Below are 57,671 nucleotides of genomic sequence, written 5' to 3'. Positions count from 1 at the left end.
CCTGCAGTTCGAGCTGATCGAGCCGCTGCGGGACCTGTTCAAGGACGAGGTGCGGGCGGTGGGCCTGGAGCTGGGTGTGCCCGAAGTGATCGTCTGGCGGCAGCCGTTCCCCGGGCCTGGCCTGGGCATCCGGATCGTGGGCGAGGTGACCGCCGAGCGGCTGGAGACCCTGCGCGCCGCGGACGCCATCGCCCGCGAGGAGCTCACCGCAGCGGGCCTGGACCGGGACATCTGGCAGTGCCCGGTGGTGCTGCTGGCGGACGTGCGCTCCGTGGGGGTGCAGGGGGACGGGCGCACCTACGGGCACCCGATCGTGCTCCGGCCGGTCTCCTCCGAGGACGCGATGACCGCCGACTGGAGCCGCCTGCCCTATCCGCTGCTGGCGCGGATCTCCACCCGGATCACCAACGAGGTGCCCGAGGTGAACCGGGTGGTGCTGGACGTGACCAGCAAGCCGCCGGGCACCATCGAATGGGAGTGAGCGCGGCGCGGGCGGTGTTCGGGAGGTAGGTCGAGCGGTGCACGATCGGGCTGGCCCACCTCGGGACGCCGCGAGGCTGCTCGAAGGCTTCGCCTCAGTGTGGATCAAGATCTAGCCAGCGACGCGGCCGAGGTCGAGGCCCGCTCTGCACACCGCGGCGGGCATGATCCCGGGAGGAGATGATCACCCTGTGCCGTCGTTGAGTCATGCCTGGGACCGTACTGCGGAGGTGTGACAGCGCACGACCGCGCGACGGTCAGCGGCCGGCGATCCGCGTCGCCTCGGCGTAGGCGTCCTCCACCTGCGCCAGCACCTGCGGCCACACGGTCACCGGTGGCGTGGTGCGGTTGTGCGCGACGATGCCCTCCAGCAGGCCGGGTTCGGTCACCAGGCGCACCAGCCCCTCGGTGAACGCCTCGTCATCGGCGGCGAGCAGGCCACTGACCTCGTGCTCCAGCGTCTCCGCCGCCCCGGACTGGGACCGGGAGAGCACCGCTAGCCCGGCGGCCTGCGCCTCCTGCACCGCCACCGAGAACGTGTCCGCCACCCCGGGGGCGAGGTAGATGTCCGCCCGGCCGTACAGCTCCTGCAGCTCGGTGCGGGTCAACCGCCCGGGCAGGCTCACGGTCTGCTGCAGGTGGTGCCGGTCGACGATGCGGGCCGCCTCGGCCAGCTGCGGTCCCTCGCCGGCGATGGTCACCCGGAGCGTGTCACCGGGAAGCTGGGCGACCGCGTCCGCGCAGACCTGCAGCAGCGGCAGCACCCGCTTGCGCGGTGCGAACCGGGTGGCCACCACAGCGTGCACCCGCGGGTCGGTGCGCTCGCCCCGTTCGGTGCGGGGCACCTGCCACTCGGTCAGGTCCACCCCGTTGTGCAGCACCCGCACCTGCCCGCGATCACCGACCAGCGTTCGCAGCGGTGCCGCGCCGAGCTCGCTCACCGAGGTCCACAGCACCGGCCACCGGGTCCAGCCGATCAACCGGTCCAGGGCGGCGAAGGCGACCTGGTACCGACCGAGCACGCTGTGCAGGGTGAACACGGTCGGCACCCGGTGCCGCACCAGCGTGGGGAAGGTGGCCTGCGTGACCGGGGCGAGGATGCCGGTGTGCAGGTGCGCCACCTGTGGCCGGAGCCGGGCGAGCAGCCTGTCGAAGTGGTGCGCACCCCGGGGGTGCACCGGCAGCTGGCCGGGCATCCGCGCCGCGACCCGGTGGATCGTCAGCGGTCCGTCGTGCTCGGTGCGCTGCCCGCGGTCGCCGCGAGCGGCCGGGGTGGTGGTGAGCACGTGCACCTCGTGCCCGGCCCGGGCCTGACGGGAAGCCAGCCCGTGCACCTGGGCCTCGATCCCGCCCATCCGCGGCAGGTAGGAGTCGGTGATGTGGGTGATGCGCACGCGGTGATCCTCTCATCACCGTCGCCCGGCGTGGGTGAGACCCCTTGTGCTCACCCACGCCGGGCAGTCTCAGCGCTTGCGGCCGCCGGCGAGCAGCGAGCCGACCAGCAGGGTCAGCCCGGCCACGGCGAGGATGCCGATGAACACCAGCTGCAGGTCCAGGCGCACGCCCAGACCGACGGCGATCACCACCACGCCGAGGAGGGCGATGACCAGGCCCCAGGCGATGCTGCGCATCCGGGGCCCCCGGGCCGGCTCGGGTTGCTGCGGGCCGTCGTAGGTCACGGTCGGGCCGTCTCCCAGCGTGGGGCGGTGCGCTCCTGTGCTGACGGTCTCGGTCGGTTCCGCGAACTCAGCGGACTCGGCCGGCTCGAGCGGTTCGGTTGCCGCGGGATGGGTCTGGCCGGTACCGGGTTCGCCGAAGAAGTCGGTCTCCGGTGGGCTGGACGTCGTCGGGGTGCGCATCATGTCCTCCGTGGGGGTCGGGTCTGAGTCGTCGTTGGCTGGGATGGGGTGGGTGGGGTCGGTCATGGCACCTCCCGGATGTTGATCGAACCGAAGGCGACGTCGATGTTGACCTCGATCGGTTCGGTCTCGGCGGCCTCCGGGGAGGTCAGCTCCGCGACCAGTGGCCGGGTACCGATCCACCCGAAGTCGGTGTGGCTGCTCAGGGTGCGGGGCTCGCCGCCCACCTCGGCGGTCCAGTCGTCGAGGTTGAGGGCGGTGATCTCGCCCTGCCCGGTCGCGGTGACCGTCACCGGCATGCCGTCCGGGACCAGCAGCGTGACCTCACCGGCTGCCATGTCGATCTCGATCGGTGTCGTCACGGTCTCCTCGACCAGGTCGCTGAGGTCCACCTCGAGGCTGCCGGCCGTCAGCCGGTAGCCGTGGCCGGTCTCGGCGGTGCTCTGCGGAGTCCAGGAGTGGTCGCCGTAGCTGGCAGTGTCCACGAAGTTGTAGCCGCTGAACAGGTTCGTGGTGATCGCCCAGGGCACCAGCACGATCGCCAGCAGGGTGCCGACTACGCCGAGCGAGGCGGACCGGCGGCCGAGCAGGCCGGCGACCGTGGCACCCAGCCCGATCACCACCAGCGCACCGCCGAAGGCGATCAGCCAGGGCCTGGTGGTCCAGTCGAGGTACTCACCGGCCAGTACCAGCCCGGCGATCGCCAGCAGCGCCAGCCCGAAGGTGAGTCGCACCAGCGTCCGGCCCGGGCCGGGCCGGGCCGGTGGCCTCGGTGGTTGGGGTGCGGGTGCGGGAACCGGCGGAGGAGGTGTCGGCGGCGCGCCGCCGTGTCCGGTCGAGCCGGCGCCCTGGTCGGCCGCCCCACCGCCGTGCGTGTCCTGGCTGCTGGTCCAGGCGCTGTGCTGGGAATGGGCAGCCGGCGCCTCGGCAGTGGGTGCCGTGCCCACGTCGTCCGCACTGGTGCCAGCCTCGGGCCCGGGTTCCTGGTACGGGTCGGACTGCTGCTCGGTGTGCGGCTCGGCACCCGGTGCGGCAGCCGCGTCGGTCCACGGCCCATCAGCCCACGGCCCGGCTGCGGTCTGCTCCGGGCTGGAGCACCCGCGGGGCGTGTGGCGCCGTGCTCCCGGTGCAGCAGCTGGTCCCGCAGCAGGCGGGACCGGCCCGCCCTGCCCAGGGTGCGTCGTCGAGAACGGGACGGACCCGCCCTGCCCGGGCTGCGCCGTCGAGGACGGGGAGCTGCCCGAGCTGCGCACCGCAGCGACCACCACCACCACGAGAGCGACCAGTGCCACCATCCCGATCATGTACGGGATGCCGAACCAGCCGTCCCACCAGAAGCCGACCCGGGAGAGCCCGATCACCGTGAAGACGATCGCTCCCACCAGGGCGGCGTCGAAGCGACCGCGGATCGCCTCCTGCAGGTGGATGCGCCCGTCCGCGGCCTCCGGGAGCAGCGCCCACGCGAGCCCGTACACGAGCAGCCCAAGACCACCGAAGAGAGTGATCACCAGGAACACGCCGCGCACGATCAGCGGGTCGATGCGCAACCGAGCGCCGATCCCGCCGGCCACGCCGCCGATCCAGCGCTCCTGGCTGCGGGGCAGGTTCATCCGGCGCAGGGAGTCGAAGAATCCGTCCATCGCGCCGGGTCCTGCCGGCGGAGGTGGGGGAGGTGTGGAAGTCATACCCAGAAGTCAACCTTCCGCAGCGCTCCAGCGGTATCGGGGGACACCCTGACCTGTCCCTGATCCTGGCGGACCGGGATCGGCGGGGCAGGTCCGGAAGGTCCCTGAAATCCGCGCCAGAGAGCCGAAGATGTGCCTTCGGACACGTTCTGCGGCGATGGACCGTGCCACGATGGCACCGTGACCACACCACCGCCGGGGACCCCGGCCGCGTTCGCGGGTGCCGACCACCAGGTTGGCCGACTCCCGCTGCGCCGGCCGCTGTCCGGGCGCGTGCTGCTCGGGGTGTGCGCCGGGTTGGCCGCACACCTGGGCGTCCGACCGCACCTGGTCCGCTGGCTCTTCGCGCTGCTCACGCTCGTGGCGGGCGCCGGGGTGGCGCTCTACCTCTGGTTCGTGGTGACCGTGCCGATCGGCGACCCGCGCGCCGCTGCCGAGGAGTCCCGCCCCACCCGGCTGACCCGGCTCGTGCCGCGGCTACGGGCTGGCACCACTTCCCGCCCCACCGGCGACCTGGTGGTCGGCGGAGCGCTGTTGCTGGTCGCGGCCCTGCTGCTGGCCCTGCAGACCGGTGCAGCCGGTGGGATGACCTGGGTGCTGCCGCTGCTGGTGCTGGTTGCCGGTGCGGGCCTGGCCTGGAGCCAGCTGGACGCAGTGGAGAAGCAGCGCCTGGCCGGGGAGCCGGTGCGGCGCCGCTCGGTGGTGCTGCGCGTGGGCGGCGGAGTGGCGCTGGCGATCCTCGGCGTGATGATCTTCGTGGCCCAGGGCCGGCCGATCGGTGACGTGGTCACCGGTGTGCTCGCCGGTCTGGCGATCCTGGCCGGTACCGCGTTCGTGCTCGCCCCCCTGGGGCTGCGGCTGTGGCGGGACCTGGTGGCAGAACGGGCAGCCCGGGAACGGGAGGCGGAACGCGCCGACATCGCCGCCCACCTGCACGACTCCGTGCTGCAGACCCTCTCCCTGATCCGCTCCCGCGCGGACGACCCGCAGTTCGTGCGGCAGATGGCCCGCGGGCAGGAACGCGAGCTGCGCGAGTGGCTCTACACCGACCGCCCGGAGGAGGGTGACTCGGTGGCGCAGGCGCTGCGGGACGTGGCCGCCGAGGTGGAGGACGCCCGCGGGGTGCCGATCGACGTGGTCACCGCCGGGGACACCGCCCCGGACGAGCGCACCACCGCACTGGTCGCCGCAGCCCGGGAGGCGCTGATCAACGCGGTGAAGCACGGTGCGCCCCCGATCTCGGTGTACGTGGAGGTCGGTGCCGACATCACCGAGGTGTTCGTCCGCGACCGCGGCGAGGGTTTCGACCTGGAGACCATCCCGGAGGACCGGCACGGCATCCGGGGTTCGATCTATGAACGGATGGCCCGGCACGGCGGCCGCGCCGGCATCCGCACCGGCACCGACCGCGGCACCGAGGTACACCTGTCCATGCCGCACGCAACCAGCTCAGCAGGGCACGCGACCAGCCCGTCAGGAGGGGACCGATGACGTTACGAGTGGTTCTGGTGGACGACCACCGGATGATCCGCACCGGGGTGCGCAGCGAGCTCGAGGCCGACCTGGAGGTGGTCGGTGAGGCTGCTGACGTGCCGTCCGCGATCGCCGTGGTCCACCAGCAGCTGCCGGACGTGGTGCTGCTCGACGTGCACCTGCCCGGCGGGCAGGGCGGCGGTGGGGCCGAGGTGCTGCGCGGCTGCGCGGACGTGCTGGACCGGGTGCGGTTCCTCGCGCTGTCCGTCTCCGACGCCGCTGAGGACGTGGTCTCGGTGATCCGCGCCGGTGCGCGAGGGTACGTGACCAAGGCGATCATCGGCGCCGACCTGTCCGATGCGATCCGCCGGGTGGCCGGCGGCGACGCGGTGTTCTCCCCGCGGCTGGCCGGCTTCGTGCTGGACGCCTTCGGCACCGCACCCGCGGACGTGGCCACCGCCGACGACGAGCTGGACCGTCTTTCCGCCCGCGAGCAGGAGGTGATGCGGCTGATCGCTCGCGGGTACACCTACCGGGAAGTGGCCAGCGAGCTGTTCATCTCCATCAAGACCGTGGAGACGCACGTCTCGGCGGTGCTGCGCAAGCTGCAGCTGTCCTCCCGGCACGAGCTCACCCGCTGGGCGGCGGTACGCCGGCTGCTCTGACCGGCTGCCCAGGTGTCTGCAGCACGGATCGGCATCTGCGGTGCTCCCGGGAGTGCATCCAAGTCCGATCCGTGCTGCAGACGGCCGTCTGCCGGAGCGCGCGACCGGGCCGGCCCGCGCTAGCGTGGAGCCATGACACGTATCGCCATCATCGGCGGCCACGGCAAGGTCGCCCTCCGGCTCGCCCGCCTGCTCACCGACCGCGGTGAGGAGGTCACCGCCGTCATCCGCAACCCCGACCACACCGCCGAGGTGGAGGCCACCGGCGCCCGTGCGGTAGTCGCTGACGTGGAGACCCTGTCCGGCACCAAGATCGCCGAGGTGATCGCCGGGCACGACGCGGTGGTCTGGTCCGCCGGCGCGGGCGGCGGGAACCCGGATCGCACCTACGCTGTGGACCGGGATGCCGCGATCCGCACGATGGACGCCGCCCAGCTCGCCGCCGTGATGCGGTTCGTGATGGTCTCCTACCTGGGGGCGCGCACCGACCACGGGGTGCCCGAGGACTCCAGCTTCTTCCCCTACGCCGAGGCCAAGGCGGCCGCCGACGAGCACCTGCGCGGCACCGCCCTGCACTGGACCATCCTGCAGCCCAGCCGGCTCACCGACGAGCCCGGGACCGGCCGCATCACGCTGGCCGACGAGCGCGGTGACATCACCCGGGACGACGTGGCCGCCGTGGCTGCCGAGGTGCTCACCCGACCGGACACCGCTGGCACCACGATCCCGTTCGTCAACGGTGAGACCAGCATCACAGCAGTTCTGGACCAGGTGGCCGCCCGGAGGTCGACCCCGCCGGTGAACTGACGTAGCGTCAGAACCATGGAAATCGTCTACGGGATCGTCCTCGTCCTGCACCTGATCGGTTGGGCCCTCGTTCTCGGAGGCGCGATCTACGGCCTGCGCGAGTCCACGATGAACAAGGGCATGCTGCACGGCATCCTCACCGCGCTGGTCGCAGGTCTGATCATGATGGGCCTGGGCTCGGCGGGCGTTGCCGGACCGGAGCCGAACAACATCAAGATGGGCATCAAGCTGCTGATCGCCCTGGTGGTCACCGGCATGGTCATCTACGGCGACCGGAACCAGGAGAAGGTCACCAAGGGCTACCTCGGCGGTATCGCGGGCCTCACGGTGGCCAACGTCGCCATCGCCGTGCTCTGGTAGGAGCCCTTTCCGCGTTCGACGGCGGGGCCAGGCCTGGTCTGCCGCGCTAGCCTGGTGTGGTGCGTGCAGAGCTGCTCACCGTCGGACCTCGCGGGCGGCGGCTGTGCCTGGATCTGGCCTGCCGGCTCGATCACGTGCTCTCCTACGCCGCGTTCGACCGGGGCTACGAGCTGGATCCCGGCAAGGGGACCTCGGTGCAGCGGCTGATGGCGTTCCCTCCGGGGACGACGCAGGAGGAGATGGACGCCGCCCGAGCAACCGAGGATGCCCGTCCAGTACCCAGGGTCGCCGAGATTGCCGGGCTGTTGACGCAGGTGCCGCTGCCCGCGGCCGGCCCGAGCCAGGTGCACGTCGCCGAGGCGCTCGCCGACTCGGTGGCCACCGCGATGTACTGGCAGCCTCCGGACGGCCAGGACGTGCTGGCCGGGCACGGGGAGCTGGACGACGGCCTGGCCAGGGTCGCCGCCTGGCTGGCCCCGCACGCCCCCGACTGGTGGACCGCGCCGATGGCCGATCACCAGTGGGCGCTCGGCTGGTGGGGCCACGACCCGGGGGAGCGCAGCGGCTCGGTGACCGAGTGGCGCGACCGGGCGCTCGCCGAGGAGGAGCGCTCGGCCAGGATGCGCCGGGAGAACCGGGTGGACTATCCGGGGGAGGGCTGGTCACCGACCCCCGGCCTGCGGCCGGCGGACGTCGATGCCCCGATCTCCGGCACCTGGTGGTCCTTCCCGGACGGCGTGCAGTCCACCCGTGCGGTCGAGGGTGTGCCGCTCGGTCTTGACCTCACCGAGGACGCTGGCGGCGCCGAGGACGTGCAGGTCGCCGCGGTCCAGTCGCGTGCGGGCGCGCGCGTGCTGGAGATCGACGACCCGCAGGTGTGGGTGGACCTGTGCCGGGCGCACCCGCTGGAGGTGACCTGCTCGCGCCGGCACGACTGGTACCGGGTCACCGGCCGGGACGGGCGCTGGGTGGTCCCGGACTGGGCGGCGGTCGCCGAGACCTACGACGCGGTGCACCTGACCACTGCGGCCTACCTCGCCGGTGCCACCCGTGCCCTGGCGGTGGACGCAGAGACGGCGACCATGATCGCCGGCTGGGGGCCGGATGCCACCCAGTGGCTCACGCCCGTCCAGATCGGCCCGGCGCACTCGAGGGGCTATGACCAGCGGGCCGAAGCCTGGGTCGCACGCTGACCGGTTCCCTAGCCCTCTGCGGCCGGCCGGTAGGCCTCCACCACCTGGTCGTTGATGTGCCGGAGCTCCTCGTCGGGCACGTCGTGCTCCAGGATCCAGCGGCGGTGGGCCTGCTCGATGCTCTCGGCGAAGGTGCGGGCCCAGCGGGCGTTGCCCCGCTCCTCGTCCGGGAGGAGCAGGTAGCGCTGCGTGGCGACCTCGCGCACGAGATCACGGTTGACCTCCCAGCTCTTCGCGAGCCGGTCGGCGGCGATGATGCCGACCTCGTCCGGGGTGTAGTCGGGGAACGTGATCCGGTGCGGAACACGTGAACGGAGCCCGGGGTTCCGGTCGAGGAGCTGCTCCATGTCCGCGGTGTAGCCGGCGAAGATCGTCACGAAGCTCGACCGGTTGTTCTCCAGGGCGGTCAGCAGGGTCTCCAGCGCCTTGGGCCCGAAGTCGTTGGCGCTGTCGCCAGAGCTCATCTGGTACGCCTCGTCGATGAACAGCACCCCACCCATCGCCTGGTCGATGACCTGGCTCGTGCGCTGCTCGGTCTGACCGATGTACCTGCCGATCAGGTCTCTGCTGGGGTTCACCTCCTCCACGTACGAGCGCTCCAGGATGCCCAGGGCGTGGAACAGACCGGCGATGATCCGCGCCACCGTGGTCTTTCCCGTGCCCGGGCCGCCGGCGAACACCATGTGGTACGAGGGCTGGGAGGTGATCACCCCGGCGCGAGCGAGCCGGCGGTCCGCCTGCACCTGCACGGTCAGGTCGCGCACGAACTCCTTGACCGGCTCCAGGCCGAGCATCCCGTCGAGCTCGGCCAGCAGTTCCTCGATCCGGTCCTCCTTCGACGCAGCGTCACCGCCCGCGAAGGTGTGCAGGTCCTCGTCCAGGATCGATGTGGTGTCGCTCGCCCCGGTCTCCACGACGCGGGAGATGAGCACCTTCTGCAGCTCCTCGTTCCGGTTGCGGATCCACCGGCCGTTCGACCGGTCGCTGGTGGCGGCGTACTTGCGCCGGATGATCTGCCCGTACAGCTCTTCGTCCAGGGTGTAACCCTCAGCGGCGAGCATGGACAGCCCGATGTCCACGATCTCGCTGTCGGTGTAGTCCTCGAACTCGAACTCGTTCGGGATACGGGAACGGAGCCCGGGGTTCATGCCCAGGAGCCCCTGCATCTTGTCCGCGTAGCCGGCGAAGACCACCACGATCTCCGACCGGTGGTCCTCCATGAACTTCAGGATGGTATCGACCGCCTGCTGGCCGTAGTTCGTGCCGCTCTCCTGGTGCAGGCCGTAGGCCTCGTCGATGAACAGCAGCCCGCCGAGCGCATCGTCGAGCACAGCGCGGGTCTTCTGTGCGGTCTCGCCGATGTTCGGGGAGATGAGCTTCTCCGGATCGACCTCCCGGAACTTCGCCGACGGGATGACGCCAGCCTCGTGCAGCGCCTGGCCCAGCAACCGCGCCACGGTCGTCTTGCCGGTCCCCGGGCCGCCGAGGAACATCGAGTGCAGCGTCATCTCCACACCGGGCAGGCCCTGCGCCTCCCGCGCCCGGTTGAACTCGACGGTCTGCAGGAAGGAGCGGATCTGCTTCTTGACCTTCTGCAGTCCCAGCAGGGCGTCGATCTGCGCCATCGGGTCGCCGGTCCCGGCCTCGTCCTGCCTGGTCTCGTCCTCCGGCCGGGCCCGCACGTCGCTGCCGTTCGGTGCGGGCGCGGGATCGTCGCCGGCCGGGGCAGCCGCCGCTACCTCCGACGACGTCTGCACCGTCTGGTCGGGTTCGTCGCCTTCCGCATCGAGCACCTCGACCCAGTCGGGCACGCGGTCGACGGTGCCGTCGCCGCCCACGCGGACGTAGGCACCGTCGGCCGCGACCAGCTCGGTCATCGCGAACGTGCCGCCACGCACGTCCACTGCGAACTCCGGGTCGTCGGAGACGACCCGGTCGAGCTCGACCCTCGCCCCGGTGCTCACCACGCAGGCGAACTTGCCGGGTTCGAGGTGGTGTCGCAGCTCGCTGTGGGACTCGACCACTGTGTTCTCGTCGGCGAAGATCCCGGAGAACCCGCAGTCCGACAGCTGCGCGGTGCCGCCGTCGCTGAGCTGCGCCGCACCGACCTCGCTGCTGGTCGCCACGAGCTCACCGCCGGCCACGTTGACCGAGGCTGCGAAGTCCTCCTCCGAGCGTCCGGTGAGTTCACATCCGTCCATCATGAGGCGCCCGTCTTCGACATGCACGGGATAGAACGCGCCCGCGCCCCGCTGGTCGACCTGCACAGAGGAGAGCGTGACCTCGCTCCCGCCGGACACCCGCAGGTAGTTGTGCTCGGGAAGTCCGGACAACGTCAGGTTCGCCACCGAGCGTGCCGTACCGTCCTGGGCGGAGAGTGACGCGGTGAGGCGGATGTTGCCAGCCCTGCCCTTCCCCTGCAGGTCGAAGTCCAGCACCACGGCGTCGGGGATGGTGTACTCACCCTCCTCCAGCAGCAGGGTGTCACCTTCCCGCAGCTGGGACTGCACCGCGGCCCAGTCCAGTCCGGCGTCGGCGCGCCAGGTGTGCACCGTCGGTGCGGCGGGCGCCGGCTCAGCACGGTCGGGCTCGTCGTCATCGACGATGTGGACGATGTCATCGGGTGCGTGCACCAGCCCGCGTCCGGAGGTGTGCAGGACGACCTTCTCGGTCTCGGCGCCCGGAGCGGGCAGGAACGAGGCCAGCCGCAACAGGCTGTTCTCGACCACCCCTTCGGTCCAGCCGTCGGTGGCGCGGAGCGTCGCCAGGCTGCAGGTGGACTCGTCGGCGAGCACCAGCACGCGCCGGTTCGCGGCGTTCCCCATCTGGACGACGTCGCGCGAGGTCACCCGGCTGGCGTCCTCCAGCAGCAGGCAGCCCATCACCGCGTTCGAGAGCGTGCCGGTCCCGCGCTTCAGCTGCACGATGCTGGAGCCGCAGTGGGTGTCGGTCAGCCAGATCGAAGCACCCGCCTCGACGAGCACGGACGTGCCCAGCGGAGTGTCCTTCGAGGACGAGGTCCAGATCCGCGAGCCGGCCATCGTCAGCGACCCGCGGTCGACCCAGATTCCGACGTAGCGCGCGGTCGGATCGCTCGCGACATCGACGTTCTCCAGATCGACGCGCGCCCGCTGGCCGTTCACGTGGATCGCGGTCTTGAACGGAGCGGAGCGCAGCGTGAGGTTCGACATCTTCAGGTGACCGGTCACGTTGAACGCGGTCTCGATCACCACCTCGGTGCGCTCGCCAGCACCGGTCATCACCAGGTTCCCGATCGTGAACCCGTCCGGCACCTCGTAGGTGCCCGCATCCAGCACGAGCACGTCACCGGGCCGTGCTGCGGTGACCGCGCTGAACAGGTCCCTGCGGAGGAATCCGCTGCCGACTCGGATCGTGCTCACTTCCTGGATTCTCCCTCGTGCTCTCGAGCGGGCTGCCCCTGGGCAAGATTCACGTTGTGAGGGTATCGGCACCGTGGCACTGCCTCGGCCACGGCCGGCCGGATCGTCCATCGGCACCCGGTGTCGGCGCCAGCACGTAGGCTCGTTCCCGACATGACCTCACTGTTCGACGACCTGCCCATGTTCGCCGGCGCGCCCCCGCTCGGCGCCGACTCCCACCTGCCCGGCCCGCCCGCGGCCGAGGAGGCCGACAGCGGGACCCAGGCTCCGCCGTCACTGGCTGCTGAGGCCCTCCTGGAGGGCCTGAACCCGCAGCAGCGGGCGGCTGTGGTGCACGAGGGCGGGCAGCTGCTGATCATCGCCGGCGCCGGTTCGGGCAAGACCCGCGTGCTCACCCACCGGATCGCCTACCTGCTGGCCACCGGCCGCGCGCGTCCGGGGCAGATCCTGGCGATCACGTTCACGAACAAGGCCGCTGCGGAGATGCGCGAACGGGTCGCCGAGCTGGTGGGGGACCGAGCCCGGACCATGTGGGTGTCCACCTTCCACTCCGCCTGCGTGCGGATCCTGCGCCGGGAGGCGAAGACGCTCGGGCTGCGCTCCTCCTTCTCCATCTATGACGCCGCCGACTCCCAGCGGCTGATGACCCTGGTCTGCCGGGAGCTGGACCTGGACCCGAAACGGTTCCCACCGAAGGCGTTCAGCCACCGGGTCTCGGACCTGAAGAACGAGCTGATCGACCCGGACGCCTACAGCGAGTCGATCTCCGAGAACAACCCGAACGAGGCGAACCTGGCCGCCGCCTACCGGCTGTACACCGAGCGGCTCCGGCAGGCGAACGCGCTGGACTTCGACGACCTGATCATGACGACCGTGAACCTGCTGCAGGCCTTCCCCGCGGTGGCCGAGCACTACCGGCGCCGGTTCCGGCACATCCTGGTGGACGAGTACCAGGACACCAACCAGGCCCAGTACGTGCTGGTCCGTGAGCTCACCGGGGTCCCGGAGCACGACGGCGCAACCTCACCCGGTCAGGACGGCTCACCTGCCGCTCCGGCCGAGCAGGGCGCGCCCACCCTGCCGCCGGCTGAGCTCACCGTGGTCGGCGATGCCGACCAGTCCATCTACGCCTTCCGCGGGGCGAGCATCCGCAACATCGTGGAGTTCGAGACCGACTACCCGCAGGCGCGCACCATCCTGCTGGAGCAGAACTACCGGTCCACGCAGACGATCCTGTCCGCGGCGAACGCGGTGATCTCCCGCAACGAGGGCCGGCGGGTGAAGAACCTGTGGACCGACTCCGGCGAGGGTCCGAAGATCGTCGGCTACGTCGCCGACCACGAGCACGAGGAGGCCCGGTACATCGCAGGAGAGATCGACCGGCTGGTGGACGCCGGCGAGATCGTGCCCGGCGATGTGGCGATCTTCTACCGCACCAACGCCCAGTCCCGGGCGCTGGAGGAGGTGCTGATCCGGGTCGGGCTGCCCTACAAGGTGGTCGGCGGCACCCGGTTCTACGAGCGCCGGGAGATCAAGGACGCGATCGCCTACCTGCGGGCGATCATCAACCCGGACGACTCGGTGAGCATCCGGCGCATCCTGAACGTGCCCAAGCGCGGGCTGGGGGACCGGGCCGAGGCGATGCTCGCCGCGCACGCCGAACGGGAGCGGATCTCCTTCGGTGCCGCTGTGGACGACCACGAGAACGTGCTCGGCCTGGCCACCCGGTCGATGGCAAACGTGAAGGCGTTCGCCGGGCTGATCGGCGGGCTGCGGGAGCTCGCCGAGGGGGGCGCGACGCCGGCGGAGGTGCTCGATGCGGCCCTGGACCGGTCGGGTTATCTGGCCGAGCTGCGCGCCAGCAGCGACCCGCAGGACGCCTCCCGGGTGGAGAACCTGGCCGAGCTGCACGCCGTGGCCGCTGAGTTCACCGCTGCGGAGCCGGACGGCGACCTGGGCGACTTCCTGGAGCGGGTGGCACTGGTGGCCGATGCCGACCAGATCCCGGAGAACGACGACGGCAAGGGCATGGTCACGCTGATGACCGTGCACACCGCCAAGGGGCTGGAGTTCCCGGTGGTGTTCGTCACCGGTCTGGAGGACGGCACGTTCCCGCACCAGCGGTCCCTGGCGGACTCGGCCGAGCTGGCCGAGGAACGCCGGCTCGCCTATGTGGCCCTCACCCGGGCCCGGGAGCGGCTGTACCTGACCCGCGCTGCGGTGCGCACCACCTTCGGGCTGCCGAACGAGTTCCCGGCCAGCCGGTTCCTGGCCGACGTGCCGGAGGAGCTGGTGCACTACGAGCGCGCCGAGGCGTCCTCGACGACACTGCGGGGTGGGTCGTTCACCGGTGGTGGGGCGATCGGCTCCGGTACAGGTCGGCGTGGCTCGCGTGGCCCGTCCCGGCCGGCGGCGCGGACGACGCGCGGTGAGGGAGCGCCGTCGTTCGGGTCGGCGACCCCTCGGGCGGACGTGCCGAGCCTGGACGTGGGCGACCGGGTCACCCACGACGCCTACGGGATGGGCCGGGTGGTGGCCCTGGAGGGCACGGGGAGCAACGCCGTCGCGAAGATCGACTTCGGCGAGAGCGGGACCAAGCGGCTGCTGCTGCGCTACTCCCCGGTGACCAAGCTGTAGGTCGCTGCTCCGGCCGCCTGCTCGATGGTGGCGCTGTACCCCCAGCTGCGCGCCGGTCGCCGCCTCCGCCCCGGGTGCCGAACGCTCGCCTCCGCGACCTGAAATGTTTCAGAGGCCGCGGAGGCGAGCGTTGGCGAACAGAGGGGAGAGCGGTCAGCCGAGTGCTGCGGGGACCAGCTCGGGCTGATCCTGCTCGGCCGCCGGGGTGAACGGGGCCACGTCCTGGGTGCAGGTCGCCCCGTCGGTGGTCTGCCGGTCGATGAGGTAGTCCTCGATCGCCGCGTTCGCGCACGAGCTCGGCGTCATCATCGTGGTGTGCCCGTAGCCCTCCACGGTCAGCATCGCCGCGTTCGGCCACTTCTGGGCGTACGGCTCGGTGAACTCATACGGGGTGGCCGGGTCGTACCGGGTGCCGATCACCAGCACCGGGGCGTCGCTGGACTGCTCCCACGGCCCGGTGTAGGCGTCCTCGTCGCTGACCCCGACCGTCTCGCACTGCGAGCCCACCCAGGCCCGCGCCGGACCGAAGTGCGGTGCCTCCTCCTCGGCGGCCGCGGCCTGGGCCGGGTAGTCGGCCAGCGTGCCGGGGTTGTGGGTGTCCATGCACATGCTCGCCAGTGCCCCACCGACCGAGGCGTAGTCCTCCAAGAACCCGATCTTGCGCAGGAAGTCCCGGATCGAGTCCGCACCGGTGGACTGGGCGGAGAACGCCCGGTTCTGCTGCTCGGGCTCGACCAGGGCGGCCAGGGTGGCGGCCAGGTCGGACCACTGCGTCGGGGAGTACATCGACTGGAACACCAGGTAGACGGCGTCGTCGTAGCCGATCTCCGTGGTGGACCCGTCCGGCAGTGGCACCTCGGCCGGGGTCTCCTTCAGCTGGTCGAACAGCTCCTCTACCACCTGCTCGGGATCACCGAGCCCGGCCAGCGCACAGTTCTGCGGTCCGGCCTCGCCGCACAGCCGGAGGAACTCGTGGTAGGTCTCGTCGGTGGCGACCGCCTGGCCCATCCGGCGGCCCAGGCTGCGCTCGTCGCCCTCGCCGACCCATGCCTCCGGGTCCACCGTGCCGTCCAGCACCATGGTGCGGATCCGGTCACCGAACAGCTGGCCGTAGGTGGCGCCGAGGATGGTGCCGTAGGAGTAGCCCACGTAGTTCAGCTGCTGATCGCCCACCGCCTGGCGGAGCAGGTCCATGTCCCGGGCGACGTTCGCCGTCGACGAGGTGGCGATCCGGTCCCCGGAGACTGCGGTGCAGGACACGCCGAGTGTGACGGTCTGGGCCATGAACCGCACCTCTTCGCGGTGGCCCACCGGGAAGGCCTCCATCTGGGAGGCGAACGCGTTCTCCGTCTCCTGGTCCGGGAAGCAGGTGACCGGGTCGGAGGTACCCACCCCGCGCGGGTCGAAGCCGATGATGTCGAACTGAGCACGCACCTCCTCGGTGAACAGTGAGCTGCCGAGCTGGTGCAGCGACTCCACACCCGGGCCGCCGGGTCCGCCGAAGTTCAGGAACAGGGAGCCGATCTTGTGCTCCGGGTCGGTGGCCGGCAGCCGGGTCATCGCGATCGTGGTGGTTCGCCCGTTCGGTTCGTCGTAGTCGCTGGGTACCTCCACGCTGGTGCAGTCGAACTGCTCGAGCCCCTCGCCGCACGCCGCCCAGTCCACCTCGGGCACCGGCGCCTCCACCTGGGCGGCATCAGCAGGAACGCGTGCCTCGTCGGAGCGATCGGCCGGCTGCGCACCTCCCGGCTGGGCACTCCCCGGTTGCGCGGCGGCCGGTGTGCTCGCCCCGAGGAGCAGCATCGCTGCGGCGGCGACACCGGCCAGTGGTGCTGATCTGCGGACCCTCACGTTGCGTCTCATGCACTCTTGGTAACAATGCGACGACAGGCTGGACAAGCATCTGGGGTGAGGTTCACCACAGCGACGGAGCGCCTCGGTGGTCGAGGTCCTTCGTGTGGGCGAGACGGGTCCATCACGAGGAGGACAGGGCACTCCGCGATTTGTCCGTGCATCTGCGGCGTGACTGTGGCAGAGTCCACCGCACTCGACGAGGCCGACCCGCTTGCTCGAGTCGTCGCAGGGGGCGACGTGGACCACATCTACCTGGAGGGGGACAGATGTCCATCAGGGGTACCCATCAGCGCACCCTGCGGGGCAGTGCTCGCGGCAGGGCGCTCGCTACCGCCGGAGCTGGCCTGCTGCTGCTCGCCGTCGGCTGCGGCACCGGCGACGCACCAGCGGAGCCGCCGACAGAGGACCCGGGCGGCAGCTCCGGCGCGGACGGCGAACCGAGCGACGATCCCACTGGTCCGGAGACACCGGCCGAGCTGGGCGACTGGGCCGAGGTGCCTGCCGGTGCCATCCTGGTCGCATCGGTGCCGGGCACTGCTGTGCTCGCGGTCGGTGAACCGGACGGTGGCGACGGCACCCGCGAGGTCGCGGCCTACGACCCGGCCGGTGAGGAGCTGTGGACCCACGCTGGGGTGATCGAGGACTACTACCAGCCCACCACGATGGCCACCGGCGCCGGCGTCGCCGTGCTCAGCCCGGACGGCGACTCCGTAGCGCTGACCATGCTGGACTGGGCGGACGGGTCCGAGCTGTGGAGCCTGCCGGCCGACGAGCTCGGCAGCTGTCACGAGTGGCGCTTCGCCGACCTGTCGGCTCCGGACGTGCTCACCCTCACCAATGACGGCGCGCCCTGCCCGGGCAGCGAACCGGACCGTGCCGGGGCGATCACCATCGACCCGACCGACGGCACCGTCCGCGAGGAGCACCTGCCCAGCTCCGGGACCATCACGACCGTCGCTGCCACCGCGACCGAAGAAGTCTGGAGCGCAGAGACGACCGAGGCCGAGCTGACCCTGCAGCGCTTCGACCCCGCCGGGGGTGAGGTGGACGCCCGCACGATGCCCTGGGACATCCCGCTGGCAGACGACCTGCAGCCGCGCAGCGACGACGAGCAGGTCACCGTCAACCAGGTGACCGCCGACCTGGCGATCGTGCAACGGTGGGCCGAGGACGGGCTGGCCGCCTCCGCCCTGCTGGACTGGACCCAAGAGAACGGTGCGGACGACCTGCTGCAGCCCGCGGACGCCGTCGAACCCTGTTTCGGAGAAGCGTTGACCGCGGTGGACGTGCAGGTCGAGGGCTGCATCCGGGTGGACATCACCCAGGACCAGGCACCGGTGCAGTCCCTCGGGTTCGACGGGCAGGAACGGTGGAGCATGCCGGGCTGGGCCGGGCTGGACATGGAGGTGCCCGCCCAGGTCGGGCCGGTGCCGGTCGGTGAGCGGCTCGCCTGGGTGGTCTCCACCGGTGAGGACCTGCTCACCGCCGTCGACGTCCGCACCGGCGACGAGCTGTGGACGCTCGGTGAGGGCGAGGGAGCCGGATACGTGACGTTCGGTCACGTCAGCGCCGCCGGGGTGCTCACCGCAGCCGTCACCGCCCCGGACGGGCCGGAGGGACAGCTGCTGCGGATCGACACGGCCACTGGTGCTGAGCTCGACCGGCAGGACATCCCCGGCGGCTGGCTGTCCAGCACCGAGAGCGCCGCCGTGCTCAGCTCACCGGGAGCGGACCAGCCCAGCCTGCTCACACTGGTGCCGGCAGGATGAGCAGTACCGCCGGTCCGGAGCTGTTCGGCGTGTACCCGCCGCTGCGGCCCGGAGCGGCCATATCCTTGGAACCGCAGTCCTCCTGACGAAAGGGAACGACGTGCCCCCAACCCCCGGGGCAGCGGCCAGCTCGCCCGCACGCGACGGTCACATCCACGGTCTCGACGGTCTACGATCCGTGGCGATCCTCGCGGTGCTCGTCTTCCACCTGCGGCCCCTGTCGCTGCCGGGCGGCTACCTGGGCGTGGATGTCTTCTTCGTGATCTCCGGGTTCCTGATCACCACGCTGCTGGTGCGCGAGCTGCGGAAGAAGCACAAGATCGACCTGCGGAGCTTCTGGACCCGCCGCGCCCGGAGGCTGCTGCCCGCGCTGGTCACCGTGGTGCTGGTCTCGGTGGTGCTCGCGCTGTTCGCGGGCAACGACCTGCTGGTGCACATCGAACGGCAGGTGATCGGCGCGCTGACGTTCTCCAACAACTGGGTGGAGATCCACGCCGGATCCAGCTACTTCAACACCACCAGCCCGCAGCTGTTCGTGAACTTCTGGTCCCTGGCCGTGGAGGAGCAGTTCTACCTCGTCTGGCCGCTGGTGTTCGTGCTCCTCATGGCGACCACCCGCACCGGCCGGCAACGAGTAGGCCTGCTGCTCGCCCTGGCCTCCGTCTCAGCGGTGTTGATGGCGGTGCTGTACACCCCCGGGCAGGACTCCACCCGGGTCTACTACGGCACTGACACGCACGCCTTCGGACTGATGATCGGTGCGGCGATGGCGATCAGCGCTGCGTCCCAGTCTTGGAACATCTTCCAGGTGCGCTGGTACGCCCGGGCACGGGTGCTGCTCGGGATCGCCGGGCTGGTCGGCCTGGTCGCGCTGATGCTCTGGCTCGACCCGACGAACTCGTTCGCCTACCGTGGCGGTATCCTGCTCGCCTCTCTGTGCACTGCAGCGATCATCGGTTCCTTCCCCGGGCAGCGGAACCTGGTGCAGGCGTTCTTCGACCTGCCGCCGCTGGTCTGGATCGGACAGCGCTCCTACGGCATCTACATGTGGCACTGGCCGGTGATCCTGCTGATCGCGGCGTTCGCGCCGGCGGTCGCGCCAGATTCTCTCGGTTCCTGGATCCAACGCGGAGCAGCGCTGGTGCTGAGCATCGCGCTCGCGGCCTTCTCGTTCCGGTGGATCGAGAACCCGGTGCGCCGCAACGGCTTCAAGGAGACCTTCCGCCGCATCGGCGCAGCGATCGCCGCACCCGGCCGGCTCACTGCGGCCCGGATCGGCGCCGGGGTGAGCGTCGCCTGCCTGGTGCTCTTCTCCGTGGCGATCGCCACCGCGCCGGACCGGTCGCAGGTGGAGATCGCGATGGACGAGGCCGCTGGTCTGGTCGGTGGTGGGGCTGCCGCCGGTGATCAGGCCACGGGCGGCGGGGGCGAGGGGGCCGCGGGCGACGAGGAGACAGCCGGGGACGACCGGTCCGATCAGGAACAGTCCGGCTCAGAAGAGAGCAGCAGCGAGGGCGACGACGGTCACGAGGGCTCCGGTGCGGATGGTGCAGCTGACGACGGCTCCGGCGGCGAGGCGACCGACAGCGGTGCCGCCGGTCTGTCCAGCGGTGAGGACATCTCCGGATTTGGGGACTCGATGATGTACGTGGCCGCTCCCGGGCTGACCGCCACCTTCCCCGGGATGGAGATCGACGCCGTCTCCAACCGGCAGTGGCCGGACGTGCGTGCGGCGATCGAGGAAGCCATCGACGACGGTTCCCTCCGGGACGTGGTGATCATCGCCGCCGGCACCAACGCGGGGGTGCGCGACCAAGACATCGTCCGGGAGACCCTGGACGAGATCGGGCCCGACCACCAGGTGGTGCTGGTGAACATCTACGGCAGCAGCTTCTGGGTGCCGGAGTCCAACGAGAACCTCACCGACATCGCCGCCGACTACCCGAACGTGGTGGTGGCCGACTGGCACCACGCCGCCACCGAGCACCCCGACCAGCTGCAACCGGACAACATCCACCCGGACATGGACGGCATGTACCTGTACGCCGACGTGGTCCAGGACGCCCTGGAGCAGCTGGCCGGCTGAGCGACGGCCGGTCAGTCGGTGGCGACCAGCAGGTCGGTGCCGCTGGCGGCCAGGCTGCGCCGGATCGGTTCCGGCGGTGGGGCATCGGTGACCAGAAGGTGGATCGGTTCGAAGTCGCACAGGTGGACCAGCTCCGAGGAGCTCATCTTGCTGGCCGTGACGGCAAGGACGACACGGTCAGCTGATCTCATCAGGGTTCGCTTCGTGCGCAGCTCCAGGTTGCGTTCGATGAAGAGGCCCTCATCGTTGACCGCGGCGGCGCCGATGAACGCGGTCTCGGCCCGGAGCACGCCGATGTTCGAGACCGTCATGTCCCCGATGAACGCCTGGCTGTCCAGGAGGAGCTCACCACCCAGTGCGATCGTGGTCACCCGCGGCATGCGCAACGCGAGCTGGATGACCGGGGCCGAATGGGTGATCAGGGTCCCCTCGAAGCTGGACGCCAGCACCCGCGCGACCTCGTAGGCGGTGGTGCCGGCGTCGATGAGCACCCGGTCCTGAGGCCCCACCAGGCGAGCACAGGCACGGGCGACCCGAGCCTTGGCGCGCGCATCGACGCGGGCTCGCTGCACGAAGCCTTCGGTGTGCCGGCCGCCGGGGGGCAGGGTCAGGCCACCGTGGACGATGAGGGCCGCTCCGGCCTTCTCCAGCTGCCGCGCGTCGCGGCGGATGGTCATGTCCGACACACCGAAGGACGTCGCCAGTGACGACGTCGACAGGAAGCCCTGCTCCAGCAGCCGTCGGGTGATCTCACGTTGACGTGTGGTCAGCTGCTCTGTCTCGGGCACGTCGCCACCTCCTCTCTGTCCGGTCTGTCTGGGCCGTGCTGTCGGGCGCCTCTAATATCCCACCCAGCCGAGGATCCCCCGGGTCAGGATCAGGCCAGATCCGAGGAACGCGAGGGCGATCACCCCGGTGCGGGCGACCTGGGGCGGGATGCGCCGGCTCGTCTGCTCGCCGACGACGACGCCTGCGACGACGGCCAGGATGCAGCCGGCGACCTGCGGCCAGCGCAGGTCCGGCAGTGCCTGCTTGGCCAGCAGCGAGGTCAGGCCCAGCACGAAGAAGTACAGCTGCGCGGTGGCTGCGAACGTCGTCTGCGGCCACCGGCTGGCCACCGCATAGGCGGACACCGCCGGCCCGCCCACACCGGCGGTCACGTTCATGAATCCCGAGACCGCACCGGCGAGCACAGCACCGGGACGGCCGCTGAAGAAGCCGCCCGGCCGGGCGACGAAGCTGCCGGCCAGAGCCAGGACGACCAGTGCCCCGATGAGGACGGACAGGACGTGCGGGGGTACCTCGCGCGCCACCCAGGCCCCCGGGATGATCGCGACCAGTGCCGGAACCAGCATGCGCACCGCCCGGGAGTACTCCACCTGGGACCGTACCTGCCAGAACACCGCAAATGCTGTGAGGGTGCCGAAGATGTTCACCACGATCACTCCGTCGAACGGTCCGAGCAGCGCCACCAGCAGCGGCGAGGAGATCAGGGCGAACCCCACTCCGGTGATCCGCTGGGTCGAGGTACCCAGGAAGATCGCGCCGACGAGGCCCGCGAGCAACAGCCAGTCGTCGGTGCTCACTGCTAGAGGCGCCAGGCGCGGTACTTGGTCTCGGTGAACTCCTCCAGACCGACATCCCCTCCCTCTCGGCCGATACCGGACTGCTTCACGCCACCCATCGGAGCGAAGGCGACCGACGCGACCGGGTCGTTGATCCCCACGATCCCCGCCGAGAGCTCCTCCGAGACGCGCCAGCACCGACTGGCGTCCCGGGAGAACACATACCCGGCCAACCCCATCTCTGTGGCGTTGGCAGCATCGATGGCTTCCTGCTCGGTGTCGAAAGGGAAGACTCCCGCCACCGGGCCGAAGACCTCCTGTGTCGCGAGCAGCGCATCATCGGGCACGTCGGTGAAGAGCCGCGGAGCCACGAAGCTGCCACCGGTCGGCACGGTCTGCGGCTGGGTCGCCTCCCGTGCCCCGCGGGTGAGTGCGTCATCGACGATCCGCCGCACACCTGCGACGGCACGCGTGTCGATCATCGGGCCCAGATCGGGGACCGGGTCGGCCAGCCCGTCCCCGATGGACAGTGCGTCCAGCTTCGCGGCCAGCGCCCGGGTGAACTCCTCGGCCACCCCGCGCTGCACCAGGAACCGGTTCGCTGCCACGCAGGACTGGCCCGTGTTCCGGGTCTTGGCGACCACCGCAGCATCGACCGCCTGGTCCAGGTCGGCGTCGTCGAAAACGAGGAACGGTGCGTTGCCGCCGAGCTCCAGCAGCGGCCGCACCACCCGCGGCGCGGCCGCTGCCATCACCTGGCGTCCCACCTCGGTGGACCCGGTGAAGGTGACCACCCGCACCGCCGGGTGCTCGAGCAGCGCCCCGGTCAGCTCGCGCGCCGGACCGTGCACGAGGTTGAGAACCCCCGGGGGGAACCCGGCATCCTGCATCGCGCGGAGCATCTCAGTGGCGGCGAGCGGGGCCCGTTCGGACACCCGGGCCACGACCGGGCAGCCGGCGGCCAGTGCCGGAGCCACCTTCCGCGCCTGCAGGGAGCAGGGGAAGTTCCACGAGGTGAGGCTGACCACCACACCGGCCGGTGACCGGCTGGTCAGGTGCCGCCGGCCGGGATCTTCCTCGGCGTGGTAGCTGCCCACCGGGCGGCGTGCCTCCTCGGCGAACCAGCGCAGGTACTCCACCGAGAACGCGAGCTCACCCTGCGCCTCTGGCAGACGTTTACCCGCTTCGGCCGCGAGCGTGCGCGCGATCTCAGGTGCCCGGTCGGCCAAGATGTCGGCGGCGCGCAGCAGCAGGTCTGCTCGGGCGCGGCCGGTGGTCCTGCCCCAGGCAGGAGCGGCATCGCCAGCCGCGTCCGCCGCCCGCCGGGCGTCCTCGGTCGTACCCCAGCAGACCGCACCGATGACCTCGCCGGTCGCCGGTGCGTGCACCTCCCGGCGCTCCGCCAGCCGGGCCCAGTCGCCGCCGATCAGGGTCGTCGCGTCATTCATCAGAGCTGTCCTCCGTGGGGTCGGTGATGGGGCGGATGGTGCACTGCGCGGCCGGGATCGTCTGGCCGTCGAACGTGACCAGGGGACCGGTGCCGGACCGGCCAAAGGTCCGCAGGGTCCACGGTGCATCGAGCAGGTCGTCGGTGCTCCGGGCCTGTGCCGGCACCTCGAGAGTGGGGACGGTCGCGCCGTCGCGCACCAGTACCGGCATCTGCGACAGGGGGATGGTCCGGGTGTGGAAGCTTTCCCCGTCGTAGGTGGCGCCGGTGTACAGATCGCGCCACCGCCCGGGTGGTATGTAGAAGCGCCGTTGCACCGGTTCCATGCCGTCGTCGAAGACAGGCGCGACGAGCAGGTCGGCGCCGAGCAGGAACTGGGAGTCGATGGTCCGCGCGACCGGGTCGTCGGGGAACTCCAGGTACAGGGGGCGCATCATCGGCAGACCGGCCGCCACGGACTGGTGCGCCGCCTGCCACAGGTAGGGCAGCAGCTGGTAGCGACGGCGGATCCAGGTGCGGGCCACCTCGAACGCCTCCTCGCCGAAGTGCCACGGTTCCCGAGGCCGGAGCCCGTGCGCACGCATCAGCGGGGAGAGCGCACCGAGCTGGGTCCAGCGTACGTACAGGCCAGGGGTGAGCTCAGGGCCGAAGAAGCCGCCGATGTCGTGGCTCCAGAAGCCCGGTGCGCTCAGCGCGTACGACAGCCCGCCTCGCACGGTCGCCTGCATCCCGGCCACGGTCGACTCCGCGTCACCGCCCCACTGCCCTGGGTAGCGATGGGAGCCGGCCCAGCCGGAGCGGCCCCACACCAGCGGTGTGCGTCCGGTGAGCTCACCGATCGCTTCGGAGACGGCGGCGTTGTACCAGAGCGGGTAGAGGTTGTGGTGGTGCCTCCTGGGGACGTCGCTCGCTGCGACCCCGCGCGAAGGGAAGCCCTCACCGAAGTCGGTCTTGAACACTGCCACACCGTCCTCGAGGAAGCTGCGGTGCTGCTCCTGCCACCAGCGCCGCGCCGCAGGGTTCGCGAAGTCGAGCAGCGCCCGCGGTCGCCCGTCGGGGGTGGGGGTGCCTTCGAGGTGCGCGGTTGCCCCGTTCGTGTCGGTGACCAGGTAGCCGGCAGCCTCGAGCTCGGCGTACCGGGGAGAGGCCGGGTCGAGGTAGGGCAGCTCCCACAGCGAGAGCCGGCGGCCTTGGTCGGCCAGCTCGGCGACGAAGTCGGCGCGGTTGCCGAACCGTTCCTCGTTCCAGATGAAGTCGGTGTTCAACCGGTCCACCACCAGCCAGTCCGGGTCGAGGTGCAGCACGTCGCAGGGGATACCGCGCTCGCTCATCTCGGCGGACACGGCGAGCATCTCCTCCCGGGAGTGGTACCGGCACCGACCCATCCAGTATCCGAAGGCCCACAGCGGTGGCACGTGGCTACGGCCGGTGAGGTCTGTGTACGCCCCCAGCCGCGCAGCCGGCTGGGGTGAGACGAAGAGGAACAGGTCGAGCACGTCTCCCGCCACGCCGAGGCTGAGCACGCTCGGACGGTGGTGGCCGACGTCGACCCGTACGTCAGCGCCGGTGTTCAGCAGGGCGGCGTAGCCGGTGCTGGAGTGCCAGACGGGCACCGGCTTGTAGGCCAGCCCGGTGCCGGTGCCGAGTGCGTCGTCGCAGTGCAGGACGAAGGACTGGCTGTTCTTCTCCACCCGGCCGAACTGCTCCCCGAACCCGTAGATGCTCTCGTCCGCGGCGAGCTCCAGGTTCAGGTGCACGTCGCCGCCGGTCGAGACGACGCCGGGAGCCATCGGCAGCCCGGCCACCTGACGGAGCCGGTCGGAGGTACGCAGCACGACGCGGTCCTCGCCGTCGAGCACGGTGAGCGTGAACGGGTTGCGGGTGATCACCACCTGGGCAGTGCCGGAGGACACCTCGACCCGGTCGTCGTCCTCCCGGAAGGTGAGGGGACATGTCGTGGTGCTCGTGACGATGCCGAGGGTGCGCTCGTCCTGGTCGAACACCGGGTCCTGCCGGGGCGCCAGCAGCAGTCGCAGCGTGACCTCGTCGCGTCCGCTGATCAGCAGACGCCAGGACCAGGGGGTGACCGGTGGGACCACGATCTCCCGCGGCAGGTTCGGCATCTCGGTCTCCACGCCCTGCTCGTGCAGTGGCTCACCGGTGAGCCACCCCGGCATCGCACCGAGCGTGACAGCCGGGTAGGCCTCGATGTCCAGGACCACGTCCGTGCTGCCGGAGGCCACGTGCGTGACCCGCTTGAGCAGGAAAGTCTGCTGCTCGGCCGTGCTGTTCCTCATCGCCCCGCTCATCCCTTCACCGCACCGTTGGTCATCCCGGCCACGAAGAATCGCTGCAGCAGCACGTACAGGACGACGATCGGGATGGACGTGAGCACTACCCCGGCGAACAGCAGCGGGTAGTTGGTCAGGTATTGACCCTGGAAGCGGAGCAACGCCAATGGCAGCGTCAGGTTGTCCTCCGAGGAGATGAACAGGAGTGGATACAGCAGGTCGTTCCAGTGCATCACCAGCAAGAACGTGGCGGTCGCGGCGATCGAGGGTGCTGAGAGCGGCACAGCGATCCGGTAGTAGGTGCGCCACGGGCCGGAGCCGTCGATGTCGGCCGCCTCGTACAGCTCGTCAGGCAGGGTGCGCATGAAGCCGCCCATGATGAACACGGCCACGGGCAGGGTCACCACGATGTTGATGAGGATCAGACCGATCTGGGAGTCGAGCAGCCCGAGCGAACCGAACTGTACGTACTGCGGGATCATGTTGGCCTGCACCGGTACAGACATCCCAAGGACGATGAACCCGTACAAGGTCCAGCCACGCCAGCCCGGGATGCGGGAGATGCCATAGGCAGCCAGAGAGCCGATGAACAGCGTCACGGTCACCGAGGACGACGTGATGATCGTGCTGTTGATGAACGCTACGCCCAAGTTGCCGTTCGTCAGCGCCTCGGCGAAGTTGTCCACGTTCAACGAGCCGGGTGGTGCGAACGAGTTCGCGAAGATCTCCGGCGTCGTCTTGAAGCTGCCGAACAGCACCACGACCAGCGGGACAGCGACGATCAGTGCGTAGATCGTCAGGATCGCCGCACGGGAGACCTTGCCAGTCATGATTCGCTCCCTTGGATGAGCCGGAGGAAACGGCGGAACACGAACGTGATCACTGCGATGAAGGCGATGAACAGCACCGACTGGGTGGCGGCGTAGCCGAACTCCGCGTTCGCGAAGGACGAGTAGATCCGGGTGGACAGGATGTCCAGGGACGAGCTCGGTGGGTTCCCCGAGATGCTCAGCACGATGTCGAAGGCCTTGAAGGACTGGATCGTGGTGTACGCCACGACTATCGACATCGCCGGCGCGATCAGCGGCCAGGTGATTGACCGGAACTGGCGCCACTTGCTTGCGCCGTCCACCCGGGCCGCCTCGTACAGCTCCGCCGGGATCGCCTGCAGGCCGGCGATGAAGATGACCACCATCATGCCTGCGTGAAACCAGATCTGGGTGATGGCCAACCAGTAGATGGCCTGGCCCTCGGCACCCAGGAACGGAGACTTGAGCCCGTCCAGCCCCAGCGCTCCGAGAGTGGAGTTGATGACGCCGAAGTTCGGGTCGTAGACGAACTTCCAGATGAACCCCACCGACACCGAGGAGAGGATCGTCGGGAAGAAGTACAGTGCCCGCAGGAAGATCGTCGTCCGCGTGTTCCGGACCAGCAGGACCGCGAGCAGCAGTCCCAGGAACGTCTGCCCGATCACGACGACGACCATGAACTTGAGGTTGTTCGTGAGCGCGTTGGTGAACAGCAGGTCACCGGTCAGAGCGCGCTGGAAGTTGGCGAGACCGAGCACGTCGTAGTCCGCGCTGTACCCGTTCCAGTTCGTGGTCGAGTACTGGAACGTCTGCAGCGTGGGGATGACGAAGAACGTCACATAGAGCACCAGTGCCGGGACCGGGAACAGGAACAGGGTCGGCGGCACCCGCCGGTTGGACCGGAACAGGCGCCGGCGCCGGCTCGGCGTTGCGGCAGCGGTCATCGTCCGGTGTCCTCAGCTCGCCGCGATCCGCTGGTCGACGATCTCCTGGGCGTGCTCGGCAGCCTGCTCCGGGTCGGTGCCGGTGAGCGCGTCGACGGCGCTGGCCTCGACGGCCAACCGCATGTCGAGGTCGGTGAACTGGTAGCGCGGCGCGAGTGCGAGCTCCTTGTCCAGCCAGGGAGCGATCGCCTGCAGGTCGGGGTTGGAGTACTCCACGTCCTGCACGGACGCGAACTGGGCGGTGCCGTCCGCGTAGCGGGCAGCGATCTCCGGTGTGGAGAGGTACTCCAGCCATGCCATCGCCGCCGGCTGGACGTCCGATGCGGAGTTGATCCCGAGGATGAAGGTGGCGTTGTAGATGCCGACGTAGCGCGCCTCACCAGGTGCGCTGGTGATCGGCGGTGCCAGGTCGATCGGGAACTCGCCACCGAGGGTGCGCACCGAGGCGATGTGGTAGCTGCCTGTGGACAGCAGCGCAGCGTCACCGGTCGCGAACATCTGCTCGGCCGGCTCCACGGCTGTGCCGCCGGCGTTCGGCTGGACGTAGTCGCCGAGCTGCTGGTACAGGCGGAGCATCTCGATGAACCAGTCGTCGGTCAGCTTGTACTCGCCGGCCTGGATCTTCGTGCACATGTCGTCGCTGGGCGCGATGTTCATGATCATGGCGTTGAAGAGCTGGCCGGCGTTCCCGGCGTCGGCACCGGGGAAGGCGATCGGGGTGATGCCCTTCGCCTTGATCGCCTCCAGCATCTCGATGTAGCTGTCCCAGTCCTGCGGGGACTCCTGGACCCCGACCGACTCCAGGATGTCCATGTTCGCGATCGGCACGTTGAACACGACCTGGTAGGGGAACCCGTACTGCTTGCCGTCCTGCTCGCCGACGGTGATCAGGCTCGGGTTGTACCTGGAGACCAGGTCGGTGTCGCTGAGGTCGACGAACAGTCCGGACTCGACGAAGCTCTCGAACTGGGTGCCGCGGAACGCGGGTGCTACATCGCCGATCTCACCGCCGCGCATCCTGCGCAGTGCCTGCGCCTCGTAGTCGGTCGAGGTGGAGATGGTCTGGCTGATCGTGATCCCGGAGTTCTCGCTCTCGAAGTCCGCGATGAGCTCGTCGAAGACCTCCTTGTCCTCCGCGCGCCAGTGTGCGAAAGAGACTTCGCCCTCCGCTGGTCCCTCGGTGTCCGGTCCCTCCGGAGAGCTGGGGGCGGTGGTGGTGCCGGGCCCGCTGCATGCCGCGGCGAGCCCGGTGAGCCCGGCTGCGCCGGTCAGGGTGAGCAGCTGGCGGCGGTTGACGGCGAAGCGTGGATCGTTCTGCATTGGACGACTCCTTCGATCTGTTGCGGGTGGGGAGGGTTAGTGATGGACGGCGCCGTCGACTACCTCGGCGAGTCGGCGGAGGCGGTCGACGGCGTTGGTGCGGAGGTCGTCGGCGACATCGGGTGCGGACAAGGACGCCGCCCACACTGCCCGTCCCGCGAGGAAACCGGAGGCACCTTCGTCGCACGCAACCTGGACTGCAGCAGGGAACGCGGCGGGGGCGACGCCGGAGGAGAGCACTACCCACTCGCTGTCGATCGTGCTTGTCAGTGACCGGCAGGCGGTACGCAGCTTGGTTTCTGGTGCCTCGCCGTGGAACGGGACCTCGGCCTTGTACAGGTCTGCCCCTAGTCGGCCCAGCTCCTCGGCGGCGGCAAGGACCCCCTCGTTCCAGTCCCAGGTGCTCCCGTCGAGCGGTCGGCGAGAGACGGGTTCGATGATGCTGGCCAGACCGGCGCTCCGGCACAGCTCGATGAACTCCCCGACCATGTCGATGCGTTCGGTGTGGCCGGAGTCCGGGCGGTAGAGGACGAGCAGCTTGAGGGCCACAGCCCCTTGGTCGCGCAGTCGCGCCGGCTCGACGAGTCGATCGATCGTGACGTTCCCGACGAGCTCCCCGTGCGCCGACTCGAAGTGGTCAGCCGAACCGATCAGCCCACAGGTCTGCGCGACGACGCCCTGTTCGATCGCGTCGGCAAGTGCGAACTGCCGGTCGATGAGGACCGCTGACGCGTGTGGTGTGAGGATCCGCGCCGCCAGGAGCTTGAACTCGCGGACCTGGGTGTCGGACACGGGGTCGGGCTGGTGCTCGGCGAGCATCTGGCGCAGAGCTTCCCGCTGGTCGATGGCGAGCATCGCGAACCCGCCGGACGGGCGTCGCAACGGTGCCAGGCGGTGGGCAGGTGAGGTTGGCGCGGTCATGATCATCCTTCGTTCGTGTGGATCGGGTCGAGACGCGAGAGCACCTCGGCGTGCTCAGGGATCCCGGAGCGGCCGTCGGTCGCACGGCAGGAGACGGTGGCCGCGGTCGTGGCGTATGCGATCGCCGCCTGGAAATGGGATGCGATCTCTCCGTGCGCCGCGTGGACGAGCCCGGCCAGGAGCGCGCCGTGGAAGACGTCGCCGGCGCCGAGGGTCGAGCGTACGGGTTCCGCCGGCGCCGGGACGTGCAGCAGCTGGCGGTCGGCACCCATCCCGTAGCAGCCGCGGGCGCCGTCGGTCACCACGGCACGACCGGCGCCGTCATCGAGGGCGCGGCCGAGCAGGGTGGCCACCTCGGTGGTCCCGTCGCGTCCGTAACGCTCCAGGAGCGCGGGCAGGGTGGGCACGTACAGGGTGGCTGCGGCCACGTCGAGGTCCTCGATCGGGTTCCCGGCATCGAGGGACAGCTGCGTGGTCCGGCCCAACCGGGTGGTCGCCGTGCGCAGCGGTGCCCATCCGTGCTGGTCGACATGCACCCACGCCGCACCGGTCAGCCGGTCGTTATCCTCGCTGGTCCACTCGATCACCGGGCCGGGCTGGTTCACGATCGCTCGGGAGTGCTCGCTGCCGCTGATCACCACGACGCTGCGGGAGGTGGTCGCACCGGGCACCGTGCGCAGACCGGAGACGTCCACCCCCTCGGTGCGCAGAGCGCCTCGGACGCGGCCACCGGCTGCGTCCTCGCCCACGGCGGCGACGATCGCGGTTCGCATGCCCAGTCGGGCGGCGGCCACGGCCGCGGTGGCCGCCGGACCGCCACCACTGAGCTCGATGCTCTGGGCCACGACCCGTTCGTCCCGTCCGGGGTAGCGCTCGACCAGGGCGATCGAGTCCTCGGTCGCTGCTCCGACGAACAGGAGGAGCGGCAGGTCCGTCATCGCCGCGGCTCCGCACCGACGACCGAGTCGAGCAGGCCAGCGGCCAGCGCCGGGGCCATCGCGGGGGCGAGCGGCAGACGCGGTACCAGCAGACAGTGCATGAGGTGGTAGATGTCTGGTTTGCCGTCCCAGACCGCGGAGTTGACGTGATGGTCGGCGTCGAGCTCCTGGTGCCAGGAGCCGTTCTCCAGGTCCATCAGGTAGGTGCGGGCGTAGTCCCAGAAGCGCTCGTACCACCGTGCGTACTCTTCGTCCCCGGTGGCTCGGTACAGGGCGACAGCCCCGCCCATGCCTTCGACCACGACCCAGCGGATCCGGGCGGTGACGATCGGTGCCCCGTCCCATCCGACCGTGTAGACGAACCCCGGTCTGCCGTCCGGCTCCCACGCATCACGGGTGGCCGCCTGGAACAGGCCGCGAGCATCCTCCAGCAGCCACTCGGGTGCCGTGCGCCCACGCGCGATGAGGCTGTCCCGCAGCGAGATGAGCAGGCGGGACCATTCCATCCAGTGTCCGGGAGTGCCCCCGTAGGCCCGGAACCGGTGCGCACGGTTCCCGCTGTTGTACTCCAGCAACGGGTTCCACTGCGGGTCGAAGTGCTCGACGACGCGATACTGGTTCGACCGGGCGACCCTGTGGATGATCGTCGTTGCGATGGACAGCGCACGCTCCAGCCATACGTCGTCCCCGGTCACGTCTGCGACCACCAGGAACGCCTCGACGGCATGCATGTTCACGTTTCCGCCGCGGTAGTCCTCCGTCTCGGTGAAGTCCTCGTTCCAGGACTCGAGGCACATCCCCTCGTCCTCGCTCCAGAAGTGCCTCTCGATGACCTCGATCGCCCGGTCGAGCAGCTGTCGGGCGCCCGGCCGGCCTGCCGCCACTGCGCTCGCAGCCCCGAGCGCGACGAAGAAGTGCGGGTAGCCAGGCTTCGTACGGTCGGCCGGACCTGCGTCGTTGACAGAACCGAACCAGCCTCCGTGCACCTCGTCCCAGAACGGACCGTTCAGGGCGTCGATGCCGTGGTCGGCGAGGAGTCCCGAACCGGGGCGTCCGAGCAGGTGCGCGAGCGAGTAGACGTGCACCATCCGACTGGTGATCCACAGCTGGGTGTCCACGCCGGCGCGCGGCTGCCCCTCGTTGCTGAGCCAGCCGAACCCGGTGGGCACGGCGGCGTTCCGGCCGAACTCGAAGGTGCGATCAGCCTCGGCTTCCAGCCAGCGGGAGTGAGCAAGAGAGTGGAGCCACAACATCGGGGACCTCTTCCATGAGTGCGATCAGCGACGAGACTAACGCGGGGATGTTGGATAAGCAACACCCAATGTTGAATACCCAACATCTGCTCCCCCCGGGATGTTGAGTGCGCTGCCGGTGCCGAGGGTGTGGTTGACGTCGGTTATCGCGGCATAACCGACGTCAACCACACCCCCGCCTCCGGAGGTGCTGGGCACGGCGAGGCGCCGCTGGCCGCGTACGCTCCGTGGCCCATCTCACCCACCTACCGAGGCGCAGGATTTCGCGCTCGCGGTAGTCTTCTCGGGAAAGTCTCGATGTCGAGGCATCGAGGACGGCGCGTGAGGAGAAGGGCTAGGCGCAGGTGGACCTGTTCGAGTACCAGGCACGAGATCTGTTCGAGAAGCATGAGGTACCGGTGCTGGCAGGCATCGTCGCCACCACACCTGAGGAGGCCCGCGCCGCCGCCGAGCAGCTGTTCGCAGCCGGCAGCAGCGTGGTGGTCGTCAAGGCTCAGGTGAAGGTCGGTGGGCGCGGCAAGGCCGGCGGGGTGAAGATCGCCAAGTCCGCCGACGAGGCCGCCGAACGGGCCACCGAGATCCTCGGCATGGACATCAAGGGGCACACTGTGCACCGGGTGATGATCGCCGCCGGGGCGGACATCGCCGAGGAGTACTACTTCTCTGTGCTGCTGGACCGTGCCGAGCGCCGCTACCTGGCCATGGCCAGCGTCGAGGGCGGCATGGAGATCGAGCAGCTCGCCGTGGAGCGCCCGGAGGCCCTCGCGAAGGTCGCGATCGACCCGCTGGTGGGCATCGACGCCGCCAAGGCCGCTGAGATCGTCGCGGAGGCCGGCTTCGCCGCCGACATCGCCGACCAGGTCGCCGCTGTGATCGCCAAGCTGTGGACGGTGTTCACCGCCGAGGACGCCACCCTCGTGGAGGTCAACCCGCTGGTGAAGACCGGAGCCGGCGACGTCGTCGCCCTGGACGGCAAGGTCTCCCTGGACGACAACGCCGACTTCCGCCATCCCGAGCACGCCGAGCTCGAGGACGCTGCGGCCGCCGACCCGCTGGAGGCCAAGGCCGCCGAGAACAACCTGAACTACGTCAAGCTGGACGGGCAGGTCGGCATCATCGGTAACGGTGCGGGCCTGGTGATGTCCACCCTGGACGTGGTCGCCTACGCCGGAGAGGAGCACGGCGGTGTGGAGCCGGCCAACTTCCTGGACATCGGCGGTGGCGCCAACGCCCAGGTGATGGCCGCCGGCCTGGACGTGATCCTGGGAGACGAGCAGGTGAAGAGCGTGTTCGTGAACGTCTTCGGTGGGATCACCGCCTGCGACGAGGTCGCCAACGGCATCGTCGGTGCCCTGGACCTGCTCGGCGATGCCGCCACCAAGCCGCTGGTGGTGCGCCTGGACGGCAACAACGTGGACAAGGGCCGTGCGATCCTCATCGAGCGCGCCCACCCGCTGGTCACCCTGGCCGAGACCATGGACGGCGGTGCCGCCAAGGCCGCCGAGCTGGCCAACGCCTGAGCATCCCCAGACGCGCGAGAGAGAAGCAGACCCACATATGTCCATCTACCTGAACAAGGACTCCAAGATCATCGTCCAGGGCATCACCGGCGGGATGGGTGCCAAGCACACCGCCCTGATGCTGGATGCCGGATCGGCCATCGTCGGCGGCGTGAACGCCCGCAAGGCCGGCACCACGGTGCAGCACAAGGACGCTGACGGCAACGACGTCACGCTCCCGGTGTACGGCACCGTGGCCGAGGCGATGGCCGAGACCGGTGCGAACGTGTCCGTGGCGTTCGTGCCGCCGGCGTTCACCAAGGACGCCTGCATCGAGGCCATCGACGCTGGTATCGAGCTGCTCGTGGTGATCACCGAGGGCGTGCCGGTGCAGGACACCGCCGAGGTGTTCGCCTACCTGCAGGGCAAGAAGACTCGGATGATCGGCCCGAACTGCCCGGGCATCATCACCCCAGGGGAGTCCCTGGCCGGCATCACGCCGCACACCATCACCGGCAAGGGCCCCATCGGGCTGGTGTCCAAGTCCGGCACGCTCACCTACCAGATGATGTACGAGCTGAAGGAGTTCGGCTTCTCCAGCGCCATCGGCATCGGCGGCGACCCGGTCATCGGCACGACGCACATCGACGCCCTGGCGGCGTTCGAGGACGACCCGGAGACCGAGGTCATCGTGATGATCGGGGAGATCGGCGGCGACGCCGAGGAGCGGGCCGCCGAGTACATCAAGGCCAACGTCACCAAGCCGGTGGTCGGCTACGTGGCCGGGTTCACCGCGCCCGAGGGCAAGACCATGGGCCACGCCGGGGCGATCGTCTCCGGCTCCTCCGGCACCGCGCAGGCGAAGAAGGAAGCCCTCGAGGCGGCCGGGGTGAAGGTCGGCAAGACCCCCTCGCATGCCGCCGAGCTGGTCAAGGAGATCCTCTCCGCGCGCTGACCTGCCGCCCGTCGCCCTCCGGGTTGAAACGATGCAGGCGATACGTCCCGCGCTGGGTCGTGCTCCCGGGTATCGGACCCACAGGCCAGGTATCGCCGCGGCCCTCGGCCGGAGGGCGTGGTCCAGCGGCCCTGGGCGGGGACGCCTCGACACGCCGCCCCGGCACACCGGTGCCGGGGCGGCGTTGGCGCACCATGAGAGGGTGACGACCTCCACTCCCACGCGCCGGGTGGTCGAACCGGCCGGCGCCCCGCCCCGCATCCAGCTGCCGGACCAGTGGTTGCGCGGGCTGCTCGCCGGCGGGGAGGCCGCCGTGCTCAGCTGGCTGGTGGTCGCGGTCCCGGCGATCGCCACCTACGTGGCCACCGCTTCCGCCCCCGAGCTCGGCTCCGCCGGCTGGCTGGAGGCAGCGCGTGTCGGTACCGCCGCCTGGCTGCTCGGCCACGGCGCCGCAATCACCCTCGGTGAGCTGACCATCACCCTGATGCCGCTGGGCATCACCCTGGTCGCACTCGGTGTGCTGGCTGCCTCGGTGCGCCGGGCGCACCTGGGTTCCTGGGCCAGCGGCGGCTTTGCCGCCGCCGGGTACCTCCTGCTCACGACGGCGTTCGTCGCCTTTGCGGCAACACCGGGAGGCGTGCAGGGGCTGCTCGGGGCAGTGGGCGTGACGGTGTGCGGCGTGGCCATCGGGCTGCGCGGTGCTCCGGCCCCCGCCTGGTGGGCCAAGACCACGGCGAAGATCCCTGGCTGGGTGAGTGACGCCGTCGCCCTGGCCTGGCGGCTCGTGCTCGTGCAGGTGGCGCTGGCGACCGTGGCGACCGTGTGGATGATCGTGGCGAACCTCGGGGCGATCACCGAGCTGCACGACCAGCTCGGCCCAGATGCGGTCAGCGCCGTGGTGCTGGTGCTCGCCCAGCTGCTGGTGCTGCCGAACCTGGTGCTGTGGGCGGGCGCCTACCTGCTCGGCTCAGGGTTCGCGGTCGGTGCCGACACGGTGTTCTCTCCGTCGGTGATCGAAGCGGGCCCGTTGCCGCTGGTGCCGGTGCTCGGCGCGCTGCCCGAACCGGACGGGCTGCTCGGGCAGCTGCCCGTGCTCGGGCTGGTCGGGCTGCTCAGCGGTCTGGTGGCCGGGGTGTGGCTGGCGCGGCGGATGCGCGGGCGCGGGGCGGTCTCGATGCTGGCGGCAGTAGCCGGTGCCGCCGCGCTGGCCGGGCTGGTGCTCGCCGGGTTCACCGCGCTGGCTGCTGGGGGAGTGGGTCCGGGCCGGATGGCCACGATGGGCGGCGACTGGCTGGCGGTCGGGGTAGCGATGGCCTGGCAGGCGGCGGCCGCGGCCGGCGTGGTGATCGTGCTCGCGCACCCGATCACGGCGGCCGGCGCGCGGCGGCTGCGGGCGGCGGCGGGCGTGTGGTGGGAGCAGGTCACCGGTACGAAGAAGTCGGGCGACGGCCACTGAGCGCTGCCGGACGGGCCGCGGCCGCAGCGGAGCCGCCGACGGCTCTGGCGCTCAGCCCCCACCGGTATCGGTGACCAGCCAGCGACCGGACTCGCCCCGCACCAGCAGGAACGCCCAGCTCATCTCGGTGCCGTTCTGGATCGAGGCGTCTGCGCCCTCCGGGGTGAACGAGACCATCACCGTGGCGGCGTCCTCCGGTTCGGCCTGCGCGGGCTCCGGTGCGGAGACCGTGGCGTCGGTCAGGTAGCCGCCCTCGAACCAAGTGCTGAGCAGGTAGTCGGCAAAGCCCTCGGTGCTCAGCGTGCGGACCAGGTCCTCGTCGCGGGCGTTGATGGCGTCGACCAGCGCCTGCACCACCTGCGGCGGGTCCGCGTGCGGTCCCGGGGTGGCGACCAGGATGTCCGGGTCGGGCGAGGAGCACGCCGTGGCCGCGCCGAGAGCGAGAACCGCGGCGAGCAGCCCGGCGGTGCGGGCATCTCTGCCGGTCATCGGGGTCCCCCTTCGTCTCATCCGTCGCTCAGCCGCTGGACGGGTTCAACCGCTCCTGCATCGCCTGCTCGTAGGTGTCGGTGCAGACCTGCTCCGCCTGTACCGTCAGCGCCCGGTCCATGCACTCCTGGTGCGCCACCTGCTCGTCCCACAAGGCCAGCAGCGTCAGTGAGCTGAGCGAGAGTACCGCGGCGATCGCCACCCCGAACATCAGGAACACCGAGGAGAACGTGGTCATCCCGACCTTGCGGTAGGTGATCAGGGCCCGTATCCCCAGGTACACCGCCACCGCCCCGGCGACCGGCGCCAGCAGCTGCCACGGGACCGGCCAGCGCATCGCCAGCATCGCCACCAGCAACGCTGCACCGAACTTCAGCACGCCGCGGCCGGCGGCTGCCGCTTGCTCCGGGGTGGGCGGGTCCGGCCGCTGCCGCGGATCCCGCGGGCGGAGGCGGTGCGGATCCATCGGCCGGCGGGGGTCGTGCGCGTGCGGGTCCTGCCAGCGGCCTTGCTCGCCGCCGGGTGCCGGGCCGTGCCCGCCGGGTCCGGCCCCCCTGGGCCCGTCGGGTCCCTGGCCCTCGTGCTCGGGCCCGTGCCCGTGCTCGCCCTCGTGCCCGTGCTCGCCCTCGTGCCCGTGCTCGCCCCCGCGCCCGTGCTCGGGCCGGCGCACCGGCGGCGGCGCCGACGGGTCCGGCGGGGCGTACGGGTTGCGCACGAGACTCCTTGCGGTCGGGAACTGGGTCCATTCTCCCAGATGACGGGTGCTGCACTACGCTCGCTGCCTGTGAAGCCCAAGCGCATCGTGGTCCTCATCTCCGGCGGCGGTTCCAACCTGGCCGCACTCCTGACCGCCGCAGCCGACCAGGACTACGGCGCCCAGGTCGTGGCCGTGGGCGCCGACCGGCCCAGCGCCACCGGGCTGCAGCTGGCAGCCGACGTCGGGGTGCCCACGTTCGTCTGCCGGCTCAAGGACCATCCTGAGCGCAGCGACTGGGACGCTGCACTCACTGCCGAGGTGGCCGCGCACGAACCCGACCTGGTGATCTCGGCCGGGTTCCTCAAGCTCGTCGGACCGCAGTTCCTTGCCGCGTTCGGCGGGCGCTACCTGAACACGCACAACTCGTTGCTGCCCGCCTTCCCCGGTATCCACGGCCCCCGGGACGCACTCGAGTACGGGGTGAAGGTCGCCGGCGCCACCCTGTTCGTCGTCGACGAGGGCGTGGACACCGGCGTGATCATCGCCCAGACCGCCGTCCCGGTGCTGGACGAGGACACAGAGGAGACCCTCACCGAGCGGATCAAGGTCGCCGAGCGGGCCCAGCTGGTGGACTACACCGGCCGACTGGCCCGCGAAGGCTGGCGGGTACAGGGCCGGCGCGTGCTCATCGGCTGACCCGCCTCCACCCCTCGCGAACGCCCTGTTTCGCGGCCTGAATCGGTTCAGGAGCCGCGAAACAGGGCGTTCGCGATCAGATGGGGTCAGCGGCGGAAGCGCAGCGTGCGCACCTCGAACGGGCCCAGCTGCACCGGGACACCATCGGCCTCCGCACCCGGCTCGCCGGCCGGCTCCAGCTCCCGCTCCAGCAGGTCGGTGACCGCCACGTCCCGGCAGGCGAAGTCGGCGTGCACCCGCGCCTGCCGCCGCCCGCCGAGCGCCTCGTACAGCCGCACCACCACGTCCCCGCTGCGGTCCTCGGCGAGCTTGACCGACTCCACCAGCACGCCCTCGCCGTCCACCCGCAGCAGCGGCGCCACCTCACCAGCCACCCGCGCGGCGCGCAGCGGCAGGTTCGCCCGGTACCCGGCGGCCACCGCCTCGGCGATCCCGGCCCCGGCGTGCACCAACGTGGTGAAGGAGTGCCGGCCCTGGTCCGCCTCCGGGTCCGGGTACAGCGGCGCCTTGAGCAGCGACTGGCGCACCAGCGTCGCAGGAGCCGCACCGGTCACCGGTAGCGGCCCGGGTGTGGTGTCGGCCGGCGCTGGCATCGGGGCGCGCACCCGGGTGACGTCGTGCCCGTAGGTCGCATCGTTCGCGATCGCCACCCCGAAGCCCGCCTCGCCCACGTGCAGCCACCGGTGCGCGCAGATCTCGAACTTCGCCGCATCCCAGGAGGTGTTCGTGTGCGTGGGCCGGACCACGTGCCCGAACTGCGTCTCCGCCGCCGACGAATCGGCGTGCACAGCCAGCGGGAAGCCGAGCTTGACCAGCTTCTGCCGTTCGTGCCAGTCCACCTCGGTGTCGACCTGTAGCACCGCATCGCCACGGCGCACAGTGAGCACCTGCGCAAAGGTCGACGCCCCGAACGTCCGCCGGACACGCACGCTCGCCTCCTCCGGCCCGTTCGCCACGACCTCCAGCTGCTCGACCTCGGTCAGCTCAGTGGCCACGCGGCGATACTCGACGTCGGTGTCCCACGCGTCCCACTGCCGCGGCACGTCCCGGTGCACGGTGAGCAGGTTGCCGGCCATCCCGGCGGCGATCGCCTCCCGCCCAGAGGGCAGGTGCACCAGCGAGGTGACCAGCCCGCGACCATCGATCTGCACCCGCAGCAGACCGTTCTCCAGCACGACGGCGTCGCCCGCCCGGGTCAGGTGAACCTCCTCGCCTACCGGCTCGCCCGGCACGCTGCCCGCCCCAGCGGCCACCCCGCGCAGCGGCAGCGGTCCGGCGTTCAGCAGCACCTCCTGCTCACCGTTGCCGGCGACGGCGGAGATCGCCTCGCCGATCACGCTCTCCAGGTCCTGGCTCACCTGGGCGTAGTCGGCCTCGGCGTCCCGGTACACCCAGCCGATCGAGCTGCCGGGCAGGATGTCGTGGAACTGGTTCAGCAGCACGGTGTGCCAGCAGCGCTCCAGCAGCTCGTAGGGGTACTCGGCGCCGGAGCGCACTGCCGCAGTGGCCGCCCACAGCTCCGCCTCCCGCAGCAGGTGCTCACTGCGCCGGTTGCCGCGCTTGGTGCGCGCCTGGGAGGTGTAGGTGCCGCGGTGGAACTCCAGGTACATCTCCCCGGTCCAGGTACCCAGGTCGGCGGGCACCTCCGCCTGGGTGGCGGTGAAGAACGACACCGGAGAGCCCATCCGCACCCGGGGGACGCCGTCGAGATCGGAGTACCGCCTGGCCCGGGCGACCATCTCCCGGGACGGCCCACCTCCGCCGTCGCCATATCCGAACGGGACGATCGAGGCGGAGGCGACCGCCTTGTCCGCGAAGTTGCGCTCGGCGTGGACCAGCTCCGCAGCGGACAGGTCGGAGTTGTAGGTGTCCACCGGCGGGAAGTGGGTGAGCACCCGGGAGCCGTCGATGCCCTCCCACCAGAACGTGTGGTGCGGCATCGCGTCGGTCTCGTTCCAGCTGAGCTTCTGGGACAGGAACCACTGCGCCCCGGCCAGCCGGGCCAGCTGCGGCAGCGCCCCGGAGTAGCCGAAGGAGTCCGGCAGCCACACGTCCCGGGTCTCCAGGTCGAAGTGCTCGGCGAAGAACCGCTTGCCGGCCACCAGCTGGCGCACGAACGCCTCCCCGCCGGGCATGTTCGTGTCTGACTCCACCCACATCGACCCGACCGGCACCCACCGGCCCTCGGCCACCCGCGCCTTGATCCGGTCGAACAGGGCGGGGTAGTGCTCGGCGATCCAGGCGTACTGCTGCGCCGAGGAGCACGCGAACACGAAGTCCTCGTCCTCGTCCATCAGCGCGAGCACGTTCGCGAACGTGCGGGCGCACTTGCGGATCGTCTCCCGGGTGGGCCACAGCCAGGCGGAGTCGATGTGCGCGTGCCCCACCGCCACCACCTGGTGCGTGCCCTCGGCGGCCCGCACCGCCAGCGCCGGGGCGAGCACCTCGCGTGCGGTGGTCGCACTACCGGGCACATCGTCCGGGTCGACGGCGTCCACGGCAGTGTCCAGCACGCGCAGCACCTGGGCGCGGCGGGTGCTGTCCTCGGGCAGCTCTCGGGCCAGGTCCCGTAGCGCGGTCACGTCGGCGAGCAGCTCGGCCACCTCGACATCGCGGAGCACCAGGTCCACGTGGCCCAGCGTGTACAGCGGACCCTGCTCCCGTGCCTCCGGCACCCCCAACGAGGTGGGCCGGAAGTCGCCGAAGTCGCTGACGTCCGGGTTCCCGGCCGCCTCGATGTAGACCTCGACCGCCTCGCGCGCCCGGTCCAGGGCGATGCGCTGGTTGCGCGGTGAGACGGCTTCCAGGATCGTCCCGTCCGGGGTGTAGACCAGCCCCTCGGCCTGGAACCCGGGCCCGGAACCGGTGAAGCCGAGGTCCACGGCCAGCTCCACGCGGTACCGGTCGGCGGTGGGCCAGCTCGTGGGCGCCTGGCCGCGGGCGCGGATCCAGGTGGTGCTCCAGGGAGCACCCCAGGCCATCCCGGGGGCGGCGGGGGAGTAGTCCTGGGCGGCCGCCTCGGTGAACGGCACCGGTTCTCCCGGCGCTTCCCACGCGGTCAGCTCCAGCGGGCGGCGGTCGGGGACCACAGCGGGCTGGAGGCGCTCGCGCACCAGGCGGTCGACACGGCGCAAGATCAGGGTGGCGGAGGTGTGCATCGGATCCTCGGGGTCGGTTCGGCCAGCAGGACTCACCCTAGGCGCGTGTCCGTCCGGGCTCGCGCAGGTAGTGACCTCTATCCTCGGTCGGTCGGGAGTGCGCTGGTGCGGCAGGCGGCTGAGACGGCCCGGCCGAGACTGACACTGCTCCAGATCGTCGCACGCCTCGAGAGGATCTCGCTGACGGCCCGCTACACTGACCCGAGCGGGGCGTGACTGGCGTCCAAGGTGGAGCACCACCGGGAAGCGCCCCCACGAACGATCTCCTCCAGCACCGAACGCCTGGGTGCCGCGGCAGGAAGCGCCGGCCCACCGCCGTCGCCGACCTCCCCCAACCCTGGAGCAGACATGACCGACCAGATCCGCCTACGCCGCGCACTCCTGTCCGTCTACGACAAGACCGGCCTGACCGAGCTGGCCACCGCCCTGCACGCCGCCGGGGTGGAGCTGGTCTCCACCGGGTCCACTGCGGGCGTGATCGCCGAGGCGGGCGTGCCGGTCACCCCGGTGGAGCAGGTCACCGGGTTCCCCGAGTGCCTGGACGGCCGGGTGAAGACCCTGCACCCGCGCATCCACGCCGGCATCCTCGCCGACCGCCGGCTGGCCAGCCACCGGGAGCAGCTCGACCAGCTCGACGTGCAGCCGTTCGACCTGGTGGTCGTCAACCTCTACCCGTTCGCCGAGACTGTGGCCTCCGGCGCAGATGAGGACGAGTGCATCGAGAAGATCGATATCGGCGGCCCCTCGATGGTGCGCGCGGCAGCGAAGAACCACCCGAGCGTGGCTGTGGTGGTCAACCCCGGCAGCTACCCCGAGGTGGTCGAGGCGGTGCGCGCCGGCGGGTTCACCCTCGACCAGCGCAAGGCCCTGGCCGCTGAGGCCTTCCGGCACACCGCCACCTACGACGTGGCCGTGGCCTCCTGGATGGGCAACGCGGTGGCCCCGGACGACGACGGCGCCGGCTTTCCCGGCTGGGTCGGTGCCACCTGGGACCGCGCCGAGGTGCTGCGCTACGGCGAGAACCCGCACCAGAAGGCCGCTCTGTACCGCGACGGGCACGGACCCGCCGGGCTCGCCGGCGCCGAGCAGCTGCACGGCAAGGCGATGAGCTACAACAACTACGTGGACGCCGACGCCGCCTGGCGCGCCGCCCACGACCACGGTGAGGTACCGACCGTGGCGATCATCAAGCACGCCAACCCGTGCGGCCTGGCGGTGGCCGAGGACGTCGCCAGTGCGCACGCCAAGGCCCACGCCTGCGACCCGGTGTCCGCCTACGGCGGGGTGATCGCCACGAACACCGAGGTGTCGGTGGCGATGGCCGAGCAGGTGGCCGCGGTGTTCACCGAGGTGATCGTGGCCCCGGCCTACGCCGAGGGGGCGCTCGAGGTGCTGCAGGGCAAGAAGAACCTGCGGGTGCTCCGCTTGCCCGAGGCCGGCCGGGTGGGGGTGGAGACCCGCGCGATCTCTGGTGGGCTGCTGATGCAGCAGCGCGATGCGATCGACGCCGGCGGCGACGACCCGACCAGCTGGACCCTGGCCGCCGGGGAGCCCGCCGACGAGGCCACCCTGGCCGACCTGGCGTTCGCCTGGCATGCGGTGCGCGCGGCGAAGTCGAACGCGATCCTGCTTGCCGACGCTGGCGCGGCCGTGGGCATCGGCATGGGCCAGGTGAACCGGGTGGACTCCTGCCGGCTCGCGGTGGAGCGGGCGAACACCCTGGCCGACGGCGCCGAGCGGGCCCGTGGCGCCGTGGCCGCCTCGGACGCGTTCTTCCCGTTCGCCGACGGGCTGCAGGTGCTGCTGGATGCCGGGGTGGGGGCCGTGGTGCAGCCGGGCGGGTCGATCCGGGACGAGGACTCGATCGCCGCAGCGAAGGCCGCCGGGGTGACCATGTACTTCACCGGCACCCGACACTTCGCGCACTGACCCACCGACCCACTGACCCACCCGCCCCCACGACCCGCCCCCCACGGCCCGCGAACGCTCTCCTGCGCGGCGGCTGAACCGATTCACGTCGCGGAGGGGAGCGTTCGCGATACCTGGAGGGCGCGGTCAGGCCACGGCGCGGGTCAGCCGCACCGCCGGGTCGGCGGCCGCCTCCCGGTCCAGCACCGGCAGCTCACCGCGTCCGAGCAGCTTGCGCACAGCAGCCACGTCCCGCGGGGCGTCGGCGACCACGGCACCGGTCAGCCGGTCACCGGCCAGGCAGAGCGTGCTCCAGGGCCCGGTCGCCGGGTCGCCGCGGGTGATGCGGTCCTCGGTGAGCCGGCCGTACACGGTGAGCTGGTGGCCCAGCTGCATCGAGTTCAGGTACGGCGCGGGCTCCACCGCGGGCAGCTCCTGGCCGAGCATCGCCCGCGCCAGCGGCGCCGGGTCGGTCAGCGCCGCCGACCAGTGCCCACCAGGCACCCGCCCGAACAGCGGATGGTCCCGCTCGGCCACGTCCCCGACCGCCCACACCCCCGGCACCGAGGACCGCCCGCCGGCATCGACCGGCACGTGCCCGCGGCCGGTGAGCGGCACAGCCCCGGCCAGCCACGCAGTGTCCGGGCGGGCGCCGATCGCGCACAGCACCAGGTCCGCGCCGTGGCTGTGGCCGTCGGCCAGGGTCACCTTCCCGTGCTCGACGGCGGTCACGGCGGCCTGGGTGTGCAGGTGCACCCCGGTCTCGGCGTACCAGGGCACGGTCCGTGCCCCCAGCTCCTCGCCCAGCTGATGCCACAGCGGCACCGGGCCCGCCTCCAGCACCTGCACGCTGCAGCCTGCCCCGGCCGCCACCCCGGCCACCTCGGCACCGATCCAGCCGGCACCGATCACCACCACCTCCGGACCGGTGGTCAGCATGCTGCGCAGGTGCTCGGCCTCGTCGAGAGTGTGCAGGGTGACCACCCCGGTCCACTCCGGTGGCCGGATCGCGTGGCTACCGGTGGCGATGACCGCCTGATCGGCGCAGAAGGTGCGGCCACCAGCGGTGCTGACGCTCACGCCGTCGGAGCCCGGATGCAGGGCGGTGGCCTGCACCCCCAGGTGCACCTGGTCAGCCAGGGCGGCCAGGTCATGGCCCAGGTCCTCGGCCAGCCACACCGGGTCGGGGCGGGTGAGCAGCTCCTTGGACAACGGTGGGCGGTCATAGGGCGGGTGCACCTCGGCGCCGATCAGCTCCAGGTGCCCGGTGTACCCGGAACCGCGCAGCTCGGCGACGGTGCGCAGCCCGGCCAGGCCCGCGCCGACCACCAGGATCCGGTCCGGAGGAGCAGCAGTCGTCACCCCTTCACGGTACCGCCGGTAGGCTCGCAGTCGATGAGCAGAACCACGCCCGCCCCGGCCGGCACGCACCGGCGACGGCGGCGCCCGGCGATGTGGGTGGCCCTGGCCGGGATCGTGCTGGCCCTCGTGGTCACGTTCGCATTCGGGCCCCGGGCCGGGGGTGTCGCGCTCGCGGTCGAGCTGGTGGCCCTCGGGTTCGTCCGGGCGGTGGCCCAGCGCGCCCCGTACGGCATCTCCGCACGCTCGCGCGCGTTCGACGTGACCGTGCTGATGGGCGGCGGGGTCGTGCTGGCGGTGCTCGCGCTCACCGCGCAGAACATGTGACCGGCCGCAGCCCTCTCGTGTGGACGATCACTGGGGTCATAGCCCCAGTGATCTGACTCACGAGGCTCAGCTGCGCGCGGGTCCGGTGTCGTCCTCGTCGTAGTCGGCGGTCGCGTCGTAGTCCTCGGTGAACGCGTCGTCCCGTGCCGGGCCGGCCTCCGGGATACCCGTGGGGTCCTCAGCGGAGTGGTCCTCCTCCGGCTCCTCGGAGTCCTCCTCCAGCTCCAGCCGGTGCCCCTCGTCGTCGGCGTCGGTCGCGTCCTCCTGCGCGTATTCCTCGTCCTCGTCCTCGTCGTCGAGGTCGTAGACCGGCAGCGGGTCCGGGGCGAACACGGTCACCAGCAGGGCCGCGATCGCGGCACCGACCAGCGGTGCCACCCAGAACAACCACAGCTGGCCCACCGCCCAGCCCTCGGAGAAGATCGCCGCGGCGGTAGCCCGCGCCGGGTTCAGCGCACCACCGGTGAGGCTGTACGTGGTCAGCGACAGGGCGCCGTAGGCCAGACCGGTGACCACCGCTGTCGTCCCACGGGTGCCGCGTGCCCACCGCTGGGCCATCAGCGCCACCCCCACGAACAGGGCCGTGGCCACCACCTCGACCAGCAGCACCTGCACCAGCTCGGTCGTCACTGCACCGGTGGTGAGCTGACCCACGATGGAGTGCTCACCGTAGCCGGAGGCGACCTTGGTGAACATCGCCTTCTGGGACGCCGCCCCCACCGCCGTCGGCAGACCGGAGGGGATGGTCAGGTAGAGCAGGCCGGCCGCCGCGGCCCCGCCGGCCAGCTGGCCCACCCAGTAGACCAGCACGTCCGGCCACGAGGTGCGCCCGGTGATCGCCGCACCGAGGGTGACCGCAGGGTTGAAGTGCCCGCCGGAGACGCGGCCGAACAGGGCGATGACCACCAGCAGCGCCACCCCCCAGGACAGCAGCCGCAGGGTCTCGTCTGGGTTCAGCAGCACTCCGGCGTACAGGGTCACGCCGAAGCCGATGAACACGAGGATGAACGTGCCGAGGAACTCTGCCGCGAAGCGGGTGAACAGACCTGCCGGAGGGGTCTCGAGCTCGGTGTCGTCGAGGTCCACGGCGACCGTGTCGGTCTGGCTGGACATGCGGAAATCCCGTCGTGAGGAAGCGGTGAACAGCCTCGATCCTCGCAGAGAACTCTGAGAGGTTGCTGAGAGCGGATCGGGTGCGGTCAGTCCAGGATGACGTTCTGCCCGTCCTGGGTGAGCCGGGCCAGGTTCTCCCGCATCGCCTGGACGCTCTCTGCGCTGTGCGGAGTCCACTCCTGCAGCTCCTCGACCACTCGGACCGGTTGCCGAGTGCGGTACGACCGGGTCGGATTGCCCGGGAAGCGCTGATCGGTGACGTTCGGGTCGTCCTCCAGCTCACCCACGGGGTGCACGATGTAGATGCGCTCGCGACCCTCTCCCTGGGCGAGCTGGGCGCCCCATGCGGCCGCAGCCAGCGTCTCGGTGACGTAGATGTGGTGCAGCGGTCGATCCGGTCGGTAGTTCGACGGATGCCCGGGGGTGAGCAGGTCGCCGGGGCTCAGGTCGGCCTTGGTGCCGTGCAGGTAGATGCCCGGTTCGAACACCTCGAAGGGTGCAGGTTCGGTCATGGTCCTCTCGCATCCATTCTTCGTGTGGCAGTCGGGGCCCCGATGCGGGGATCGGGTCGTCAGGTCGTGGCGACCGGGTGATTCGCGCCGGTGACCGTGTGTGCTGGGCACATCGGCCGTGTGGCCCGCCAGTACGTGATGGTGAGCCACGCTAGCGCTGTGCCCCAGACCAGGAAGCTGACGTAGACCAGGGTGAACGCCCACGGGGCGATCTCGGAGTCGTCGATCACCGCTGCGCCCCAGAGTGCCGGGAGCGCTTGTGCTGCCGCGGTGAGGCCTGCGGGGAGCAGCATGAGCGCACCGCACGCGCCGATCGTAGCCAGGGCCCACCGCAGAGCCCGTGAGCCTGCGCCCGCTCCCATCGCCGCGCTGACCACGATCGAGAGCACGGTCAGCAGCACGGTGTCACCGAAGCCCGGCGAGGTGAGCGTCACCTCGTCGAACGCGGTGCCGGTGAGCCCGAGGCGCCATCCCAGGCTCCAGCCCAGCTTGAGCAGAGCATAGGGGAGCGCCGCGACGGTGGCCACCGCCGCCAGCACTGGAAGCGGAGGGCGTGCCGGGGCGGCCGGCAAGGTGGCCTGGGCTCGCCCGCAGCGCAGGCACCGGCGGCCGCGGAGGCGACGGTCGGTGACCAGCCAGAGTGCGGTCAGCACCGCGGCCACCAGGTTCAGCCCGTGTACTGCTGTCGCCGGCCAGGACGGTTCCACCTCGAACGAGCCCCTACCTGCGGTGAGTGCCTGCCCGGCGCGGACCAGCACCATCAGGATCGTGTGTGGTAGCGCCAGCAGACTGCCAGACAGCATCACGATCGCGCTGAGCGTGACCATGACGCTGCGGAACCCAGAACGCCGCTCCCTGCTGGTCAGCACCACCGCGGCGGCAGCGGTGGCGCCGGCTGCGGCGAGCGGTGCCGGGACGGTAGGCATGCGGACCGGATCGGGCGCACCGGTCAGCCAGAACATGCCGAACGCCACCGCTACGACCAGGCAGCCGGCCCCGCAGGCGCTCTGGAGATTGCCCAGCACTCGCATCGACCCCGATCGTGACCGCGCCGGAGGTGCGCACTTCATCGTGGCGCCACGGCTGCGTCACGGTCTGCCTGCCGGTGCAGGCGTTGGAGCATCAGCGCAACCGCGCCCACCAGCACCGGAAGCAGGGTCAACGCCCCGAGGCTGGTCGGCACGATCCGGTCGTAGTCGCCGAACGTCAGCGTGAGGTTGAGCACTGCGGTCACCGCGCCCAGGGTGAAGAGCACAGTGCCGGCCACCCGCCCGCCGGCGCTGCGGTGGTACCGGGCTAAGACCAGCAACCAACCGAAGATCCCGACTGCCTGGGTGATGGCCAGCCATCCGGCAATGAGCTGGGCTTCAGTGGTCACTACCGAGAGGTCCCAGCCGGGGTAGGTGTCGCGCACGTGCGCTTCGATCGCTCCCGTGGCGGCCAGGTCCAGGAGCGGGGCGATCGTTGCGACCGCGCTGGCGACCAGGCCGATGATGAGCGCGATCGAGGCAGGGCGAGATGTTGTCGGCATGGGGTGGCTCCTCAGGTCAGCAGGTCAATACTCTTACGTAGTAAGAGTTCCTTCTACCGTAAACTTACGCCGTATGAGTGGTCAAGAGGTAGAAGGTGCCGCGCGGGGTCGGCGGGTCGGGCTGACCCGGTCGCGAGTGCTCGACGCTGCGCTGGAGATCATCGACCGAGATGGGCTAGCGGCCCTGTCAATGCGGCGACTGGGTGCAGCGCTCGGCGTGGAGGCGATGACCATCTACCACTACGTGCCGAACAAGGACGCACTGCTCGATGGTGTGCTCGAGGAAGTTTTCCGCCAGTCGTACTCCCGCAGGCTGCGGAGCGGGTCGTGGCAGGAGCAGCTGCGCAGCTATGCCCACCCACTCGTCGACCAGCTGCGGGAGCACCCTGGAATCGTGCCGCTGATGGTGCAGCGCCCTGCGTTGACGTCGCAGACCCTGGGCATGATGGAACAGGGACTCGAGGTCCTGCACGCGGCCGGCTTCCCACTGCCGAGGGCGCTGCAAATGATCCACGCTCTGATAGGTCTGGCCATCGGGCACGTGGTGGCAGGCGGCGCCGACGACAGCGAGGACAGGCTCGGCCATCTGGCGCAGGAGGACCTGTCCACGTTCCCGCTGGTGGGTCGAGCCGTCCAGGACGCCGGCGGCAGTCACCTCCCAGAGCCGTTCGAGACGGCACTGGACGCGATGATCCGCGGCTTTGAGGCCGATCTCAGCACGTCCGCCTGATCAGTCCCGGGGCGGGTCCGTCCGGTTCGCGACGGCGCGGCGTCGCCCGGTGAGGTACGCACGTCCGGCCGGGTCGGTGGTCAGGGCGATCGCCCTGTCGTAGGCGGCCGCTGCCGCGGCGCGGTCACCGAGCCGCTCCAGCAGCTGGGCCCGGGTGACCCAGGCCGGCTGGAACCGGACGGCGTCCTCGCCCAGCTGGTCCAGCGCTGCCAGCCCGGCGGCAGGCCCGTCGGTCTCGGCGAGCACTGCGGCCAACGCTGTCGTGCCGCCGCGGGAGGGGGCGAGCTGCTGCAGGGCCAGGTGCAGCTCCTTCAGCGTCGCCCAGTCCGGCGCCTGGCCCGGCAGCCGCGCGCAGTGCGTGGCCTGGATCGCTGCCTCGAGCTGGAACCTGCCGACACTGCGCCGTGCGTGCGCGGCGCGCAGGTGCACATGGCCGCGCTCGATGAGCGCGTGGTCCCAGCAGGCTGGGTCCTGCTCCAGGAGCGGCACCAGGCGCCCGTCGGCGTCGGTGCGGGCGGGCGCCCGTGCTGCGGAGAGGAGCACCAGCGCTGCCAGTCCACGGGCCTCCGGATCGGCGGGAGCCAGCTGTGCCAGCACCTCGGCCAGCTGCAGCCCTTCCGGTGGTAGCGGCCGTGCCTCGCCTCCGGTGCTGGACCACTCGATCACGTAGGCTCCGTACACTGCCTCGAGCACAGCGGCCATGCGCGCTGGCAGCTGCGAACGGTCCGGCAGCTCGAACGGGACACCCGCTGCTCGGATCCGCCGCTTGGCGCGCACCAGGCGCGTGGCCATCGTCGCCCTCGGCACGGTGAACACCGCCCCGATCTTGGCGGCGGTGAAGCCGAGCAGCACGTTGAGCATCAGCGGGGCGCGCACCCCGGGTCGATCATCGGGTGTGCGCACAGCAGCATCAGCTCCAGGCGGCGGTCCCCGATCGCATCTGGGCCCACCTCGTCGATGGTCAGGGCTCGGCGGGCGTGCCGGTCGAGGTCCAGCGGCGTTGTGCGTCGGGTCTCGGCAGACCGCCACCGATCGCGTTGCCGGTTGCGTGCCACGGTCAGCAACCACGCCTCTGGCCGGTGGGGGACGCCCTGCTCCGGCCAGCGGCGCAGTGCCTGCTCGAGGGCGTCAGCGAGTGCGTCCTCGGCACCGGCGAGATCACCGTCGGCGGCCGCGAGCAGCCCGAGCAGGCGACCGTACCCGGCTCGGGCTGCTGGAGTAGCGGCGCTGGCCGCGTCCGAATCGGTCACGCGGGGTTGTGCGCTGTCCAGGTGCCGGCGCTCAACGACACGGCCACCGGGCGGACCTCGACCGACCCGTACGTCGCTCCGGGGCACTTCTCTGCCCAGGCGAGCGCCGCATCGGCGTCGGGCACCTCGATCACGAAGACACCGGCCAGCGCCTCTTTCGTCTCGGCGAACGGACCGTCCTGCACCTGGGTGGTGCCGGTGCGGCGGGTGATGGTGGTCGTTGCGTGGCTGGGCTGCAAAATGTTGCCGCCGACCAGCACCCCGGCGGCCACCAGCGCCTTGCCGTAGGCGTCGAAGAGCTGCTGCATCTCCTCGATCGCACCTTCGGGAACCTCGCCAGGTGCGGGCTCCGGGTTGTGCAGCAGCAGTGCGTAACGCATGGGACTCTCCTTCGTGTCGAGAACAGTGTGACGCCGATCCGGCGCCGGGCACAGAGATGACGAACCAGCCCGCTGCAGATCGTCAACCCCGGCCATGCGGATATCTCGATGTCGAGTAATCTGAGGCGTGTCCAGGTCAAGCAACTGTGAGGAGCCCACCATGACTCAGCCCGTCAACGTGACCGTCACCGGCGCCGCCGGGCAGATCGGGTATGCCCTGCTGTTCCGGATCGCCTCCGGTCAGCTGCTCGGCCCGGACACCCCGGTCAAGCTGCGGCTCCTGGAGATCCCGCAGGGCGTGAAGGCCGCCGAGGGCACCGCGATGGAGCTCGAGGACTGCGCCTTCCCGCTGCTGGCCGGTATCGACATCTTCGACGACCCGACCGCCGGGTTCGAAGGCACCAACGTGGCCCTGCTCGTCGGCGCCCGCCCGCGTGGGCCGGGGATGGAGCGCGGCGACCTGCTCGAGGCCAACGGCGGCATCTTCGGCCCGCAGGGTGCAGCGATCAACGCCGGCGCTGCTGACGACGTCAAGGTCCTCGTGGTCGGCAACCCGGCGAACACCAACGCCCTGATCGCCGCCGCGCACGCCCCGGACGTCCCCACGGACCGGTTCACTGCGATGACGCGGCTGGACCACAACCGGGCCCTGTCCCAGCTCGCCGCCAAGACCGGCAGCTCGGTGACGGACATCAAGGACCTGACCGTCTGGGGCAACCACTCCGCGACCCAGTACCCGGACATCTTCCACGCCACCGTCGCTGGCCGCCCGGCCACGGACGTCGTGGACGACCAGGCCTGGCTGGAGGACACGTTCATCCCCACTGTGGCCAAGCGCGGTGCGGCGATCATCGACGCTCGTGGTGCGTCGTCGGCGGCCTCCGCGGCGAACGCTGCGATCGACCACGTGTACGACTGGACGCACGGCACCCCGCAGGACTCCTGGACCTCGGCCGCTGTGGTCTCCGACGGCTCCTACGGGGTGCCGGAGGGCCTGATCTCCTCCTTCCCGGTGCGCTCGAACGGCGGCACGTGGGAGATCGTGCAGGGGTTGGAGATCAACGAGTTCTCCCGCGGCAAGATCGACGCCTCGGTGGCCGAGCTGGTCGGTGAGCGGGACGCGGTGCAGGGCCTCGGCCTGATCTGACCGCTCGCGCGTACGCGCGCGCATAGCAGCGGGCCGCCCCGGGAGCCTTCCCGGGGCGGCCCGCTGCTTGTCTGCTCCTGCCGACGACGGCGCAGCCAGGCGCGCCAGGTGGTGGCCGTGGCTGCTGGCGAAGTAGCGGTCGCGACTGCCGTCAGACCTGCGGCGTCGACTCCGGCGCGGCAGCCTTGGCCAGCTTGCGGATCCGCAGTGCGAGCACCACCAGGGAGACGCCGAGCAGGATCGCGTACCAGCCGACGAACAGCACGAACGTGGCCAGCGCGATACCGGGGGAGGCGAGGACGAGGATGCCGAACACCAGGGTGACCACCCCCATCGCCACACCCCAGCCCCACCCGGGCACTCCGCGGGCGCGCAACGACCCGAGGCCGATGGTCAGCCCACCGAGGATCGCCCAGATGCCGGCGATGACCATCAGGGTGCCGGCCGCCTTCAGCGGCTGGATCGCCAGGAACAGCCCCGCGAGCACACCGATCACACCGAAGGCGATCTCCCACCCGGCTCCCGGCGTGCCCCGCCTGCGGACACCGTCTACCACCGCCAGCACGCCGTCGACGATCCAGAACACGCCCAGCCAGATGACGCCCACCAGGATGGCGCTCAGTGGCCAGAGGAGCACCAGGATGCCGAAGACCACGGCGATGATGCCGCGGACCAACGAGTAGTACCAGAGCTCCCGTCCGAGTCGCCTGAGCATCGTGCCACCGGTTGGTGCTGTCATCTCCCCGCTCCTGTGCTCCCTGGGGCGCCGGCGCCCCGACTGGAGCCAGTCAACTGGACAACCGGCTCCAGGGCAACCGGTGCCTGCGTGACCGTGCCTCAGCGCCGTGCCCTGCCCGGTCAGCGTTCGCGGGCACCGTACCGGGCGAGCACGTCCAGCAGGTAGCCGACGATCCCGATCAGCAGCATGGTCGCGGCAAGCGCCTCGTAGTCGATGTTGTCCCGCGCGTTCAGCACCGCATAGCCCAGCCCGTTGGTCACCCCGAACATCTCCGCCGGCACGAGCACCACCCAGCTGATCCCGAGGGCCACCCGCACGGACGTGCGCAGGTGCACCGCCACCCCGGGTGCGATCACCGTGCGCACCCGCTCGGCCCAGGTGGCGCCCAGGGTCCGGGCCACCTCCAGGGCCCCCTGGTCGATGCTGCGCCGGCCGGCCGAGGTGCCGAGCACGATCGGCCAGGTCGCAGCCAGCGCCACCAGAGTGACCACCGCAGAGCCACCGGACCCGAGCAGCACGATCACCAGCGGGGCCCACGCCAGCGGGGACGTCATCCGCGCCAGCTGGACCACCGGTGCGGTGGCGTGCTCGGCGAGCCGGCTGGAACCGAGCAGCAGCCCGAGCGGTGCCCCCACCACGAGCGCGAGCGCCAGCCCGGCGAGCAGCCGGCCGAGCGAGACGCTGATCGCCTGCCACGTCTCCGGCTGGCCGAGCTGCTCGACCAGCTCGGTGGCCGCGGCCCACGGGCCCATCCGGGAGACCACCTCGTTGCTGGCGAACACCACCTGGGTGCTCAGCCACCACAGCCCGACCACCACAGCCAGCACACCGGCCCGGGCGAGCCACCGGGTCCGGGCCCGGCCGCCGACGACGGCGAAGCTCCGGGGTGCGGTCGTCTCACCGTGGTCCGTGGTCGGTTGGTGTGCCGCCTCGACGGGGCTGGTCACGTCGATCTCGGTGGTGCTCATGGGTCGATCACCTCGCTGCGCTGCCGCTGCTGATCGAAGGTCGACAGCCCACCGACGGCCTCGATCGCCTGCAGGTTCAGCTCGGTGGCGACCAGGTCTTCGTGCACCGAGGCGGTGTCCAGCTGCTCCAGCCAGGCCAACGAGTCGTCCACTGCGGTGGTGCGCATCGCCTCCACCAGGGCAGCGGTGTACCCGGGGTAGGCGTAGGGCTGGAAACCGATCCTGGGGGAGTGCCACTCCGGGTGCTCGATCGCACCGCTGGTCACGTACTGCGGGTCCTGCTGCTCGGCAAGGGTGAGCCGGATCGCCTCCAGCGGTTGCGGCAGGTATCCGCCCGCGGAGAGTGCGGTGGCGGCGGCGTCCCGGTCCTGGCGGATGCTTACCTGGGTGGCCACCACAGCCTCCAACGCGGCCGCAGCGACCTCGGGACGCTGCTCCAGCAGCTGCTGCGTGACCACCGTGACGCAGCAGGCGTGGTCCTTCCAGACATCGCCGGTGAACCGCAGGATCTTGCCGATGCCCTGCACCTCGGCCACAGCGCAGAACGGTTCGGCGACGATGTAGCCGGACACCGACCCGGCCTTCAGCGCCGTGGGCATGTCCGCCGGTGGCAGCACCACCAGCTGCACTGAGCCCGGACCCGGGGGAGTGTTGATCACCGGTTCCAGACCGGCGTGCCGGAGGAGCTGTTGGAGCACGATGTTGTGTATCGAGTACCAGCCGGGCACGGCGAACGTGGTGCCGGCCAGCTCGGTGACGTCGTCGATGTCCGGTGCGACCGCCAGCGCGGACCCGTTGGTGTGGTTCCAGCCGAGCACCTTCACCGGCACACCGGCGCCGTAGCGCAGCTGCACGGCGGCGGGCATCAGCAGGTGCACCATGTCCACCTGCCCGCCCTGCAGTGCCTCCACCAGCGGCGCCCAGCCGCGGAACAGCGTCGGCTCACCGGCGTCGATGCCGCGGGCGGCCAGCTCGCCGTTGGCATGGGCGAGCAGCAGCGGGGAGGCATCGGTGATCGGCAGGTAGCCGATCTGCAGCGGACCCACAGAGGGGGCCGTCGCTGCAGCGCCGTGCGACTCGGCCGGCGCCGCGCCGCGGTGGTTGACCACGGCTCCAGCCACTGCCGGCACCGCCAGCAGCGTCGCGGCTCCACCTGCGGTGAGCACCTCCCGGCGGGACCGTCCTGCCGGGGAGGGGCCGGGGGCAGGCTCGCCGGCGGTGACCAGGTCGGCATGCTCCTCGGTGCCACCGAACCGGGCGAGCAGCTCGGCGCGGGCCGCGCCGTCGGTGAGATCGGCGCGGGTGGCTACCGGTGAGGCCAGCAGCTCAGGCGGCCCGGGCCGGGCATGCAGCAGCGCCACCCGGTCACCGAGGTAGAGCGCCTCCTCCAGGTCGTGGGTGATCAGCACCATGGCCACCCCGAGCCGCTCGCGCACCCGGGCCAACCAGTCCTGGGCGTCGGCACGGGTGAGGGGATCCAGGGCACCGAACGGTTCGTCCAGGAGCAGCAACGTCGGCTGGGTGACCACGGCGCGGGCTACGGCCACCCGCTGCGCCTGCCCGCCGGAGAGCTGGTGCGGGTAGCGGCCGGCCAGGTCGGCGATACCCAGGTCGGTGAGCGCCTCCTGCACCCGGGCGTCCGCCTCGGCGCGGGGTGGTCGGTCGTTGGCCCGGTACTCCAGGCCGAGGCGGACGTTCGCTGCCACCGTCCGCCAGGGCAGCAGGTGCGGGGCCTGGAACACCACCCTGGTCGAGCCGTCGCGGTGCTCTGGGCGGTGCACGCGACCACGGTCGACCTCCTGCAGACCGGCGAGCACCCGCAACAGGGTGGATTTCCCGGCCCCCGAGGGGCCGACCACGGTGAGCAGCTCGCCGGGCTGGATCGCCAGGTCGACGTCGGCCAGCACGACCCGTTGACCGAAGGTGACTGTTACGCCGTCGAGCTCAGCGACTGCAGCTCCCACAGCAGCTGTCCCTTCGTCGGGGCCTGCACGGGCAGGAACGCGGACTCCCGCAACCTGCGGGCCACCGGGTGGGTGCGGGTGTACCCGCGGCCCCCGGTCACGCACAGCGCCAGCTGGGCGCTGTGCTGCGCACTGTCCATCGTGGCCAGCCGCAGCGTCAGGTACGCCACCTGGGCTGCGCCGTCGTAGGCATCCTCGGCGAGCTCATGCAGCTGCGCGCCGAGCCGGGCCTGCTCGTCGGCCAGCGTCTGCGCCTCGTCAGCGAACGCGGTACCGGTCGCGTCGAACGAGGCGAGCGAGCCACGTGCGTGCCCCAGGCAGAAGGCGCTCTGCAGGGTGAGGAAGGTAGCTCGGCTGCCGCCGACGAGCTCGGTGAACGGGGTGGGCAGCACGGCACTGTCCGGTACCCGGGCTCCGGTCAGCCGCAGCGACCCGGACCGGGTGGAACCGAGGGCGAGCAGGTCGGTGGCCGGGCGCACCTCGATGCCGGGGGTGGCCAGGTCCAGGGCGAGCACCGCCGCCCCGTCGCGGTCCTCGCCCAGCTCCACGCCGAGCACCAGCACCGCATCCTCGTGCAGGTTGGTGGCGTACGGGAGGAAACCGTCGAGCACCAGCTCGGTCCCGTCGCGGCGGGCGGTCACTCCGAGCGGGGTGGGCTCCCCGCCGACGGTCTGGTGTGCCAGCCGGCGGAACGAGGCGGCCATCGCCGAGACCCCCGGACGGCTGCCATCGGCCAGTGCGGCCAGGTACGTGGCCTGCTCCGGGCCGCCGAACCGGTCCAGGTACTCCAGCGCCATCCGGTGCCCCCACAAGGAGAACGCCGTGGCCATGCACTCCCTAGCCAGCTGCGCCAGCACCTCCGCCTGGGCGGCCACCCCGGCCCCACCCCGGTGCAGCCCACCGCTGGTGAGCACCTCGCGCAGCCGTGGCCGCAGGTCCACCTCGGCCTCGTCCACGTGGCCGGCATCTGCAGCGACTGCGGCGATGGTGCTCCGGACCGGGTCGGTGAGCACCGTCGTCATGATCCGGTCCGCACACCTTGGTCGAGGCTGTGCAACCGGTCCACCGGGGTGGAGACCACCTCGCGCGCGCGGCGGACGGCTTCCTCGTCCTGGCCGTCATAGAAGCACAGGCACTTGACCATGTCCTCGCGCACGTAGGTACGCAGGAAGGAAACCTCCGGCACCTGCGCATACAGCGGGCTCTTCTCCGCCTTCCGGGCCAGGTAGGTCTCCATCGTGATCCCGGCGGGAATGTCCCACTCCACCAGGTAGGACCCGCCCGGGCGGGTCGCCTTGATCGTCTCCAGGTCTGCGCCGACCAGGCGCACGTCCGCCGAGTCGGTGACCGCCACCCCGGCGTCCGCCAGCGCGTCCAGCACCCCCTGCCGCGGTGCCTGCAGCAGGTCGACGATGGCGAAGACCTGCCCGTCGGCGGTCACCTGGGCCTCGACGAGATCGGCGCCGGCGGCGCTGGCGGATCCTGCGATGGCGTCCAGGTGGGTGCTCGCCTCGGTGGCCGGTGGGACCGTGCTCTCGACCAGCAGCAAGGACATCGGATACCTCCTCGTGACGGCGGGCCGGGTGCCCGCACGTGCCAGCCGACGCTAAGGGCCCGCGCCCAGCGGTGCGAGAGGCAGACAGCTGGTCTCAGATTCCGGACCGTGCCGGCCGGCGTGCACGAATGTCGGCTGGTCAGCGGTCACGATGATCGCCGCCAGCAGCGGCCAGGAGGCTCCGTGCGCCGAGGTGTTCGGTCACCGGGCGCGACTGACGGACCGGCCCATGGACACGCGCGTTCTGTGGCCGGAGCCCGCGCTACAGTGCCGCGTATGGCACAACGATTCAACGCCCCTCCAGGCTGGCAGGTACCTGAAGGCTTCGTCCCCCCGACCGGCTGGCAGCCCGATCCCTCCTGGCCGCCGGCACCGGCCGGGTGGAACTTCTGGGTGGACGACGCAGCACCCGCTGGTGCACCTGCCGGTCCGGGCGGTCCGGCGGGGTTCGGACCTGGTCAGCCCGGTGCAGGCTACGGCGACCCAGGCGGCTACAACCCCGCCCAGGCCCCTGGATCGGCGAACATCGCACTGGCGCAGAAGCAGGTCCAGGACAGCAAGCGGCTGTTATTCATCGGGTTCGGGATGGCGGCCGTCGCGCTGCTGGTCTTCGTGGTGACGTTCGGCATCGCCGCATCGTCCCCGACCGGCGGGAGGTACTACTTCCCGTGGTACCTAGGGCTGTTCGGCCTGGTGATCGGTGTCCGCGGGGCGGTGGCCACCTCGAAGGCGAAGAAGGCGCTGGCCCGGCTGAACCCGTCCGCCGGGCTCGCCGGTGCCTACGGCGGCGGCCCGGCCAGCAGTGCCCCGATGCCGCCGGCCGGTGGCCCGCAGGCCAAGCCCCGCGACGAGGGCAGCAGCTCTCTGGGCGACCTCTACCGCTGACCCGCTGGCCGGCGCACCACCGGTGGTGCGCCAGCAACCAGCCGGGCTCAGCGGAAGATGACCGTGCGATGCCCGTCGAGCAGGATGCGGTGCTCGGCGTGCCAGCGCACAGCCCGGGCCAGCACCCGCCGCTCCACGTCCTGACCCATCGCCACCAGCTCGCCGACGTCGTCGGCGTGGTCCACCCGCTCCACGTCCTGCTCGATGATCGGGCCCTCGTCCAGCGACGCCGTCGCGTAGTGGGCGGTCGCCCCGATCAGCTTCACCCCTCGGTCGTGCGCCTGCGCGTACGGGCGCGCGCCCTTGAAGCTGGGCAGGAACGAGTGGTGGATGTTGATCACCCGGCCGGCGAGCGCCTCGCAGACGTCGTCGGAGAGGATCTGCATGTACCGGGCGAGCACCACCAGCTCCACGTCCAGCTCCTCGACCAGCTGCAGCAGCCGGGCCTCCGCCTGAGCCTTGGTGTCCTTGCTCACCGGCACGTGGTGGAAGTCCACCCCGTAGAACTCGGCGATCGGCGCGAGCACGGTGTGGTTGCTGACGACCGCCCGGATGTCGACCGGCAGGCGCTGCGACCGCTGCCGGAACAGCAGGTC

Annotated in this window: 50 protein-coding genes and 1 riboswitch (2 of these 51 only partly in view); of the genes, 18 read left to right on the top strand and 32 right to left on the bottom strand. The window is 70.9% G+C overall.

Annotated elements, in window-relative coordinates:
* On the top strand, positions 1-481 hold the final stretch of the coding sequence (gene guaA / locus K338_RS0108300; protein ID WP_022917715.1) for a glutamine-hydrolyzing GMP synthase. Its footprint begins 1,097 nt before the window's first position; only the last 481 of its 1,578 coding nucleotides appear in the window; its start codon lies beyond the left edge, outside the window; the stop codon is at positions 479-481.
* Between the two features lie 256 nt (positions 482-737).
* Here the strand turns inward: guaA and K338_RS0108295 are convergent, their stop codons facing one another.
* The 3 genes from K338_RS0108295 to K338_RS25970 form a co-directional block, all read right to left on the bottom strand.
* The gene (locus K338_RS0108295) at positions 738-1,874 is read right to left on the bottom strand and encodes a glycosyltransferase family 4 protein (protein ID WP_022917714.1); all 1,137 of its coding nucleotides are present in this window, start codon (positions 1,872-1,874) and stop codon (positions 738-740) included.
* A 69-nt stretch (positions 1,875-1,943) separates the two neighbouring features.
* The gene (locus K338_RS0108290; protein WP_022917713.1) at positions 1,944-2,405 is read right to left on the bottom strand and encodes a hypothetical protein; all 462 of its coding nucleotides are present in this window, start codon (positions 2,403-2,405) and stop codon (positions 1,944-1,946) included.
* On the bottom strand, positions 2,402-4,024 hold the full coding sequence (locus tag K338_RS25970; RefSeq protein ID WP_084480773.1) for a PspC domain-containing protein: 1,623 nt from the start codon (positions 4,022-4,024) through the stop codon (positions 2,402-2,404). Before K338_RS25970 ends, K338_RS0108290 begins: the two co-directional genes overlap by 4 nt.
* Positions 4,025-4,204: 180 nt before the next feature.
* Here K338_RS25970 and K338_RS21345 point away from each other — a divergent pair, with 180 nt between their 5' ends.
* The 5 genes from K338_RS21345 to K338_RS25505 all read left to right on the top strand — a co-directional run bounded on the left by K338_RS21345 (position 4,205) and on the right by K338_RS25505 (position 8,522).
* The gene (locus K338_RS21345) at positions 4,205-5,515 is read left to right on the top strand and encodes an ATP-binding protein (RefSeq protein WP_022917711.1); all 1,311 of its coding nucleotides are present in this window, start codon (positions 4,205-4,207) and stop codon (positions 5,513-5,515) included.
* Positions 5,512-6,162, top strand: coding sequence for a LuxR C-terminal-related transcriptional regulator (locus K338_RS0108275; RefSeq protein WP_027286596.1), 651 nt, complete (start codon positions 5,512-5,514; stop codon positions 6,160-6,162). Before K338_RS21345 ends, K338_RS0108275 begins: the two co-directional genes overlap by 4 nt.
* A gap of 132 nt (positions 6,163-6,294) precedes the next feature.
* Entirely contained in the window at positions 6,295-6,969 is a 675-nt protein-coding gene (locus tag K338_RS0108270; protein WP_022917709.1) for an SDR family oxidoreductase, read from the top strand.
* A gap of 15 nt (positions 6,970-6,984) precedes the next feature.
* On the top strand, positions 6,985-7,329 hold the full coding sequence (locus tag K338_RS0108265) for a hypothetical protein (RefSeq protein ID WP_022917708.1): 345 nt from the start codon (positions 6,985-6,987) through the stop codon (positions 7,327-7,329).
* 59 nt (positions 7,330-7,388) lie between these two features.
* Positions 7,389-8,522: a hypothetical protein gene (locus K338_RS25505; protein WP_022917707.1), complete on the top strand. Its 1,134-nt coding sequence runs from the start codon at positions 7,389-7,391 to the stop codon at positions 8,520-8,522.
* An 8-nt stretch (positions 8,523-8,530) separates the two neighbouring features.
* Here the strand turns inward: K338_RS25505 and K338_RS24400 are convergent, their stop codons facing one another.
* A complete protein-coding gene (locus tag K338_RS24400; RefSeq protein ID WP_022917706.1) occupies positions 8,531-11,923 on the bottom strand; it encodes an AAA family ATPase in 3,393 nt (1,130 codons plus the stop codon).
* A 153-nt stretch (positions 11,924-12,076) separates the two neighbouring features.
* Between K338_RS24400 and pcrA the strand changes: the two genes are divergently transcribed.
* The gene (gene pcrA, locus K338_RS0108250; RefSeq protein ID WP_022917705.1) at positions 12,077-14,560 is read left to right on the top strand and encodes a DNA helicase PcrA; all 2,484 of its coding nucleotides are present in this window, start codon (positions 12,077-12,079) and stop codon (positions 14,558-14,560) included.
* A 153-nt stretch (positions 14,561-14,713) separates the two neighbouring features.
* Here pcrA and K338_RS0108245 read toward each other — a convergent pair whose 3' ends face one another.
* Positions 14,714-16,423, bottom strand: a complete 1,710-nt coding sequence (locus K338_RS0108245; protein WP_084480765.1) for an alpha/beta hydrolase — start codon at positions 16,421-16,423, stop codon at positions 14,714-14,716.
* A gap of 257 nt (positions 16,424-16,680) precedes the next feature.
* Here K338_RS0108245 and K338_RS25825 point away from each other — a divergent pair, with 257 nt between their 5' ends.
* Both K338_RS25825 and K338_RS21330 read left to right on the top strand, forming a co-directional pair.
* On the top strand, positions 16,681-18,183 hold the full coding sequence (locus tag K338_RS25825; RefSeq protein WP_022917703.1) for an outer membrane protein assembly factor BamB family protein: 1,503 nt from the start codon (positions 16,681-16,683) through the stop codon (positions 18,181-18,183).
* Positions 18,184-18,283: 100 nt separating this feature from the next.
* On the top strand, positions 18,284-20,269 hold the full coding sequence (locus K338_RS21330; RefSeq protein WP_022917702.1) for an acyltransferase family protein: 1,986 nt from the start codon (positions 18,284-18,286) through the stop codon (positions 20,267-20,269).
* An 11-nt stretch (positions 20,270-20,280) separates the two neighbouring features.
* On the opposite strand, the gene K338_RS0108230 is transcribed toward K338_RS21330, so the two are convergent.
* Genes K338_RS0108230 through K338_RS0108185 form a run of 10 tightly spaced genes read right to left on the bottom strand, consistent with a single transcriptional unit; the run spans position 20,281 to position 31,757 of the window.
* Entirely contained in the window at positions 20,281-21,057 is a 777-nt protein-coding gene (locus K338_RS0108230) for a DeoR/GlpR family DNA-binding transcription regulator (protein ID WP_022917701.1), read from the bottom strand.
* Between the two features lie 51 nt (positions 21,058-21,108).
* Positions 21,109-21,855, bottom strand: a complete 747-nt coding sequence (locus tag K338_RS0108225) for a sulfite exporter TauE/SafE family protein (protein ID WP_022917700.1) — start codon at positions 21,853-21,855, stop codon at positions 21,109-21,111.
* A 2-nt stretch (positions 21,856-21,857) separates the two neighbouring features.
* A complete protein-coding gene (locus K338_RS0108220) occupies positions 21,858-23,282 on the bottom strand; it encodes an NAD-dependent succinate-semialdehyde dehydrogenase (RefSeq protein WP_022917699.1) in 1,425 nt (474 codons plus the stop codon).
* Positions 23,275-25,578, bottom strand: a complete 2,304-nt coding sequence (locus K338_RS21325; protein ID WP_022917698.1) for a glycoside hydrolase family 31 protein — start codon at positions 25,576-25,578, stop codon at positions 23,275-23,277. The genes K338_RS0108220 and K338_RS21325 overlap by 8 nt, the downstream gene beginning before the upstream one ends.
* Before the next feature lie 8 nt (positions 25,579-25,586).
* Positions 25,587-26,402, bottom strand: a complete 816-nt coding sequence (locus K338_RS0108210; RefSeq protein ID WP_022917697.1) for a carbohydrate ABC transporter permease — start codon at positions 26,400-26,402, stop codon at positions 25,587-25,589.
* On the bottom strand, positions 26,399-27,325 hold the full coding sequence (locus K338_RS21320; protein ID WP_022917696.1) for a carbohydrate ABC transporter permease: 927 nt from the start codon (positions 27,323-27,325) through the stop codon (positions 26,399-26,401). The genes K338_RS0108210 and K338_RS21320 overlap by 4 nt, the downstream gene beginning before the upstream one ends.
* Before the next feature lie 12 nt (positions 27,326-27,337).
* Positions 27,338-28,645: an ABC transporter substrate-binding protein gene (locus K338_RS0108200; RefSeq protein ID WP_022917695.1), complete on the bottom strand. Its 1,308-nt coding sequence runs from the start codon at positions 28,643-28,645 to the stop codon at positions 27,338-27,340.
* A gap of 36 nt (positions 28,646-28,681) precedes the next feature.
* On the bottom strand, positions 28,682-29,566 hold the full coding sequence (locus K338_RS0108195) for an aldolase (protein ID WP_022917694.1): 885 nt from the start codon (positions 29,564-29,566) through the stop codon (positions 28,682-28,684).
* A 2-nt stretch (positions 29,567-29,568) separates the two neighbouring features.
* A complete protein-coding gene (locus K338_RS21315) occupies positions 29,569-30,504 on the bottom strand; it encodes a PfkB family carbohydrate kinase (protein ID WP_022917693.1) in 936 nt (311 codons plus the stop codon).
* Positions 30,501-31,757 (bottom strand): AGE family epimerase/isomerase, encoded by a 1,257-nt coding sequence (locus tag K338_RS0108185; protein ID WP_022917692.1) that lies wholly within the window; start codon positions 31,755-31,757, stop codon positions 30,501-30,503. Before K338_RS0108185 ends, K338_RS21315 begins: the two co-directional genes overlap by 4 nt.
* 344 nt (positions 31,758-32,101) lie before the next feature.
* On the opposite strand from K338_RS0108185, the gene sucC reads away from it, so the two are divergent.
* The 3 genes from sucC (at position 32,102) to K338_RS0108170 (ending at position 35,667) form a co-directional block, all read left to right on the top strand.
* On the top strand, positions 32,102-33,277 hold the full coding sequence (gene sucC, locus K338_RS0108180) for an ADP-forming succinate--CoA ligase subunit beta (protein ID WP_022917691.1): 1,176 nt from the start codon (positions 32,102-32,104) through the stop codon (positions 33,275-33,277).
* Between the two features lie 37 nt (positions 33,278-33,314).
* Positions 33,315-34,211 carry a succinate--CoA ligase subunit alpha gene (sucD, locus tag K338_RS0108175; RefSeq protein ID WP_022917690.1) on the top strand — a complete coding sequence of 299 codons (897 nt, stop codon included), beginning with the start codon at positions 33,315-33,317 and terminating at the stop codon, positions 34,209-34,211.
* A 202-nt stretch (positions 34,212-34,413) separates the two neighbouring features.
* Positions 34,414-35,667 (top strand): cell division protein PerM, encoded by a 1,254-nt coding sequence (locus tag K338_RS0108170; RefSeq protein WP_022917689.1) that lies wholly within the window; start codon positions 34,414-34,416, stop codon positions 35,665-35,667.
* A gap of 51 nt (positions 35,668-35,718) precedes the next feature.
* Here the strand turns inward: K338_RS0108170 and K338_RS0108165 are convergent, their stop codons facing one another.
* On the bottom strand, positions 35,719-36,156 hold the full coding sequence (locus K338_RS0108165; protein ID WP_022917688.1) for a hypothetical protein: 438 nt from the start codon (positions 36,154-36,156) through the stop codon (positions 35,719-35,721).
* A gap of 28 nt (positions 36,157-36,184) precedes the next feature.
* The gene (locus K338_RS0108160; protein ID WP_022917687.1) at positions 36,185-36,871 is read right to left on the bottom strand and encodes a DUF3995 domain-containing protein; all 687 of its coding nucleotides are present in this window, start codon (positions 36,869-36,871) and stop codon (positions 36,185-36,187) included.
* Between the two features lie 69 nt (positions 36,872-36,940).
* Here K338_RS0108160 and purN point away from each other — a divergent pair, with 69 nt between their 5' ends.
* A complete protein-coding gene (gene purN / locus K338_RS0108155; protein ID WP_022917686.1) occupies positions 36,941-37,549 on the top strand; it encodes a phosphoribosylglycinamide formyltransferase in 609 nt (202 codons plus the stop codon).
* Positions 37,550-37,635: 86 nt separating this feature from the next.
* Here the strand turns inward: purN and K338_RS0108150 are convergent, their stop codons facing one another.
* Positions 37,636-40,707, bottom strand: a complete 3,072-nt coding sequence (locus K338_RS0108150) for an alpha-mannosidase (protein WP_022917685.1) — start codon at positions 40,705-40,707, stop codon at positions 37,636-37,638.
* Between the two features lie 202 nt (positions 40,708-40,909).
* Positions 40,910-41,002: riboswitch (ZMP/ZTP riboswitch) on the top strand.
* A 53-nt stretch (positions 41,003-41,055) separates the two neighbouring features.
* On the opposite strand from K338_RS0108150, the gene purH reads away from it, so the two are divergent.
* Positions 41,056-42,636 carry a bifunctional phosphoribosylaminoimidazolecarboxamide formyltransferase/IMP cyclohydrolase gene (purH, locus tag K338_RS0108145; RefSeq protein ID WP_022917684.1) on the top strand — a complete coding sequence of 527 codons (1,581 nt, stop codon included), beginning with the start codon at positions 41,056-41,058 and terminating at the stop codon, positions 42,634-42,636.
* Between the two features lie 126 nt (positions 42,637-42,762).
* Here the strand turns inward: purH and K338_RS0108140 are convergent, their stop codons facing one another.
* Positions 42,763-43,977 (bottom strand): NAD(P)/FAD-dependent oxidoreductase, encoded by a 1,215-nt coding sequence (locus K338_RS0108140; protein WP_022917683.1) that lies wholly within the window; start codon positions 43,975-43,977, stop codon positions 42,763-42,765.
* Between the two features lie 33 nt (positions 43,978-44,010).
* Between K338_RS0108140 and K338_RS0108135 the strand changes: the two genes are divergently transcribed.
* Entirely contained in the window at positions 44,011-44,301 is a 291-nt protein-coding gene (locus K338_RS0108135; protein ID WP_084480759.1) for a DUF3017 domain-containing protein, read from the top strand.
* A 66-nt stretch (positions 44,302-44,367) separates the two neighbouring features.
* Here K338_RS0108135 and K338_RS21310 read toward each other — a convergent pair whose 3' ends face one another.
* The 4 genes from K338_RS21310 to K338_RS24395 form a co-directional block, all read right to left on the bottom strand.
* Positions 44,368-45,414, bottom strand: a complete 1,047-nt coding sequence (locus tag K338_RS21310) for an MIP/aquaporin family protein (RefSeq protein WP_022917681.1) — start codon at positions 45,412-45,414, stop codon at positions 44,368-44,370.
* Between the two features lie 86 nt (positions 45,415-45,500).
* Positions 45,501-45,926 (bottom strand): NAD(+)--rifampin ADP-ribosyltransferase, encoded by a 426-nt coding sequence (gene arr / locus K338_RS0108125; RefSeq protein ID WP_022917680.1) that lies wholly within the window; start codon positions 45,924-45,926, stop codon positions 45,501-45,503.
* Positions 45,927-45,985: 59 nt separating this feature from the next.
* A complete protein-coding gene (locus tag K338_RS0108120) occupies positions 45,986-46,957 on the bottom strand; it encodes a hypothetical protein (RefSeq protein WP_022917679.1) in 972 nt (323 codons plus the stop codon).
* A 35-nt stretch (positions 46,958-46,992) separates the two neighbouring features.
* Positions 46,993-47,457, bottom strand: coding sequence for a hypothetical protein (locus tag K338_RS24395; protein WP_022917678.1), 465 nt, complete (start codon positions 47,455-47,457; stop codon positions 46,993-46,995).
* Positions 47,458-47,530: 73 nt separating this feature from the next.
* Here K338_RS24395 and K338_RS0108110 point away from each other — a divergent pair, with 73 nt between their 5' ends.
* Complete coding sequence (locus K338_RS0108110) at positions 47,531-48,187, top strand: TetR/AcrR family transcriptional regulator (RefSeq protein WP_022917677.1); 657 nt, start codon at positions 47,531-47,533, stop codon at positions 48,185-48,187.
* Here K338_RS0108110 and K338_RS21300 read toward each other — a convergent pair whose 3' ends face one another.
* From K338_RS21300 to K338_RS0108100, 3 genes are read right to left on the bottom strand one after another with little or no spacing between them, the layout of a single operon-like run.
* On the bottom strand, positions 48,188-49,090 hold the full coding sequence (locus K338_RS21300; protein ID WP_245542922.1) for a DUF6596 domain-containing protein: 903 nt from the start codon (positions 49,088-49,090) through the stop codon (positions 48,188-48,190).
* On the bottom strand, positions 49,048-49,437 hold the full coding sequence (locus K338_RS26150) for a sigma factor (RefSeq protein ID WP_245542921.1): 390 nt from the start codon (positions 49,435-49,437) through the stop codon (positions 49,048-49,050). The genes K338_RS21300 and K338_RS26150 overlap by 43 nt, the downstream gene beginning before the upstream one ends.
* Complete coding sequence (locus K338_RS0108100; protein ID WP_022917676.1) at positions 49,434-49,817, bottom strand: YciI family protein; 384 nt, start codon at positions 49,815-49,817, stop codon at positions 49,434-49,436. Before K338_RS0108100 ends, K338_RS26150 begins: the two co-directional genes overlap by 4 nt.
* A gap of 160 nt (positions 49,818-49,977) precedes the next feature.
* Between K338_RS0108100 and K338_RS0108095 the strand changes: the two genes are divergently transcribed.
* On the top strand, positions 49,978-50,964 hold the full coding sequence (locus K338_RS0108095; RefSeq protein ID WP_022917675.1) for a malate dehydrogenase: 987 nt from the start codon (positions 49,978-49,980) through the stop codon (positions 50,962-50,964).
* Positions 50,965-51,115: 151 nt separating this feature from the next.
* Here K338_RS0108095 and K338_RS0108090 read toward each other — a convergent pair whose 3' ends face one another.
* The 5 genes from K338_RS0108090 to K338_RS0108070 all read right to left on the bottom strand — a co-directional run bounded on the left by K338_RS0108090 (position 51,116) and on the right by K338_RS0108070 (position 56,190).
* Complete coding sequence (locus K338_RS0108090) at positions 51,116-51,703, bottom strand: HdeD family acid-resistance protein (RefSeq protein ID WP_022917674.1); 588 nt, start codon at positions 51,701-51,703, stop codon at positions 51,116-51,118.
* A gap of 119 nt (positions 51,704-51,822) precedes the next feature.
* Entirely contained in the window at positions 51,823-52,671 is an 849-nt protein-coding gene (locus K338_RS21295; RefSeq protein ID WP_022917673.1) for an ABC transporter permease, read from the bottom strand.
* Positions 52,668-54,635: an ABC transporter substrate-binding protein gene (locus K338_RS24390; RefSeq protein ID WP_022917672.1), complete on the bottom strand. Its 1,968-nt coding sequence runs from the start codon at positions 54,633-54,635 to the stop codon at positions 52,668-52,670. Before K338_RS24390 ends, K338_RS21295 begins: the two co-directional genes overlap by 4 nt.
* Positions 54,602-55,657, bottom strand: coding sequence for an acyl-CoA dehydrogenase family protein (locus tag K338_RS25820; protein ID WP_022917671.1), 1,056 nt, complete (start codon positions 55,655-55,657; stop codon positions 54,602-54,604). Before K338_RS25820 ends, K338_RS24390 begins: the two co-directional genes overlap by 34 nt.
* Complete coding sequence (locus K338_RS0108070; RefSeq protein ID WP_022917670.1) at positions 55,654-56,190, bottom strand: DUF4242 domain-containing protein; 537 nt, start codon at positions 56,188-56,190, stop codon at positions 55,654-55,656. The genes K338_RS25820 and K338_RS0108070 overlap by 4 nt, the downstream gene beginning before the upstream one ends.
* A 276-nt stretch (positions 56,191-56,466) precedes the next feature.
* Here K338_RS0108070 and K338_RS0108065 point away from each other — a divergent pair, with 276 nt between their 5' ends.
* On the top strand, positions 56,467-57,075 hold the full coding sequence (locus K338_RS0108065) for a phage holin family protein (protein ID WP_022917669.1): 609 nt from the start codon (positions 56,467-56,469) through the stop codon (positions 57,073-57,075).
* Positions 57,076-57,122: 47 nt separating this feature from the next.
* On the opposite strand, the gene purU is transcribed toward K338_RS0108065, so the two are convergent.
* Positions 57,123-57,671 carry the 3' portion of a formyltetrahydrofolate deformylase gene (gene purU / locus K338_RS0108060; RefSeq protein WP_022917668.1) on the bottom strand. The gene runs 315 nt beyond the window's last position, so only the last 549 of its 864 coding nucleotides appear in the window; its start codon lies off the right edge, out of view; it ends in the stop codon at positions 57,123-57,125.

Origin of the sequence: Ruania albidiflava DSM 18029 (genome assembly GCF_000421225.1) — a bacterium.
GTDB lineage: Bacteria > Actinomycetota > Actinomycetes > Actinomycetales > Beutenbergiaceae > Ruania > Ruania albidiflava.
This window is presented reverse-complemented; position numbering and strand designations above follow the sequence as displayed.

Coding starts and splice junctions, on each gene's coding strand:
- K338_RS0108290 (WP_022917713.1), bottom strand. CDS start 2,405: ATGACCGACCCCACCCACCCCATCCCAGCCAACGACGACTCAGACCCG.
- K338_RS21315 (WP_022917693.1), bottom strand. CDS start 30,504: ATGACGGACCTGCCGCTCCTCCTGTTCGTCGGAGCAGCGACCGAGGAC.
- K338_RS0108245 (WP_084480765.1), bottom strand. CDS start 16,423: ATGAGACGCAACGTGAGGGTCCGCAGATCAGCACCACTGGCCGGTGTC.
- K338_RS0108070 (WP_022917670.1), bottom strand. CDS start 56,190: ATGTCCTTGCTGCTGGTCGAGAGCACGGTCCCACCGGCCACCGAGGCG.
- K338_RS0108185 (WP_022917692.1), bottom strand. CDS start 31,757: ATGTTGTGGCTCCACTCTCTTGCTCACTCCCGCTGGCTGGAAGCCGAG.
- purH (WP_022917684.1), top strand. CDS start 41,056: ATGACCGACCAGATCCGCCTACGCCGCGCACTCCTGTCCGTCTACGAC.
- K338_RS0108195 (WP_022917694.1), bottom strand. CDS start 29,566: ATGACCGCGCCAACCTCACCTGCCCACCGCCTGGCACCGTTGCGACGC.
- K338_RS25820 (WP_022917671.1), bottom strand. CDS start 55,657: ATGACGACGGTGCTCACCGACCCGGTCCGGAGCACCATCGCCGCAGTC.
- K338_RS0108095 (WP_022917675.1), top strand. CDS start 49,978: ATGACTCAGCCCGTCAACGTGACCGTCACCGGCGCCGCCGGGCAGATC.
- K338_RS25970 (WP_084480773.1), bottom strand. CDS start 4,024: ATGACTTCCACACCTCCCCCACCTCCGCCGGCAGGACCCGGCGCGATG.
- K338_RS21320 (WP_022917696.1), bottom strand. CDS start 27,325: ATGACCGCTGCCGCAACGCCGAGCCGGCGCCGGCGCCTGTTCCGGTCC.
- K338_RS0108275 (WP_027286596.1), top strand. CDS start 5,512: ATGACGTTACGAGTGGTTCTGGTGGACGACCACCGGATGATCCGCACC.
- K338_RS0108135 (WP_084480759.1), top strand. CDS start 44,011: ATGAGCAGAACCACGCCCGCCCCGGCCGGCACGCACCGGCGACGGCGG.
- K338_RS0108265 (WP_022917708.1), top strand. CDS start 6,985: ATGGAAATCGTCTACGGGATCGTCCTCGTCCTGCACCTGATCGGTTGG.
- arr (WP_022917680.1), bottom strand. CDS start 45,926: ATGACCGAACCTGCACCCTTCGAGGTGTTCGAACCGGGCATCTACCTG.
- K338_RS0108210 (WP_022917697.1), bottom strand. CDS start 26,402: ATGACTGGCAAGGTCTCCCGTGCGGCGATCCTGACGATCTACGCACTG.
- K338_RS21295 (WP_022917673.1), bottom strand. CDS start 52,671: ATGAGCACCACCGAGATCGACGTGACCAGCCCCGTCGAGGCGGCACAC.
- pcrA (WP_022917705.1), top strand. CDS start 12,077: ATGACCTCACTGTTCGACGACCTGCCCATGTTCGCCGGCGCGCCCCCG.
- K338_RS0108200 (WP_022917695.1), bottom strand. CDS start 28,645: ATGCAGAACGATCCACGCTTCGCCGTCAACCGCCGCCAGCTGCTCACC.
- K338_RS0108220 (WP_022917699.1), bottom strand. CDS start 23,282: ATGAATGACGCGACGACCCTGATCGGCGGCGACTGGGCCCGGCTGGCG.
- K338_RS0108120 (WP_022917679.1), bottom strand. CDS start 46,957: ATGCGAGTGCTGGGCAATCTCCAGAGCGCCTGCGGGGCCGGCTGCCTG.
- K338_RS21325 (WP_022917698.1), bottom strand. CDS start 25,578: ATGAGGAACAGCACGGCCGAGCAGCAGACTTTCCTGCTCAAGCGGGTC.
- K338_RS25825 (WP_022917703.1), top strand. CDS start 16,681: ATGTCCATCAGGGGTACCCATCAGCGCACCCTGCGGGGCAGTGCTCGC.
- K338_RS0108100 (WP_022917676.1), bottom strand. CDS start 49,817: ATGCGTTACGCACTGCTGCTGCACAACCCGGAGCCCGCACCTGGCGAG.
- K338_RS0108270 (WP_022917709.1), top strand. CDS start 6,295: ATGACACGTATCGCCATCATCGGCGGCCACGGCAAGGTCGCCCTCCGG.
- sucD (WP_022917690.1), top strand. CDS start 33,315: ATGTCCATCTACCTGAACAAGGACTCCAAGATCATCGTCCAGGGCATC.
- K338_RS24395 (WP_022917678.1), bottom strand. CDS start 47,457: ATGCCGACAACATCTCGCCCTGCCTCGATCGCGCTCATCATCGGCCTG.
- K338_RS0108090 (WP_022917674.1), bottom strand. CDS start 51,703: ATGACAGCACCAACCGGTGGCACGATGCTCAGGCGACTCGGACGGGAG.
- K338_RS21310 (WP_022917681.1), bottom strand. CDS start 45,414: ATGTCCAGCCAGACCGACACGGTCGCCGTGGACCTCGACGACACCGAG.
- K338_RS0108110 (WP_022917677.1), top strand. CDS start 47,531: ATGAGTGGTCAAGAGGTAGAAGGTGCCGCGCGGGGTCGGCGGGTCGGG.
- K338_RS0108165 (WP_022917688.1), bottom strand. CDS start 36,156: ATGACCGGCAGAGATGCCCGCACCGCCGGGCTGCTCGCCGCGGTTCTC.
- K338_RS0108150 (WP_022917685.1), bottom strand. CDS start 40,707: ATGCACACCTCCGCCACCCTGATCTTGCGCCGTGTCGACCGCCTGGTG.
- K338_RS0108065 (WP_022917669.1), top strand. CDS start 56,467: ATGGCACAACGATTCAACGCCCCTCCAGGCTGGCAGGTACCTGAAGGC.